This window comes from Pseudoxanthomonas sp. (assembly GCF_051953815.1).
Lineage (GTDB): Bacteria > Pseudomonadota > Gammaproteobacteria > Xanthomonadales > Xanthomonadaceae > Pseudoxanthomonas_A.
In genome coordinates, this window is record NZ_JBQCIJ010000010.1 from 1 (window position 1) to 57,671 (window position 57,671).

A 57,671-nucleotide genomic window follows, 5' to 3' on the forward strand; every position below is an offset into this window, starting at 1 on the left:
CACCCAGATCCGGGGCCTGGACGTGGCCGTGCGCAATGCCAACGACGGCATCTCGCTGGCCCAGGTCGCCGAAGGTTCGCTGACCGAAATCGGCAACAACCTGCAGCGCATCCGCGAACTGGCCGTGCAGTCGGCCAATGCCTCCAACTCCGGTTCCGACCGCGCCGCACTGAACGCCGAAGTCAAGCAGCTGGCCTCGGAAATCGACCGCGTCGCCAAGCAGGCCGACTTCAACGGCACCAAGCTGCTGGACGGCTCGTTCTCCAGCCAGCTGTTCCAGGTCGGCGCCAACGCCGGCCAGGCCATCGCCATCGACAAGGTGGTCAACGCCAAGGCCGATGCGCTGGGCGGCGCCAAGTTCGATGCCAACGCCCTGACCCTGGGCGACCTGACCACCAATGCGGCGGTCAAGGTCACCGGCCTGAAGGTCAACGGCGTGAGCATCGATGAGGTCAACGTCGCCCAGGGCGCCAGCGGTGCGGAAACCGCCGCCGCCGCACGCAGCGCGCTGGTCACCGCGATCAACGCCAAGATGGGCGAGACCGGCGTCTATGCCGAAGTCAACGGCACCACCGGCGTCACCCTGACCTCGGTCAAGGACAGCACCAACACCGACGGTTCGTTCAAGGCGATCACCGCCACGGTCGGCACCTGGACGGGCGTGAACGCGGCCGACTCGGGCCAGACCTACACCGCCAAGACCGCCGCGACGACCACCGCCACCAACACCTTCGTGTCGGCCCTGGACATCTCCGGCTTCAAGGGCGCGCAGCAGGCGCTGGAAATCGTCGACAAGGCGCTGACCTCGGTCAACAGCGCGCGCGCCGACCTGGGTGCCATCCAGAACCGCTTCACCTCGGTGGTCGCCAACCTGCAGACCAGCTCGGAAAACCTGGCCGCTTCGCGCAGCCGTATCCGCGACACCGACTTCGCCAAGGAAACCGCCGAACTGACCCGCACCCAGATCCTGCAGCAGGCCGGTACGGCCATGCTGGCCCAGGCCAACCAGGTGCCGCAGAACGTGCTCAGCCTGCTGCGCTGATCGATTTCACCCGCTCCACTTTTCAGCTTCCTGTCGCATACGGGCGGATTCGTCTCCCTCCGTCTTGGCAGTACCCAAACCCCTTCCGGAAACGGGAGGGGTTTCTTTTTGGGGTCGGGGTCGGGGTCGGGGATTGGGGATTGGTCTTTTTTTCTTTGGGCGCTGACGCGCGCCATTGCCGTCGGTCGCCATCGATGGTGCGCTCGCCGCGAGGCCTCACTTTCTTTGCTTGTGCAAAGAAAGTAAGCAAAGAAACACACCCCTGGCGGCGTGCCCTGCGCGCTGCGCGCGCAGGGTCCGCAATCGGTCCGGGAATTTTCGGAAGGGGCATCCTGCCCCTGCCGAAAACGGCGCACGTCCTGTGCGCCGCCCTGCGGGTTTACCCGGCCCACTTGCCACGCCTTAACGGGGGCCCGAAGAGCCAAAGCAACAGCAAAGGCAAAGGCGGCTATCGAGAGGTCGGCTTTGCTCTTGGGGCCCCATCCGCAGCGGTGGCGCCGGTGGGCAAACCCGAAGGGCGCTGCACATGGATGTGCAGCGTTTTGGGCCGGCACATGGATGTGCCGTCCCAAAATTCCCACCGGCGACACGAACCCCGGCCGCGCAGCGGCTGGGGCGCGAGGACCGGGGTGTGTTTCTTTGCTTACTTTCTTTGCACAAGCAAAGAAAGTAAGGCCCCGCGGCGAGCGCGCCATCGGCGAGAACCGATAGCAACCCACGCGCCAGCGCCCGGAAACAAGGCGATGGCCTTTGCCCTTGCTCCCGGGCCCCCATCCGCGGCGGTGTCGCCGGTGGGTAAACCCGCAGGGCGCCGCGCAGGACACGCGGCGTTTTAGGCCGGCACCCGGATGTGCCGTCCCAAAATTCCCACCGGCGACACGAACCCCAGCCGCTTCGCGGCTGGGGCGCGAGGACCGGGGTGTGTTTCTTTGGCTTTCTTTGCACAAGCAAAGAAGCGCTTCTCAACAGCCGAAGGCTGGTCAAGGGACGCCCCGCGGCGAGCGCGCCATGATTAGGAGCCGATGGCAACAACGCGCATCAGCGCCTTGAACAACTGGGTCACCGACCGTTCGCCCCACCCGTGGCACAAATCCTGCATCACCCCACACGTCCCGCATTTCTCGCCGACCCTGGCCCAAGCCATGGCGGCGGGAGACGGAGAAATGCGGGCTAAAGATCGGCCTCCGGAGGCCGCTACCACTACACGGGCGACACCGCCATCCATCAGCGGATGTCAGGGTCGCCCCGACGCCCGTTCCGGAACGGGCACGACAGGAGATTGGGCAATGGCAGACTACTCGCTCGGTTACGGTGGCATCGGCTCCGGCCTGAACATCACCGGCATGGTGGAGAACCTGGTGGCTGCGGATCGCAAGCCCGCCGACGCCCGCCTCAACCGCATCGAGTCCACCGCCAAGTTCAAGGTCTCCGCGCTGGGCACGGTCAGCTCGGCCTTCAGCACCCTGGAAACCGCGCTGAAGGCGCTCAAGGCGGCCGACGCCTTCGACAGCCGCACCAGCAAGGTCGGCACCGACACCGTGCTGGGCGCGACCGCCGGCAAGGGCACGCCCAGCGGCGAATACACCATCCAGGTGCTGGATCTGGCCACCGCCAACAAATGGACCGCCAACCAGCCGGTGACGGCCGAACAGACCTTCGGTGCCGGCAAACTGACGCTGACGGTCGGCGGCGAAACGCTCGACATCAACATCGCCGAGGGCGCCCGGCTGGTCGACGTGCGCAGCGCGATCAACGACGCCGCCCGCAGCAAGGGCGTGCAGGCCAGCGTGATTACCTCCAACGAGGGCCTGTTCCTGTCAGTGGCCTCGGACAAACCCGGCGCCGCCAACGGCATCAGCCTGGCCTTCAGCGAAGGCGGCGCGGATCTGCAGAATCTGGCCAACAGCATGGTCGAACGCGTCCCGGCGACGGATGCGCGGGTCTCGATCGACGGCCTGACCGTGACCGCCAGCAGCAACAAGATCACCGATGCGGTGCCCGGGCTGACCCTGGATCTGAAGGCCAAGGGCACCAGCACCGTCACCGTATCCAGCGACGTGGCCGCCAGCCGCAAGCTGGTGCAGGATTTCGTGACCGCCTACAACGGCGTGATCACCGCCATCAACGGCTCCACCAAGTACGACGCCGGCACCGACACCCCGTCGGCGCTGACCGGCGACGCGCAGATGCGCGGCATCGCCGGGCAGATGCGCGGGGTACTGGGCGATCTGCTGGGCGAGCTCGCCAAGCAGGGCCTGGACGCCAAGACCCTGGGCCTGCAGACCAAGGGCTATCCGTCCTCGGACGGCAGCCTGACCCTGGACACGGCCAAGTTCGACGCGCTGATGGCGTCCAATCCGGAAAAGGTCCGCGCCGCCTTCACCGGCGACAACGGTTTCGCCGGCAAGCTGCAGGCCACCGTCGCCACCTACATCGGCAAGGAAGGATCGCTCACCCGCCGCACCGATGGACTCAATGCCCAGATCAAGGACATCGGCAATCAGCGCAAGGCGCTGGATGCGCGCATGGAAGCGGTCGGCAACCGTTACAAGGCGCAGTTCGTGGCGCTGGACAACATGATGTCGCGCATGAACAGCACCAGTTCTTACCTTTCGCAGCAGCTTGCTGCCCTGGCCTCGCAGTGAGGCCACCTCCGCGGAAGGATTTTCCGCGGAAGACCAGGAGATAGAAGGAATGTCAGCCCATTCTTACGCCGCGCAGTACCGCAACACGGGCCTCAGCAGTGCCGTGATGGAAGCCGATCCGCATCGCCTGGTGGCGCTGCTGCTGGCCGGCGCCTGCGAGCGCATCCGGCTGGCGGAAGCCTGCATGGAGCACGGCGACCTGGCCCGCAAGGGCAAGGCGATCGGCGAGGTGTGCGCCATCATCGGGCACCTCAATGGTTCGCTCGACCACGAGGCCGGCGGCGAGATCGCCGGCAGCCTCTCGGCGCTGTACGACTACCTGCAGGGCCGCCTGATCGAGGCCAATCTGCACAACGACACGGCCGCGCTGCGCGAGTCGCTGGAACTGCTGGGCGAAATCGAATCGGCCTGGAACGCCATTCCCGCCGAACAGCGCCAGCGCCCGCCCGTGGTCCAGGAGGCCTGAGATGTCCGCGGTGACGGTGGACACCCTGTTCGCCCAGCTGCAGGCGATGCACGACAGCCTGCAGAACGGCGCCCTGGACACCGTGCAGGAACTGCTGGAACAGCATGATCGCGACGTACGCGGCTTCATGCAGGCCCATGGCAGCCGCGACACCGGCGCCGACACGCTGTCCAACCTGCTCTACGCGCAGTTGCAGTTGCAGGACCGCCTGCGCGACGCGCGCGACGCGGCCGCCCGCAAGCTGCGCGAATCGCAGCAGGCCGAGCGCGCCACGCGCGCCTATCTGTCGACCCCGGGAGGTTGAGCCATGCCCACGCGCGTGCCCATGCTGACCCACCCGGCCGAAACCGAACTGTTCGGCGATGCCCTGACCTGCGAGGCGTGGCTGCCGGCCGGTTTCCGCGTCGGCGAACCGCGCCAGCCGCCGGCCGCCGCCGAGAGCCTGCTGCACGCATTGGCGGTGGCCGAGGACGCGCGGGGCGATGACGCCGACGACCGCAAGGGCGAACCGCCGATCTCGTTCCAGCGCCTGGAAGCCAAGGTCGATCTGCTGATGAACCTGGTCGGCAAGCTGGCGCGCCAGCGCGACGACGCGCTGCCCCTGCGCGGCCTGCGCTGGTCGCACCTGGGCCTGCGCCTGGACGCCGCGCAGGCGTTCGATCTCGCCCACGATGACGCCGGCGTGGCGCTGATCGAGCCGGCCAGCTGGCTCAGCGATCACATCGAACTGCCGGCCAAGGTGCTGGCGACATCCGCGACCGCCGATGGACAGCATCATCTGTGGCTGCGCTTCGCCCCGCTCGGCGCCGGCCTGGCCGATGCGCTGGAACGCCATCTGTTCCGCCTGCATCGCCGCCAGATTGCCGAAGCCCGCCTGATGGCGCGCCAGGCCGATTGATCTCCTCGTTGTTCCTGCCGTCCCCGCGCCGCGCGCGCGACGGAATCCGGACGGGCTGGAAGCGACGCCGGACCGTCGGACGCATCGACCGCCGCATCGACGGAAATCCGGCGCCACGGGCCGAGCTTGTGTGACGAGCTTCAAGCTTTGATGGCTTCGACACAAAAGTAACATTGGCGGGATCCCGACGTGCCGCTATCGTGGCGCGACCTCCTCACGAGCCCCTCCCGTCCCGTGCGTGTCCTGATCGTTGATGACCATACCCTGGTGCGCGCCGGCATCGGCCGCCTGCTCCAGTCGATCGCGGACGTGGACGTGGTGGCGGAGGCCTCCGACGGCCAGCAGGCGCTGGACATGGCGGCGATCCACCGGCCGGACGTCATCCTGCTCGATCTGTCCCTGCCCGATCGCAGCGGCCTGGATCTGCTCAAGCCGCTGAAGGAAGCGCTGCCGCAGACCAAGGTCGTGATCATGTCGATGCACAACGATCCCGGCCAGGTGCGCAGCGCGCTGGATCGCGGCTGCGCCGGCTTCGTCGTTAAGGAAGCGGCGCCGATGGAACTGGAACTGGCCCTGCGCGCGGCCGCGGCGGGCCAGGTCTTCCTGAGCCCGCAAGTGTCGTCGAAGATGCTCGCGCCAATGCTCGGCAACGCCCGGCCGACCGGCATCGACGCGCTGTCGCCGCGCCAGCGCCAGATCCTGCGCAAACTCGGCGGCGGCATGAGCAGCAAGGAAATCGCCGCCCACCTGGGCATCAGCGTCAAGACCGTGGAAACCCACCGCGCGCGCATGATGGAATCGCTCGGTTGCCGGCGCGCCAACGATCTGCTGCTGCTGGCCGCGCGCCACCAGAACGATTTGGCCTGAGCCTTGCAGGACAGGGGGACGCCCGCCGTCCCCGCGGCGGCGTAACGTCGCCCGCCCTTCCCCCGCCACCTTCCCGACAACCTTCCAGCGTCCAAAGTCCGGCGATGTCGGGGAAATCCCGACAGCGCGCTCGGGCGTGCCCCCACCACAACCAGAAACGCCCTGATTCTTTTTCCGCCGCGCGCGGCGCACAGTTTCCCCACGACGTGAAATCCACGTGAGCGTCGCATCGGGGCAACGGGGAAAAGGGAATGAAGACGGGACTCGCCACGCAGCTCGGCCAGCAATTGCACCTCACGCCGCAGTTGCTGCAATCGATCAGGCTGCTGCAGCTGGACGGCCTGCAACTGGAAATGGAAGTCCGCCGCGCGCTCGACGCCAATCCATTGCTGGAACTGGAAGAAGAACCCGCCGCCGTGGAGGAACGCGCCGACGTCGCCAGCGCCAGTCTGGAAACCGCCGCGTTCGACGAACTGCCGGAAAGCTCGATGTGGGACGTGCATGGCGGCGGCTGGCAGGACGGCGACGAGGATCGCCTGCAACGCCTGGAAGACGGCGGCACCACCGACCCGCAACTGCGCGCCCTGCAGGCGCTGGCGCTGGAACTGGACCCGGCCGCGCTGGAGGTGGCCGCGTTCTGGCTGGAGCACACCGATGACGCCGGCTACCTGACCACCGACGCCCCGGCGCTGGCGAACCTGGCCGCCGAACGCTTCTCCGTGGACGCCGCCGACGCCGAAGCCGTCCGCCAGCGCATCCTGCAGGGCGAATGCACCGGCCTGGCCGCACGCGATCTGCGCGAATGCCTGCTGGTGCAGTTGGCCGCCCTGCCCGGCCGGACCCCGGCCCGCCTGATCGCCCGCCACATCCTCACCGACGCGCTGGACCTGCTGGCCGCGCACGACGAAGCCGCGCTGGCCGCGCGCCTGCACCTGGATCCGGAACAGATCCGCGAAGGCATCCGCCTGATTCTCTCGCTGCAACCGCGCCCGGCCGAGACGCTGCTGCCGGCGCCGGCCGGCCACATCGTGCCGGACGTGGTGGCCTGGCACGCCGACTGCGCCTGGCGGGTCGCGCTGAACCCGGCCACCACCCCGCGCCTGTCGGTCTCGCCGATGCACGAGCGTGCGCTGGAGCAACTGGATTCGCGCACCGAACAGAGCGAAGGCGCCCGCCGCCTGCGCGAACTGCTGCAGGAAGCCCGCTGGCTGACCCGCGGCCTGTCGATGCGCTACGAAACCCTGCTGCGCACCGCCCGCGCCATCGTCGAACGCCAGGCCGGCTTCCTCGCCCATGGCGACGAGGCGATGGCGCCGCTGACCCTGAAGGAAATCGCCGACGAAATCGGCATGCACGAATCCACCATCTCGCGCATCACCACCGGCAAGTACATGCAGACCCCGCGCGGCACCTTCGAACTGAAGCATTTCTTCGCGGTGCGCCTGGAAGGCGCCAGCGTCGCCGGTCCGGCCGTGCGCGCGATGGTGCGCCGGCTGATCGAGAACGAACCGGCGCACAAGCCGCTGGCCGACGAGGCCATCGCCGGCCTGCTGGCGCGCCAGGGCATCCACATCGCCCGCCGCACCGTGGCCAAGTACCGCGAGCAACTGGACATCGCCTCCGCGCGCGACCGCCGTCGCGGTAACGTGTCGACCTTGGCCAGGGCCGGATAGGACGCACGCGCATGAACAAGATCACCGTACTGCTGGTGGACGACCACGAGGGTTTCATCAACGCGGCCATCCGCCACCTGCGCAAGCTGGACTGGCTGGAGGTCGTCGGCCGCGCCGGCAACGGCCTGGAGGCCATCGAGCGCTCCGAGGCGCTGCGCCCGCACGTGGTGCTGATGGATCTGGCGATGCCGGAGATGGGCGGCCTGCAGGCCACCCGCCTGATCAAGACCCAGGACCAGCCCCCGTTCGTGGTCATCGCCAGCCATTTCGACGACGCCGAACACCGCGAGCACGCCGCCCGCGCCGGCGCCGACGAATTCGTCAGCAAGCTTTCCTACATCCAGGAAGTACTGCCCATCCTGGAAAAGTTCCGAGACAACCGCCATGAGTGAATCCCGAATCCTGGTCCTCGACGCCGATGCCGCCCGCGCCGTGCGGGTGACCGATCTGCTGGAGTTCATGGATCTGACCCCGCGCTGGGCCGCCGAGACCGGCGACGTGGACATCGGCCGGCACCGGCCGCACGACTTCATGGCCGTGATCGTCGGCCGGATCGAGGAGAGCGCGGCGACCCGCGCGTTCTTCGCCTGGCTGGGCAACGCGCCGCTGCCGCCGCCGGTGCTGCTGCTGGAAAACGAACCGGCCGCCTTCGCCAATGCGCATGGCCTGCACGAGGCCGGGGTCTGGCCGCTGGACACCCCGATCCGCCACAGCCAGCTGGAAAGCTGCCTGCGCCGCGCCAGCCTCAAGCGCCTGGACACCGAACACCAGGCCCAGACCGCGCAGGGCAACGGCCCGACCGGCAACAGCCCGGCGGTGGTGCGCCTGCGCCGGCTGATCGATCAGGTCGCCGCGTTCGACACCACCGTGCTGGTGCTGGGCGAGTCCGGCACCGGCAAGGAAGTGGTGGCGCGCGCCATCCACGAGCATTCGCCGCGCCGCGACGGCCCGTTCGTGGCCATCAACTGCGGCGCGATTCCGCCGGACCTGCTGGAGAGCGAACTGTTCGGCCACGAGAAAGGCGCGTTCACCGGTGCGCTCAGCGCGCGCAAGGGCCGCTTCGAGATGGCCGAGGGCGGCACCCTGCTGCTGGACGAAATCGGCGACATGAGCCTGCCGATGCAGGTCAAGCTGCTGCGCGTGCTGCAGGAGCGCAGTTTCGAGCGCGTGGGCGGCAACCAGACCATCCGCTGCAACGTGCGGGTGATCGCCGCGACCCACCGCAACCTGGAGGATCGCATCGCCGAAGGGCACTTCCGCGAGGATCTGTTCTACCGCCTCAACGTGTTCCCGATCGAGATGCCGGCCCTGCGCGAACGCCTGGACGATCTGCCGGCGCTGGTCGCCACCCTGGCGATGCAGCTGGCCCGCACCGGCCGCGGCGAGGTGCGCTTCGCCGACGAAGCGCTGCAGGCGCTGCGCGCCTATGCCTGGCCGGGCAACGTGCGCGAGCTGACCAACCTGGTCGAGCGCATGGCGGTGCTGCATCCCGGCGGCCTGGTCCGCGCCCAGGATCTGCCGCGGCGCTACCAGCCCGAAGACGGCGCGCCGGCGGCCATGCCCGCCATCGAGGCGCCGGCCGTCGCGTCCAATCCCGCTTCCGCCGCCGTCGTCGCCGTCGAGGCGCCCGCGGCGCAGCCCTCCGGCGACCGCCTGCCGGAGGACGGCATCGATCTGCGCGAGCACATCGCCCGCATCGAACTGAACCTGATCCGCGACGCCCTGGATCGCGCCGGCGGCGTGGTCGCCCATGCCGCCCAGCTGCTCGGCCTGCGCCGCACCACCCTGGTGGAAAAGCTGCGCAAGTACGGCGTGGAACGCGAGGACGCGCTGGCGACGGAAAACTGACAGGCCGGGCGCGACGGTTGCGGCACGCATCTTGCACCGATGACCCCAGACACTCCGTCGAACGCCCGCGCCCATGTCCGATTCCGTCGCTTCCATCCTCTCGCAGATCCGCAGCTACCAGCACCAGCTGGGCACGCGCACGCTGGAGCCGGTGCAGAACCCGAACGCGGTGCAGTTCGGCCAGCCCGCGGTCAAGGCGCCCAGCTTCGGTGAAACCCTGCAGAACGCCCTGCAGGGCGTGAACGACGCGCAGAAAACCGCCGGCGCCCTGTCGCAGGCGTTCGAGCTGGGCGACCCCCGCGCCGATCTGGCCCGGGTGATGGTCGCCGCCCAGCAGTCGCAGGTCGCCTTCCGCGCCACCGTCGAAGTCCGCAACCGTCTCGTCCAGGCCTACCAGGACGTGATGAACATGCCGCTGTAACTCCCCTCGCCTGAGCCCGAACGCACCGGAACCGCACGCCCATGGCCCTGACCCTGTCCAAGGAATCGCTGAAGGAATCGCTGAACGCCGAGAAGGCGGGCGCGGCGCTGTCGAAAATCCAGGACTTCCCGGTGTTCCGCCAGTTCGGCACGCTGCTGATGATCGCCGGCGCGGTCGCGGTCGGCCTGATGGTGTTCTTCTGGTCGCAGAAGCCCGACTTCACCCCGCTCTACACCGGCCTGGACGCCAAGGCCACCGCCGAGGCCACCGACCTGCTGCGCGCCGCGCAGATTCCGTTCCAGCTCGACCAGGCCAGCGGCGCGATTTCGGTGCCGGCGGAAAACCTGCACGACGCCCGCCTCAAGCTGGCCAGCTCCGGACTGGCCGACAACGGTCGCCTGGGCTTTGAACTGATGGAGCGCGATCCCGGCTTCGGGGTCAGCCAGTTCGTCGAGAACGCGCGCTACCAGCACGCGCTGGAAACCGAACTGGTGCGCACCATCACCACCCTGCGCCCGGTCCGCGACGCCCGCGTGCACCTGGCCATTCCCAAGCCCAGCGCGTTCACCCGCCAGCGCGAGGTCGCCAGCGCCTCGGTGGTGCTGGAACTGCGTTCCGGCGCGATGCTGGAACGCAACCAGGTCGACGCCATCGTCCATCTGGTGTCCTCCAGCATTCCGGATCTGGCGCCCGAACGCGTCACCGTGGTCGATCAGAGCGGCCGCATGCTGACCATCAGCGATCCCAACAGCGAGGCCGCGCTCAACGCCGCCCAGTTCGAGCGCGTGCGCAAGCTGGAAACCTCGCTCAACCAGCGCATCAAGGAACTGCTGGAGCCGCTGACCGGTCCCGGTCGGGTCAACGCCGAGGTCGCGGTGGACATGGACTTCTCCGTAGTCGAGGAAGCGCGCGAGACCTTCGCCAACGATCCGGCCAAGGTGCGCAGCGAGCAGGTCAGCCAGAACACCGTCGCCCAGCCCGGCCCGGAAGGCGTGCCCGGCGCGACCAGCAACACCCCGCCCGGTCCCAACGCGGCCGCCGCGCCCAACCCGAACGCGCCGGTGGAAACCGCCAGCAGCGCGACCCGCAACTTCGAGATGGATCGCACCCTGCAGCACACCCGCCAGCCCGCCGGCCGGGTGCGCCGGGTCACCGCCGCGGTGCTGGTCGACCACGTGCCGCGCACCGGCGCCAACGGCAAGTCCACGATGGTGCCGCTGGACGCGGCCACCCTCGCCCGGGTCGAGGCGCTGGTGAAGGAAGCGGTCGGCTTCGACGCCGCGCGCGGCGACTCGGTGTCGGTGATGAACGCGCCGTTCGTGCGCGAGCCGGTGCCGGCGGAGGACGTGCCGTTCTGGGAAAGCCCGTGGCTGCAGAACCCGATGGTGCGCGACGTCGCCCGCTACGGCCTGGGCGCGATCGTGGTGCTGGCGCTGCTGTTCGGCGTGCTGCGCCCGGCGATGCGCCAGATCATCCAGCCGCGCGCCAAGAAGCACCCGCCTGCCGAAGTCGACGTGAGCCTGGTCGACGAAGGCGACGAGGATGCCCGCATCGTCGCCGCGCTGCGCCAGGATCACGCCGAAATCAGCGTCCCGCGCGCGCTCGCCTCGGACGCCTACGAGGATCGCCTGCGGCATGCCCGCGAGGCGGTGAAGAACGACTCCAAGCAGGTCGCGCAGGTGGTCAAGGACTGGGTGGCCAGCGATGACTAATCCGAACGTCGCCGAACTGACCGGCGTGCAGCGCGCCGCCGTTCTGCTGCTCTCGCTCGGCGAGCAGGACGCCGCCGAAGTGCTCAAGCACATGAACGCCAAGGAAGTGCAGAAGCTGGGCATCGCCATGGCCACCATCAGCGGCATCAGCCGCGAGCAGGTGCTGCAGGTGATGGACACCTTCAACCACTCGCTGGAAAAGCAGACCTCGCTGGGCATGGGCGCCGACGACTATGTGCGCAAGGTGCTGGTGCAGGCGCTGGGCGAGGACAAGGCCGGCAGCCTGATCGACCGCATCCTGCTGGGTCGCAACACCACCGGCCTGGACACCCTGAAGTGGATGGATCCGCGCGCCATCGCCGATCTGGTCCGCAACGAGCACCCGCAGATCATCGCCATCGTGCTCTCGCACCTGGACGGCGACCAGGCGGCCGAAACCCTGAAGATGCTGCCCGAGCGCGCGCGCTCGGACGTGCTGCTGCGCATCGCCACCCTGGACGGCATCCCGCCCAACGCGCTCAACGAACTCAACGAGATCATGGAGCGGCAGTTCTCCGGCAACCAGAATCTGAAGTCCTCCACCATCGGCGGCATCAAGGTGGCGGCCAACATCCTCAACTTCATGGACAGCGGCCAGGACCAGACCATCCTGGGCGCGATCAACCAGATCGATTCCGAACTGGGCGCGCGCATCCAGGACCTGATGTTCGTGTTCGACAACCTGATCGACCTGGACGACCGCGAACTGCAGGCGATGCTGCGCGAAGTGCCCAACGATCGCCTGGGGCTGGCCCTGCGCGGCGCCGACGCCAAGGTGCGCGAGAAGATCACCCGCAACATGTCCCAGCGCGCGGCCCAGATCCTGATGGAGGACATGGAGGCGCGCGGCCCGGTGCGGCTGTCCGACGTGGAAGGCGCGCAGAAGGAAATCCTCGCCATCGTCCGCCGCCTCGCCGACCAGGGCGTCATTTCGCTCAACGCCAGCAGTGAGGAGATGGTATGAGCGATCCCGTGCGCTGGATGGCCCCGCCGCTGGACTTCGTGGCCCGCCGCGAACCGGCGACCGACGTGCCGGTGCTGCGTCCACCGAGCCTGGAGGAAATCCAGGCCATCGAGGAAGCCGCCTACCGCGAGGGACTGGAACGCGGCCGCGCCGAAGGGCACGCCGAGGGTTTCGCCCAGGGCCAGACCGACGTGCGCCGGTTGACCGCGCAGATCGAAGGCATCCTGGACAACTTCTCGCGTCCGCTGGACCGGCTGGAAAACGAAGTGATGGGCGCCCTGTCGGAGCTGGCGGTGCGCATCGCCGGCAGCCTGGTCGGCCGCGCCTACCAGGCCGATCCGATGCTGCTGTCGGAACTGGCCAGCGCCGCGCTCGACGCGGTCGGCGGCACCAGCCGCGAGGTGGAGCTGCGCCTGCATCCGGACGACATCGCCGCGTTGACGCCGGTGCTGTCGATGATGCCGTCCACCCGCCTGACCGCCGACACCTCGCTGAGCCGCGGCGATCTGCGCGTGCATGCCGAGAGCGTGCGCATCGATGGCACCCTGGAAGCGCGCCTGCGCGGCGCGCTGGAAAACGTGTTGCAACGCGGAGGCGCCGCCGGATGAGCGCGCAACCGCTGGAATGGCTGAACGCGCGCGACCTGCGGCTGGCCGCGCGGCTGTCGCAGATCCGCCCCAACCTGGGCAGCCACGGCCTGATCCGCGAAGGCATCCTGCGCCGCGCGGTCGGCCTGACCCTGGAAGCGATCGGCTGCGAGGCGCCATTGGGCGCCACCTGCAAGGTCGAAGTCGTCGACGGCGGCTGGGTGGACGCGGAAGTGGTCGGCTTCGCCGGCGAGCGCACCTACCTGATGCCCAGCGCCGAACTGCACGGCCTGTTGCCGAACGCGCGGGTGGTGCCGCTGCGCCGGCGCGGCGGCGTGGAGGTCGGCGAAGGCCTGCTGGGCCGGGTCATCGATTCGGACGGCGTGCCGCTGGACGGACGCGGCCCGATCCGCGCCGAATCCACCGTGAGCCTGTCGGGCGTGGCGATCAATCCGCTCTCGCGCGAACCCATCACCCAGCCGCTGGACGTGGGCGTGCGCGCGATCAACGCGCTGCTGCCGATCGGACGCGGCCAGCGCGTGGGCCTGTTTGCCGGCTCGGGCGTCGGCAAATCGACCCTGCTCGGCATGATGACCCGCTACACCGCCGCCGACGTGATCGTCGTCGGCCTGATCGGCGAGCGTGGCCGCGAAGTGCGCGACTTCGTCGAAAGCACGCTGGGCCCGGCGGGCCTGGCGCGCGCGGTGGTGGTCGCCAGTCCGGCTGATCGCCCGCCGCTGGCGCGCCTGCAGGGCGCCTACCGCGCCACCGCGATCGCCGAATGGTTCCGCGATCAGGGCCTGAACGTCCTGTTGCTGATGGATTCGCTGACCCGCTTCGCCCAGGCCCAGCGCGAAATCGGCCTGTCGGTGGGCGAACCGCCGACCACCCGCGGCTACCCGCCGTCGGTGTTCGCGCGCCTGCCCGCCTTGGTCGAACGCGCCGGCAACGGCTCGGCCGGGCGTGGCTCCATCACCGCCTTCTACACCGTGCTGACCGAAGGCGACGATCCGCAGGATCCGATCGCCGACGCGGCGCGCGCGATCCTCGACGGCCACATCCTGCTCTCGCGCCGGGTCGCCGACAGCGGCCTGTACCCGGCCATCGACGTCGAATCCTCGGTCAGCCGCGTGGTCACCGAGATCGCCGATGAAACCTGGCGCGATCGCATCCGCAAGCTCAAGCGGCTGCTGTCGGCCTACACCAGCAACCGCGATCTGATCGCCATCGGCGCCTACCAGCGCGGCAGCGATCCGACCGTCGACGAGGCCCTGGAACGCTGGCCGGAAATCGTCGAATTCCTCGGCCAGGACGTGGCCCGTTCGGCGGATCTGCGGGACAGCCGCGACGCCCTGGAACAACTGGTCGAACGCAATGCGCAAGCCCGCAAGGAACCCTAAGCCATGATGCAATCCCGTCGAATCGATCCGCTGCTGCGCCGCGCCCAGGAGAAGGAAGACGCGGTGGCCCGCGATCTGGCCGAGCGCCAGCGCACCCTGGCGATGCACGAATCACGGCTGGAAGAGCTGCGCCGGTACGCCGAGGAGTACGCCAGCAGCCAGATGGCGGCGACCAGCCCGGCCCAGCTGGCCAACCGGCGCGCGTTCCTGGATCGCCTGGACAGCGCGGTGCAGCAGCAGGCGCAGACCGTGGATCGCAGCCGCGCCAGCGTGGACATCGAACGCGATCGCCTGCTGCTGGCCAGTCGCGACAAGCAGGTGCTGGAACAGCTGGCCGCCAGCTACCGGGTGCAGGAGCACCAGGTGGTCGAGCGCCGCAACCAGCGCGAGATGGACGATCTGGGCGCGCGTCGCGCCCGCCTGGCGGCGACCGCCGCCGAGGAAACCGAGGAGAGCAAGTGAAGGCCGACGCTTCCGGCTGGCTGTCCGGCCTCGCCGGCGGCGCCATGCCCGGGCCGGCGGGTGCGCCGGGTTCGCGTCCCGCCGACACGGCGGAGCCGGCGCCCGCCTTCGACCGCCTGCTGCGCCGCGCTTCGCCGCCGGCGCGCGGCGAACGCGCGGCCGCGGCCGAAGCGCGCGAACGCGATACCGCCGCCGCCCCGCGCGAACGCACGTCGCAATCATCCGCCCCGTCCTCGCGCGCCGACACCCGCGACACCCGCACCGGCGCCTCGCGCCGCGCCGACAAGAGCTCCGCCAGCGAAACACCCGTCGACGATGCAAGCGCCGGGACGGAGCGCGAACCTGCGCGCGCCTCCGGCGAAGACGACCGCGACACCGCGGCGCCCTGGCCGCCGATGGGCCTGATCCTGCCGGCGATCCCGCTGCCCGTGGATGCCGTCGACGCGGGCGCCGTCGCCGCGCCGGCCACGGATGCCCTGCTCACCGGAGCACCGACACTGCCCCCGCTGCCCGCGTCGGGACTGCGCCTGTCCGGCAATGCCGCACCCACATGGATAGGCGACATCACTCCGGGCGACGCCGCGCTGCCCGCCGGCACGACCGTCGCCGCGACCATCGCGCCCGCGTCCGGCGAAGCCGCCGCGACCTCCGCCCGCACGACGGGCGAACCGATCGCGACGCCGTCCACGCCCCCCTCGCCCGCCGCCGCGATCGCGTTGCCCGACATCGCCGCCACCGGCGAGTCCTTGCCGCCTCCGCTCGCTCTCGGTTTCGCCGCGCTCAAGGAATTGACCGGCGACGCCAGCGGCAACGACGCCGACGCGCCCGCGCCGACGTCCGCCGCCCTGTTCGGCGCACCGCCGCCGGTGTCCGATCACGGCCTCGCCCGCACCGCCACCGTCAACCCGCTGACCGCGATGACGCCGGATCTGCGCGGCGATCGTTTCGGCGACACGCTTGGCACCCAGATGACCTGGATGGCCGAGCAGAAGATCGGCCACGCGCACATCCGGGTCAGTCCCGGCGACCTGGGCGCCATCGAGGTCAGCCTGCGCCTGGACGGCGATCGCGTGCACGCGGATTTCAGCAGCGCGCAGCCGGAAGTCCGGCAGGCGTTGCAGGACAGCCTGCCGCGCCTGCGCGAGATGCTGGGGCAGCAGGGTTTCCAGTTGGCCCAGGCCGATGTGGGACATCGGCAGCAGTCCCCGTCGCAGTCTTCCACGCCCGCGCAATCGGCGGCGGGGGGACGGAGTGACGGTGGCGCGGGGGAATCCGGGCAGGGGGTGGTGACGACTACGGTGCGGACATTGCGCGGGTTGCTGGACGCTTACGCCTGAGCGGTTCGGGGAGCCTCGTCTCCCGGACACGGCGTCGGATATCGGGCATGTCTGCGAAGGTCGCTGCGGTGGCTATGCCTTTGCTTTGAGATTCCGCTCGGGTATCGGGTTGGCTGTTGGGCGCTGACGCGCGGGTTGCTATCGGTTCTCGCCGATGGTGCGCTGCCGCGGGGCGTCCCTTTCTTTGCTTGTGCAAAGAAAGGAACCAAAGAAAGCACACCCCGGTCCTCGCGCCCCAGCCGCGAAGCGGCTGGGGTCCGTGTCGCCGCCGGGAATTTTGGGACGGCACATCCATGTGCCGACCCAAAACGCTGCACATCCCTGTGCAGCGCCCTTCGGGTTTACCCACCGGCGCCACCGCTGCGGATGGGGCCCCAAAAAGCAGAAGCCGACTTCCGGATAGCCACCGTTGCCGTTGCTGTTGCTTTGCTTTGGCTCTACGGGCCCCCGTTAAGGCGTGGCAAGCGGGCCGGGTAAAACCCGAAGGGCGGCGCACATGGACGTGCGCCGTTTTCGGCAGGGGCAGGATGCCCCTTCCGAAAATTCCCGGTCCGATTGCGGACCCGGAGCGAAGCGCAGGGCACGCCGCCAGGGGTGTGTTTCTTTGGTTCCTTTCTTTGCACAAGCAAAGAAAGGGACGCCCCGCGGCGAGCGCATCATGGCTGAGAACCGATAGCAACCCCGCGCGCCAGCGCCCCGAAAAGGGCGATGGCCTTTGCCCCTGCTCCCAGGCCCCACCGCAGCGGCCCCCCGCACCCCAGCCCCCCCTCGCGCCGGACAAATGACGATCCCACCCCCACCCTGACCCCACTCCCCACGTCGGTTTTCCGACAGAACAACCCGTCCCCCACGGCACACCCCTTGCATCCCCTCCCCCGTCCACCCAGGAGATGCCCCGCGTGCCCCCCGCCGAGAAACCCGACCCCAAGCTGCTCAAACCCGCGCCCAAGGCGGGCAAGCCCTGGCTGATCATCGCGCTGGTCGCGATCGTCGCCGCCGGCGCGGCCGGTGGCGGCGCCTGGTTCTTCGCTTCCCGCAACGCCGCGCCCGCCAAGTCCGAAGCCAAGGCCGCGCCGGATGCCGGCAAGGTCCCGCTGCCGGCCCAGTACTTCGCCCTGGAGCCGCCCTTCGTGGTCAACCTGATCGGCTCGGCCGGCGGCGCCCGCTACCTGCAGGTCGAGGTGCAGTTGATGACCCGGGATCCGGAATCCCTCAAGGCCATCGAACTGCACGCCCCGGCCCTGCGCGCCAAGCTGCTGATGCTGTTCGCCCAGCAGAACGCCGAGGAACTGATCACCCGCGCCGGCAAGGAGAAGCTGCAGGCGCAGGCCCTGGCCGAAGTGCGCAAGTTGATGAAGGCCGAAACCGGCAAGCCCGGCGCCGAGCAACTGCTGTTCACCAGCTTCGTGATGCAGTGAGGGGACGCCCGCGATGATGAGCGACCTGCTTTCGCAAGACGAAATCGACGCCCTGCTGCACGGGGTCGATTCCGGCGCGATCGGGACCGACGAGCCGCCGCCGGATCCCGGCGTCGCCCGCATCTATGACTTCGCCAGCCAGGACCGCATCGTCCGCGGCCGCCTGCCGACGCTGGAGATGATCAACGAGCGCTTCATCCGCACCTGGCGCATCGGCCTGTTCAACCTGCTGCGCCGGTCGGCCGACCTGTCGGTACGCGGCATCGAGATGATCAAGTTCGGCGAATACCTGCATTCGCTGTACGTGCCCACCAACCTCAACCTGATCCGGCTCAAGCCGCTGCGCGGCGTGGGCCTAGTGGTGTTCGAGCCCAAGCTGGTCTACACGGTGGTGGACAACTTCTTCGGTGGCGACGGCCGCTATCCGGCCAAGATCGAGGGCCGCGAGTTCACCGCCACCGAGATGCGGGTCATCCACCTGCTGCTCAAGCAGACCTTCACCGACCTGATCGACGCCTGGGCGCCGGTGATGCCGGTGGAGTTCGAATACATCAATTCGGAAGTCAATCCGCACTTCGCCAACATCGTCAGCCCGCGCGAGTACGTGGTGGTCAGCCGCTTCCACGTCGAACTGGACGGCGGCGGCGGCGACCTGCACATCACCCTGCCCTATTCCATGCTGGAGCCGATCCGCGAACTGCTCGACGCCGGCATCCAGTCCGATCGCGTGCACGACGACGACAGCTTCCGCGACAGCGTCAACGAGCTGCTGCGCGGCGCCGAGGTCACCCTGTCCAGCGTGCTGGCCGAGAAGCGCATCAGCCTGCGCGATCTCACCCGCCTCAAGGTCGGCGACGTGCTGCCCATCGACCTGCCGCGCACGGTGCCGGTGTGCGTCGAACAGGTGCCGGTGTTCACCGGCGAGTTCGGCACCTCCAACGGCAACAACGCGGTGAAGATCATCGCCCACCGTCCTCCCGGCGCGGTGGTGCCGCCATCGCCGGCCACGCCTTCGCTCGCACCCTCCGCCTCCGAGATCGCCACCCAGGATTCCCAGCCATGAACCATCCCCTCTCCGAAGAAGCCGCCGCCGCGCAATTCGAGGCCCTGCAGGCCGACGCCGGGCGCAGCCTCAGCGACATGAGCCTGGACGTCATCCTGGACGTGCCGGTGGTGCTGTCGCTGGAAGTCGGCCGCACCCGCATCCCGATCCGCAACCTGCTGCAGCTCAACCAGGGCTCGGTGGTGGAACTGGAACGCGGCGCGGGCGAACCGCTGGACGTGTTCGTCAACGGCACCCTGATCGCCCATGGCGAAGTGGTGGTCGTCAACGAACGCTTCGGCGTGCGCCTGACCGACGTGGTCAGCCCCAGCGAACGCATCCGCCGCCTGCGCTGATTCCGATGTCGTTCGCGCTTCCGCTCCTCGCCGCGGCCACCGCGCCCGCGCAGAAAATCGGCCACGCCGCGCCGGCCACGCCCGGCATCGGCGGCGCGCTGGTCGGCCTGATCCTGGTGCTGGGCCTGATCCTCGGCCTGGCCTGGCTGCTCAAGCGCCTGCCCGGCACCGGCCTGGGCCTGCGCCCGAACGATCAGCTGCGCGTGGTGACCAGTCTGTCGGTCGGCACCAAGGAACGCCTGCTGGTGGTGGAGGTCGGCGGCGAACAGCTGCTGATCGGCGTCAGCCCCGGCGGCATCGCCACCCTGCACCGCCTGCCCGAACCGCTGCCGCCGGTGCCGGCGCAGCCCCTGCCCAACTTCGCCGAACTGCTGGCCAAGCGCCTGCGCAAAGAGAAATGACGATGCGTCGCCTGTTGCCCTTCCTGCTGTGCCTGTGGCTGCTGGCCGCGCCCGTGCTGGCCTTCGCGCAGAACGCGCAGGCCGCCGCGACACCCGCCGCGCCCGCCGCCGCGAACACCGCCACCGCGCCCGCCGCGCCGACGCCGCCGGGCAAGCCGACCCTGCCGGCGCTGCCGGACGTGAACGTCGGCCAGATTGGCGATCGCAACGTCAGCCTGCCATTGCAGACCCTATTGCTGATGACGGCGATCACCCTGATCCCGTCGATCCTGCTGGCGATGACCGCGTTCACCCGCATCATCATCGTGCTCGGCCTGCTGCGGCAGGCGCTGGGCACCGGCCAGACCCCGTCCAACCAGGTGCTGGTGGGGCTGGCGCTGTTCCTGACCATGCTGGTGATGATGCCGGTCGGCGAAAAGGCCTGGGCGCAGGGCATGGCGCCCTATCTCGACGGGCAGATCGATTTCGCCAGCGCCTGGACCCTGACCACCGGCCCGCTGCGCGATTTCATGCTGGCGCAGGTGCGCGAAACCGATCTGATGACCTTCGCCGGCATGGCCGGCCACGCCAGTTACGCCAGCCCGGCCGACGTGCCGTTCCCGATCGTGGTCGCCTCGTTCATCACCAGCGAACTCAAGACCGCCTTCGAAATCGGCTTCCTGATCTTCATCCCGTTCGTGATCATCGACCTGGTGGTCGCCAGCGTGTTGATGTCGATGGGCATGATGATGCTTTCGCCGATGCTGGTCTCCGCACCGTTCAAGATCCTGCTGTTCGTGCTGGTCGACGGCTGGGTGCTGATCGTCGGCTCGCTGGCGGCGAGTTTCAATTGATAGCCAGGATTGGGAATTGGTGATTCGGGCTTCGCAAGATCCGAAAAGCCTCTCCTCCAACTCCTGATCCCCAATTCCGAACCCCGAACTTCCAATGACTCCCGAAACCGCATTGACCGAACTGCGTGGCGGCCTGGAAATCGCGCTGTGGGTGGGTGGGCCGCTGTTGCTGGTGGTGCTGATCGTGGGCGTGGTGATCGGCGTGATCCAGGCCGCGACCCAGTTGAACGAACCCACCATCGCCTTCGTCGCCAAGGCCATCGCGCTGACCGCGGCGCTGTTCGCGATGGGCAGCTACCTGATGGGCACGCTGGTGGAATACACCACGGCGCTGTTCCAGCGGCTGCCGCACCTGATTGGCTGAAGAGATGGCGCCGCCCGGCCCGGCATCGCGGGGAAATCCCCCCCTGCCCCCCCTTCTGCAAAGGGGGGAATGTCCGGATGCCGCGTCGTTTTTCCTGGTCCGGAGGTGGGTCGGGTGCACGGGTGATCGCGCGGGGCGATTCGGATGAACGCCGCCACCCAGATGGTCATCGACGGGCAACAGGCGTTCGGCCTGATCAACGCCCTGCTGTGGGTGATGCTGCGCACCGGCGCGATGCTGATGGCGATGCCGCTGATCGGCACCCGCGCGGTGCCGGTGCGGGTCCGCGTGATCCTGGCCGGCGCGCTGTCGCTTGCGTTGGCGCCGATGCTGCCGTCGCCGCCGACGCAGATCGCCTTCGATTCGGTCAACGTGCTGACCGCCGCGCGCGAACTGGCGGTGGGTGCGTGCATCGGCTTCCTGCTGCGGCTGGCCTTCGAGGCCGGCGCGCTGGCCGGCGAACTGATCTCGCAGGGCACCGGCCTGGCGTTCGCGCAGATGTCCGATCCGCTGCGCGGCGTGAACTCCGGCGTGGTCGGCCAATGGTTCTACCTGGCCTTCGGGCTGGTGTTCTTCACCCTCAACGGCCACCTGGCGCTGATCGCGCTGCTGGTGGACAGCTACCACTCGCTGCCGATCGGCACCGCGCTGCCGGATCCGCAGGCGGTGTTGCAGGTCGCGCCGGCGTTCTTCATGCAGATGCTGCGCGCGGCGCTGAGCCTGGCGCTGCCGGTGATGGTGGCGATGCTGGCGGTGAACCTGGCCTTCGGCGTGCTGGGGCGCGCCGCGCCGGCGCTGAATCCGATCCAGCTGGGATTGCCGACGGCGTTGTTGCTGGGGTTGTTCCTGCTGGCGTTGTTGTCGGGGGAGCTGGGGCCGCCGGTGCAGCGCATTTTTGATCAGACGTTTGAGGCTGCGCGGCGGATTACGGCGTAGGTTTGGGTCTTCTTCTGCTCGGGCGCTGACGCGCAGGTTTGCTATCGGCAGCCATACCTGGCTCGCTGCCGCGGGGCGTCCCTTTCTTTGCTTGTGCAAAGAAAGGAACCAAAGAAACACACCCCTGGCGGCGTGCCCTGCGCGCTGCGCGCACAGGGTCCGCAACCGGCCCGGGAATTTTCGGAAGGGGCATCCTGCCCCTGCCGAAAACGGCGCACGTCCATGTGCGCCGCCCTGCGGGTTTACCCGGCCCGCTTGCCACGCCTGAACGGGGGCCCGAAAGGCAAAAGCAAGGCAACAGCAACAGCGGAGTGCCGAGAACGGTTATGCCGTACCGCTTTGGCTTTGGCTTTGGCTCTGCCTTGCTCTTGGGGCCCCATCCGCAGCGGTGGCGCCGGTGGGCAAACCCGTCAGGGCGCCGCGCAGGACGCGCGGCGTTTTGGGTCGGCACACGGATGTGCCGTCCCAAAATTACCACAGGCGACACGGACCCCAACGGCGCAGCCGTTGGGGCGCGAGGACCGGGGTGTGTTTCTTTGGTTACTTTCTTTGCACAAGCAAAGAAAGGAACGCCCCGCGGCAGCGCGCCATGTACGGCCACCGAAAACAAACCCGCGTCAGCGCCCCGAAAAGACAAAGCGATGCCTATTTGCTCTTGGGCCCCTTCCGCAGTGGTGGCGTCAGCGGACAGACGCACACGTCAGCGCCCGATAATCAACATCTACTTCCCTTGGCGCAAATACTCCACCAACCCACCCAACTGCTGCCCCTGCACCCGATCCACCACCGGCGCCAGCGTCCGCAGGTCATCCGGCGTGTAACCACCCGCCCGATACCACAGCGTGATCCGGGTCCCGCCATTTTCCTCGGCCAGGCGCCACTCCATCGCCCCTGACAATCCCATCCCCTGCAACGGCCCAAGACCGCCCGCGAGGCGAAGAAGCTTGCCGGGTTCGGCGAACACCACCGTCATGTGCCGCGCCTGGCGCGCGCCGTCGATTTCGCAGAAGCAGCCGCCGGCGCGGGGCTCCAGGCTAAGGCGCGAGGCATCGCCCCACCAGGTATGGTCCTTCGGCCACCAATGACCCATCGCCAGCAGCCCGTTCCAGGCCGCATCCGGTTTCACCGGCACCCATTGACTGTTCTCGAGGGTGAAACCGTTGGCCGCCTGATCCTTGACCGCCGCCGGCGCCGGCGGCGCCAGGCCGCAGGCCAGCAACGCCGTCGCCAGCAAACGCATGTTCACTGCGCCGCCGTTTCCTTGCAGAAGCGGTTGCGGTACTCCATCGCCTTGGGCATCAACGCGGTCAGGTTCTGGATGCGGGTGCCGGGATTGGGATGGGTGGAGGAGAATTCCGGCGGTGCCTGCCCGCCGCTGGCCTCGCTCATGCGCTCCCACAGCGGTACCGCTTCCTGCGGATTGAAACAGGCCGCGGCGGCCAGCATCAGGCCGACCTCGTCGGCCTGGGTCTCGTGGGTGCGTGCGTAGGGCAGCAGGTAGCCGTAGCCCATCGCCGCCATCACCATCTGCTGCTGTTGCGGATCCATGCCGCTCATCGCGCCGGCCATCTGTCCGATCTGGGTCAGCTTCTGCTGTGACATGCGCTGGGCGCCGTGGCGCAGCAACGCGTGGGCGATTTCATGGCCCATGACCACCGCCACCGCGTCGGCGTTCTTGGCCACCGGAATCAACCCGGTATAGACCGCCATCTTGCCGCCGGGCAGGCAGAACGCATTGGCCTGTTCGGACTGGATGACGTTGACGTCCCAGTCGAAGGTCCGCCAGTTGCCACTGGGCTGGGTGCCGCGCTCCTGCGCGATGGCCGCCTCGACCTCCGGAATCTTGCTGATCAGCCGCTGCGCGATCGTGCGCACCTGCTGGGCGATCTGCGAATTCGGATCCACCGGGCGTTCCTGCGAGAGGATTTCCTGGTACGCCTGCAGGCCCAGCGCCTTTTCCTCCTCGACGCTGATCGAACTGTCGATCAGCACCTTTTCGCCGGTATACGGATCGGTCACCCGGTTGGAGAACCAGTAGAACGCGGCGTAGCCCGCGAACCCCAGCAGGATCAGCCAGCGGACGTTGCCGAACAGGCCGCGCCGGCGTGGCGCGCCGCCCTGATCGTACTGTCCCTGCCCGAACGGATCGTTCCTCATCGCCTTCTCCCAGTCGCCGGCTAGATGCCACGCACCACGCGGAAGCCCACCCGCGCATTAGTCATATCCGAATCCGAGGACGAACGCCATGCCGCCCGCGCCTGCACCGGCGCGCTGGCCCAGGAGCCGCCCCGCACCACCCGCGAGCGGCAGCCCGGGTTGAACCAGGCCGCGCCGTCGCCGGGGGCGCGCCGGTAGCTGGCATGCCAGCAATCGGCCACCCATTCGCTGGTGTTGCCGCCCATGTCGTGCAGGCCCCAGGCGTTCGGAGGGAAGCTGCCGACCGGCGCCGGTCCCCAGTAGCCGTCGCCGTAGCCGACGAAGGCGTTGTTCCAGTGGCGGCCGCTGGGCGAGGTGTCGTTGCCCCCGGTCAGGTTCTCGACCTTCGCCGGCGGTACCCCGTTGCCCCAGGGATAGCGTCCCTGCACGCCGGCCCGCAGGGCGTACTCGAACTCCGCTTCGCTGGGCAGGCGATAGCTGTGCCCGGTCTGTTTCGCCAACCAGTCCGCGTAGGCTTCGGCGTCGTAGACGCTGACATGCAGGACCGGCATGTCGGCGCGCGCGGGCATGCCGCTGTAGTCGGACTGCCAGTCCACCCCGCTGCGGCGCACGAAGTTGCCGCTGCGCTCGTCGTAGACGATGGAATGCCCGCGCCGGGTCGCGCGGGGACGATACTGGGTGGCCTGCACGAACCGGCGGAACTCGCCGACGGTGACGGCGTTGCGCGCCATCGCGAAACCGCGATCGAAGCGCACGTAGTGGGCGGGTTTCTCGGCGTCGGTCGCGCCCAGTTCGTTCTCGTCCGCGCCCATGCGGAACGCGCCGTGCGGCACGATCACCATTTCCGGCCCGCGCCCGCCATTGCCCAGCGCGTCGGTGAAAGCCTGGCCTGGACGGAACAGTCCGTAGTGGGTCGCCAGTTCGATGCGCTGGCGGAAATCGGCGGCCACCGGATCGCCGGGAGAGGCGATGCGCAGCACTTCGGCCAGTTTCTCGCGCGCGGCCTTCAGCCCCAGCGGCGACTGCAGATCCTGCACGCCCGACTCACGCAGACCGGCGATGCGCACGGTGCGGATGGCCTCGATCCGTTGACGGGCATCCGCCACCGTGGGCGCATTGTTGCGGATCTTGCCGGCATGGCCCAGCCAGATTGCCGCGGTATCGAAGTCCCCGGCCAGCGCCACGTCCTCGGCGCGCCGGATCAAGGCGCTTTCCACCGCCGCCAGGCCCTGCAGCGCGCGCGTCTGCCCCGGCTTCCACTTCAGCACCTCGCGGAAACCCGCCAGCGCGCCGCCGCCCTGTTCGCCCAGCCGGCCCTCGTTGAGCGCGCGTTCGCTGGCCACGTTGAGCCGGCTCAGCTGTTCAATCTCATCGACCCGCGACAGATAGGCCAGCACCGCCTCGTCGTCCGGATCGATGGCGCGCGCGACCGCGGCGATTTCCGCCGCCTCGCGCGCATCGTCATCCCGCTCCTCGGCGGTCCTAGCGACCTTCTCGCCACGGTCGAGCAGGCGATCCAGGGCCTGGCCCAGGCCTCGCCGCGTCGCCGCGTCCTCCGGCTCCAGCCGGCGGATTGCCAGATACAGCGGAATCGCGTCGTCGGCGCTGGCGTACAGGCGACCGGCTTCCAGCGCCTGCGCCGCGCGCCGGCGCGCGTCGGGAATGCCCTCCCGGGTGAGCGCGACCGCCGGGGGCTGCCAGTTGAGGGCGGCGTTGACACTGTCGTCACCGGTGACGGTGATGCGCGGCATGCGCACGTCGACGGCGTCGCGGCGCTGATCCCGCGAAGCCGCAGGCTCGCGCGAGCAACCGCACAGCACCAGACCGGTCAGCACCAGCAGGCCAAACGCGCGCAAACCGCCCTCCACCCTCACCGAAATCCGTCCCGCGACGGTAGGCTATTGTCTCCCGACTCGGCAACCAATGCATTCAGCGGAGATTTCGTGCCCCATTGGATTCAAACCCCCGACGCCCTCGCCGCGTTCTTCACCACGCCCCCTGCCCGCATCGGCCTGGATACGGAGTTCGTCCGCGAACGCACCTTCTGGCCCCAGCTCGCGCTGGTCCAGATGGCGGTCGGCGATGACATCCTGTTGATCGATCCGTTGCAGCCGGGCATGCCGCAGGCACTGGCGGTCATTCTCGGGGACACCCGGATCCTCAAGGTCATGCACAGCGCCAGCGAGGATCTGGTGGCGCTGGGCTACACCTGCGGCGTCGCGCCGCAACCGCTGTTCGATACCCAGATCGCCGCCGCCCTGGCGGGCGTCGCCGCCGGCATCGGCTACCAGAAGCTGGTGGAACAGATCACCGGCGTCGTGCTGGCCAAGGGCGAGACGCGGTCGGACTGGCTGCGTCGGCCACTCAGCGAATCGCAGCTCAAGTACGCCGCCGACGACGTGCATTACCTGTTCGCGCTGCACGACACGCTGGCCTCGCGATTGCACGAACAGGGACGCGCCGAGTGGCTGGCCGAGGATTGCCGGCGCCTGCTGGAAAGCGCCAGCCAGGAGGACGGCGAGCGCTGGCCGCACCTGTCCATGCGCAGCGCGCAGTTCCTTGATGCCCCCGCGCAGCAGCGCCTGCTGCGCCTGCTGCGCTGGCGCGACGCCACCGCGCGCCGGACCGACAAGCCGCGCAGCTGGATCCTCGACAACGAAATGGCGACCGCGCTGGCGCGCACCCCTCCGGCGGATCGCGCCGCGCTGGGCCGCTGGCTGGACACCCAGCCCAAGTCGCCACGCAAGCTCGCCGACAGCCTCTGGGAGAGCCTGTCCACGCCGCTGGCGGACGAAGCGGATGCCCCGCTGGCGCGCGCGGCCACGGATCGCGACAAGGCCGCCCTGCGCAGAATGCAGGATGCGGTCGCCCGCCGGAGCGCCGAACTGGGACTGCCGGATGGCGTGCTCGCCTCGCGCCGCTATCTGGAGGTGCTGCTGGAATCGGGCGAATGGCCCGCCGCCCTGTCCGGCTGGCGCAAGGCCGAACTGGAGCCGCTGCTGGACGCCGAGGCCACCCCGGCCGCTTGAATCGTCCGCGTCCCGGTGCGCGGGCACCGGGACGTTGGCCGGATGGCCCTGCTCAGAAACGATACGTCGCCATCACGAACGCGCTGGGCGCGGTCTTGCGCCGCACGATCGGACTCTCGGCGGCGTCGCCGGACAGTCGTTCGGCGCCCACCGACGTATAGAGTCCCCAGTGATCGTTGATCCGGTAAGTCCAGTCGACGCCGGTGCTGATCGCGTACAGGCCGGCCTTCGGCGCGTACGCGCGGAAACCCGACGCCCGTGACTGCGCGGCGGTCACGCCGTAGTAGGTCTGGAGGTAGTCGCGATCACCGCCATGCCCGGTGAGGCCGAGAGTGATGTCGTTGCGTTCGCCGGCATACACGGTCGAGGTGAATCCGACGTGGTAGGCGCGGCCGTTCTCGCGCCGCGACAGGGGTTCCTCCAGGGTCACCGACACCCCGAACCAGCGATTGGGCGTCCAGCCGGCGCTCACCAGCGCGAGCGCGGATCCCTCGACCCGCCCCATCCCGCGAAGCTCGTCGCCGCCGTTGCTGGTGCTGCCGCCGAGGAATTTTTCGTCATCGTCCCTGTCCACCCGCTCGGCGCGATACGACAGCGCGGCGCTGTAGTTGAATCCGCCGACGCTGCTGCCCCAGCCGACCCCGCGCAGGGTGCTGGCGAAAAATCCGTTGGCCATGCTGTAGTCGATGCCCAATGCCGGCGTCACCCGGTTCTCGTCCGAACCGGAGTATTTGGACGACACCGCGACACCGGCGCCCATCAGCAGGACGTTCTCGTCTTCCTCGCCATCGGAGGGATCGGCCGCCCAGGCCGGCGCCGACAACGCCAGCAGCGCCGGCAGCAGCCAGACGTGCGGACGGCGGCGAGGGGCGGCGTACGTGGGGGACGTGCGCGCAACGCAATGAAATCCAGTCATCAAAATTTCCTTGAAAAGGGGGTTGCCCAGCCTTGGTATGCAGAACGGCGCCCTGGCGCTGGGACTTGATCCGGGCGTCCTTGTTGTGGGTGGGCGGACAGCGCTCAGGAGCGGCTGCCGCTCTCCATCACCGCGCGCGGCGGCAGCGGCAGGCAGGCGTCCACGACCAGCCGGACGCCACGTCCCGGTCCGTTCGGAGTCCAGCGGAACGCCAGCGGCCAACCCGCGCGCGGCGCGGTGCATTCCATGGCCAACCGCCACTCCAGCGCCAAACTCCAGCTGGAGACGGCATCGCGCGGCGCGCCGTGCCGGTCCGAGGGCGGAGTGGATGCACCCGCGACATCGGCCATGCCGGCGAGGAGCAGCAGGACCACACCGGATACGCGCAGGGCGCTGGCGAAGACGAGGTGTTTCAAGGGGGAATCCTTGCCTGGATGAACGTGTCGGGAGGGAGTCGCCCCCCCGACGGCCGCCATCAATCCATGCGTCGGGCCGGGGAGTGCCGCGCCAGTCTCGGCCCCGTTCCTTAAGCCCGCCTTGGTTTTTTCTTAAGACTTACTGAAGAAAAGGGGGCAGCAATCCGACCGCCTTTGGTTTAGCTTTGCGCAGCCCCGAAAACCGCATCCGCACCGTGATGAACCTGCTGCTCGTTGAAGACGACATGGAACTCGGCAACGGCGTCCGCATCGCCCTGACCGAGCAAGGCATGAAAGTGGTCTGGGTGCGACGGATGGCCGACGCGATACGCCAGCTGGAACAACACCTGCACGACATGGTGCTGCTGGACATCGGCCTGCCCGACGGCTCGGGTCTGGATCTGCTGCTGCGCCTGCGCGGCGAACGCCGGCACCTGCCCATCCTGATCCTCAGCGCGCGCGACAGCATCAACGACCGCCTGTTCGGGCTGGACAACGGCGCCGACGATTACCTGGTCAAACCCTTCGATCTGGCCGAACTGATTTCGCGGGTGCGCGCGTTGGCGCGCCGCAGCTATGGGCTGGAGGATCGGGTCATCACCCGCGGCGGCCTGTCGCTCAACGAGCAGACCCGGCGGGTGCTGGCCGATGGCCGGCAGATCGACCTCTCGCCGAGCGAATTCGAACTGCTGTCGCTGCTGCTCAAACGCGCCGGCCGGGTGATCACCCGCCGGGTGCTCGAAGCCCAGGTGTTGCCCGGCGGGCATTCCAACGGCAGCAACACGCTGGAAGTGCATATCTCCAACCTGCGCCGCAAGATCGGCCCCAGCCACATCCGCACCATCCGTGGAATCGGCTACGTCTTCGAACACGCCGGCGCCGGCGAAGCGGGCCGCCCGTGAACTGGCTGCGCGGATTCATCCGCTGGTTGCTGCGGGCTTCGTTGCTGCGCCGCCTGCTGCTGGCGCAGATGGTGGTGCTGACCCTGCTGTGGACCGCGCTGCTCGGCTTCGTCCTGTGGCGGGCGCGCGAGGCGCCGGAACTGTTCCAGAATCCGCAGCTGTACCGGGCGGCGTTCGCGGCGGTGGAAGATCTCGCCGACGCGCCCCGGGCGCGCCAGCTCGCGCTGGCATCGATGGGCCACTCGATGGCGGCCGCCTTCAGCGACGGCGACCGCAAATCACGGATGTCGCCGGTCCTCTACATCTGGGAGCACGGAAAGCTGGTCTACCAGTCGAATGCAAATGCGCCGGTGGTGCGCAACCACCGCGTGGGCGTGCTCGAAGTCGTGCAGGCCGGCGGCACCCGCTGGCGCGCGCGGACGGAAGTCTCGCCGCGCGGCACCGTGGTGACGCTGGTCCTGCCCGACACCTGGGAGCTCGCGGTCACCATCAGTTCCAGTGGTTTCTACCTGCTGCCGCTGCTGGTCAGCCTGCCGTTCCTGCTGTTGCCGGCCTGGCTTTCGATCCGCCTGGCCCTGCGCCCCTGGAAGCGCCTCACCAGCGAAATCGCCGGGCGCGCCCCGACCGATCTCCGCCCCTTGACCTTTTCTCCACGGCACAAGGAACTGCGGCCGCTGGTCGAGAGCATCAACCATCTGCTGCAACGGGTCTCTGAAGTCACCGCGCGCGAGCGCATCTTCATCACCGACGCCGCGCACGAGCTGCGCACGCCGCTGGCCGCGCAACGCGTCAACGCCGAGGCGCTCCGCCATCCCCGCTCGGAGCAGGCGCGCCTGGAACTGCTCGACAACCTGCTGCGCAGCAACGAGCGCGCGGCGCGCATGGTCGGGCAGCTGCTCAAGCTGATGCGCAGCGACGCGGCGATTTCATTGCCCCATACCCTCGCGCTGGATCAACTGGCCCAGGACCGGCTCGCCGTACTCGACGATCTGGCCGCGCAGCGGAATGTCGAACTGGAATTGCTGGACTGCGACGACGAGGACGTGCGGGTTCGCGGCGAGCGCGAAAGCCTGATCTCGCTGTTCGACAACCTGGTCGAGAACGCGATCAAGTACAGCCCGCCCGGCGGGCTCGTCACCGTCCAGATCGAGCGTTGCGGCGATCAGGCGCGGTTGCAGGTTTCCGATCGCGGGCCGGGCATCGCGCCGGAACATCATGCGCAGGTGTTCCATCGTTTCTATCGCGTTCCGGATCAGAGCCAACCCGGCAGCGGCCTGGGCCTGTCCATCGTCAAGTCGGTGGTGGACAAGCATGCCGGCAGCATCCAGCTGCATTCCGAGGGCGGCGGGAGCGGCCTGCGCGTGGTGGTGCTGCTGCCGCTGCATTGACCTCCCGCCCGCGTCCGGCCGTGGTTGTTCGCTGAACCACGCCCGTGCCGTCCGGCAATCTTCAGCCACTTCTAAGCCTGCGGTTCGAGCATGTGCGGGTCGAATGGATGCCCGCAGGACCTGACATGAGCTGATCCTGGTTCACCGCACGCCGCCGCGTGCTCCTGGCCGATGAGCCCATGTCGCGGCCGCCGCCACCGAGCCCCTCCCCGCCCTTCCGCACCTCCGCCGGAAGCCGGCGCCTGTCGCCCCGAGGAATGCCCTTGTTTCCGTTTGCCTCCGCTTCCACGTCGCTGTCCGCACGCCTGCGCGCCAATGCCGGCTGGGCCAGCCGCTTCTGGCTGTCCAACGCGCTGCTGTTCGCGCTGCTCGGCCTGGCCTATTGGCCGTGGATCTCGGTCCCGGTCAACATGCCGATCGCCGGTGTCTACCTGATCACCGCCCATCTCGGCTGGTTCGGACTGTTCGCGCTGATCGCGCTGCTGGCGCAGGGACTGCTGATCTGGCTGCCGTCTTCGCTGTTCCGGCTGTCGGGCCTGCTCCTGGGCACCTTCGTGGCGATGTTCCTGCTTGTCGATGCCGTGGTCTTCAGCCAATACCGTTTCCACCTCAACGGATTCGTGATCGATCTGTTCCTCCGTGGCGGCGACGCCATTTCCCTGTCCTGGGTCAGCTGGCTGACCGGCGGCCTGCTCGTGGCCGGGCTGCTCATCGTGGAAGGCGTGATGGGCTGGGCGGCGGCGCGCGCGCGGGCGCCGTTGCGCGGATTTCCGCCGCGCCGGGGCGGTTATCCGCTGATTGTCCTGTGCCTGCTGGTTTCCCAGACCCTGCACGCGGTGGAGGATGCGCACCATCGTCCGCTCATTCCCGGCTACAGCCATGTCTTCCCGCTCTATCAGCCGATCACCGCCAAGCGCAGGTTGCAGGCGCTGGGCATCGGTGTTCCCTACTCGGTCGCGAGCTCTCACGTCTTGCCGCGGACGCGCTCCGACCTGCGCTATCCGCTGAGTCCGGTCCGCGTCGCATCCACGCCGTCCCGCCACAACGTCCTGTTGATCGTCATCGACAGTTGGCGGCATGACGAGGTGAATGCCGGCGTCACCCCGCGCATCGCCGCCTTCGCCCGCGACGCGCAGCGCCACCATGACCACATCAGCGGCGGCAACGCCACCGAAACCGGCATCTTCAGCCTGTTCTACGGATTGCCTGCCACCTACTGGCCGATGTTCCGCGGCGGCGGCACGCCGCCGGTGCTGATGCGCGCGTTCACCGGGGAGGGCTATGCGTTCTCGATCCAGTCCTCCGCGTCGCTCAGCCATCCGCCGTTCGATCGCACCGTGTTCTCGTCGATGCCACGGCTGCCGCCGCGTCCGGAAGGACGTACGCCGGCCGAACGTGATCGCCGCATCACCGACCGATTCCTGGCCTTCCTGCAATCGCGCCATGGCGGACAGCCGTTCTTCGGCTTTCTTTTCTACGACGCGGTGCATGGCTACAGCCTGCCGGCCGGCGGCGCCACGCCGTTCCGCCCGTTCTGGGAACGCGTGGACCACATCCGCCTGAACAACCGCACCGACCCCACCGGTTACCGCAACCGCTATCGCAACGCGCTCCATCACGTCGACCGCCTGGTCGGCGAGATCCTGGACGGGTTGCGCGCGCAGGGCCTGGATCGCGACACCATCGTGGTGATCACCGCCGACCACGGCGAGGAATTCAACGACAACGGGCGCAATTACTGGGGACACGGCAGCAATTTCAGCGACGCCCAGATCAAGGTCCCGTTGTTCATCCGCTGGCCGGGCCGACCGGGCATCGACATCCATCACCGCACCAGTCATTTCGATGTCGCTCCCACCCTGCTGGCCGGCGTGCTGGGCAGTCCCTCCCCGTCGCGCGACTACAGCGTCGGCGGCGAGCTGCGGGACGCCACGGTGGACCGCGACGCCCTGATCGTCGGCAGCTACTACAACCACGCGGTGGTGTCGCCGGGGGAAATCAACGTCGTCCAGCCCGGTGGTTATGTCCGCAGCCTGGGCCCGGATCTCGCGCCGCGCGAGGTCCGGAGCCTGCATGGCGCGCGCCTGGCGGGCGTGCTCGAGCAGATGTCCCGCTTCCACGGAACGCCGGCCGGACGCGCCCTGGAGCGCGTCGTGGATGGGCAGGCGACCGCCGCCCCCTCCCCCGCGGCAACCACGCCTGAACCGTCCCGGTTGGCAACCGGAGCGCGAGGCGCTAGACTTGCCTCACCCTCGTGGGGGGGTAGCTCAGCTGGGAGAGCGCGTCGTTCGCAATGACGAGGTCGTGGGTTCGATCCCCATCCTCTCCACCAAAAATACCGGAAGGGCCAGACGCGAGTCTGGCCCTTCTTTTTTGCGCCACGTTCTTTCCCGGCGTCGCCCCTCCGCGCCACGCTTGTCCACAGCCCGTGTGGATGAAATCTGCACAAAGATGTGGATAACCGTCGTCCGCCCAGGCGCCGCAAGGCTGTCAAGATGGTTGGTGAAAATTTCACCAGCCCGTTCACCGGCCCGTCGCAGGCCTCGTGGCTCCCCCGATCCCCGCCGCGCGGGCGTCGGAAACGAAACTGCCGGCTCACGCCGGCAGTCCGTGTTGCCTGATCGTGCGGGTCGGTCTCAGAACCGGTAGTTCACCCCGAACAGGTAGGTGCGGCCCCACTCGATGTACTCCAGCGGGCGGTCCTTGCTGCCGGCGTAGGTCTGGTACGGCGAGTTGGTCAGGTTGCTGACCTGGAACAGGATGCTCAGGCCGGACAGCGCGCTGCCGTCGCCGAAGTTGTAGGCGACCTGGGCGTCGGTGATGTCCTCGCCGACCACGTAGCGCAGCGAGCGATCGCCGTCGAAGTTGCCGATCTCGCCGATGAAGTCGGAACGGCGGCGCTGGCTGACGCGGGCCTCGAAGCCGTTGCGCTCGTAGTACATGGTCAGGTTGTACACGCGCTTGGACAGGCCCGGCAGCATGATGTTCTGGCTGCCCACGCTGCTCTGCGCGTTCGGCGGCGGCGGGATGGTGATGTCGCTGTCGTTGAAGCCTGCGCTGGCGATGATGCCGAAGCCCTGCAGCGCGTCGCTGAACAGATCCAGCGGCAGCGAGGCGGTCAGCTCCAGGCCCTTCAGGGTGCCGCCCTTGCCGTTGTACGGCGCGGTGAACGGGCCGGTGGTCTGGGTCGGCGGCTCGTTCGGACCCGGCACGTAGTCCACCAGGAAGTCGGTGAAGTCGTAGCCGTAGCGCTTCTCGGTGAAGATGTAGGTGCGCAGGTCCTTGTAGAAGAACGCGGCCGAGACATACGCCTTGGTGCCGAAGTATTTTTCGTAGGACAGATCGAACGCGTAGGCGCGCCACGGATCCAGATTCGGGTTGCCGCCGCTGGCGCCGGGCTCGCCGGTCGCGGTGTTGACGCCGAATTCCAGCGAGGAACGCAGTTCGTCCACGCGCGGACGCGCGACCTGCTTGGCCAGGCCCACGCGCAGGGTCTGCTCGTTCGGGAAGGAGAAGGCCAGGTTCAGGCTGGGCAGCACGTCGGTGTAGGTCTTGCCGCCATCCAGCGGCTGGATGTTGCTGCCGGCCGGCTGGGTGCTGTCCCAGTAGCGCGCCTTCGACTGCTGATCGACGTGCTGGACCTGCACACCGATGTTGCCGCGCACCGGCACGCCGCCCCATTCGGTATCGATGTTGGCGCGGATGAAGCCGGTGGAGATTTCCTCGTCCACGTCCCAGGCCTTCGGGATCAGGTAGGACAGGTTGTCGACTGGATTGAACACCATGTAGCGCGCGACCGCCGCCGGCACGTTCCAGGACGGGATATAGCCGACGCCGGCGAAGTTCAGATCCACCAGACCGTACTGGAGATCGGAACCGATCGCGGTGATGCCCTGCGCGCCGAGGTTGATGTTGCCTTCCGGCTGGCGCTTGAACTTGTGGCGATCCGCGTAGTTCAGGCCCACGTCCAGATCGGAGAACCAGCCCCAGGACTCGGGCAGCGGCAGCGACGCGGCCAGCTTGATGGCCTTCAGCTCGTCCTCCACCTTCGGGGTCTTGCCGTAACCGGAACCGTAGATGGTGTTGCTCAGGAACAGCGACCGGGGATCGGAATAATCGCGCCCCGGATTGAGCTGGGAGAAATTGTCCTTGCGATACGACAGCGCGACCGAATCCAGCTGCGGCGCGGGCAGCAGCTGGGTGTTGTTCTCCAGGTTGATCTCGTCGCGCTTGGTCTTGGAGTAGCTGATATCGGCGACCAGGCGGACCTGGCCGGCATTGAACTCGTTGTTCCAGCCGAACGCGTTGATCTCGTCCTCGCGGTAGTTGTACATGCCGCGGACCAGCGGATACACGTTGTTGGCGGTGCCACCGGTGAAGGTGTTGTGGCCGTTGATGACGGGATTGGTGACGTTCAACCGGCCATAGCCACCGTTGTAGTCGCCGACATGCACTTCGAACTGGTTGGCCGTGTTGACCTGCTCGGCCTCGGAGTGGAACAGATCCAGCGTGCTGGTCCAGGCGTTGGAGGGACGGAACTGCAGGGTCGCCATCACGCCGTCGCGCTTGGTTTCACCGGTGCGGCGCAGCGCCTTGATGCCGTCGGAGTAGAAGGTGCCGGCCGGCACGCCCGGACGCCAGTTGTCGCCCACGGCCTGCCATGGCTCGTACAGGCCCACCTGGTTTTCCTGGATGGGCGTCTTGGAATGCGAATAGCCGATGGCGAAACCGAAGCGGCGATCCTTGGACTGGGTGATGTAGCTGGCGTTGACGCGCTCGCCGTAGGCGGAAGCGTCGGCGGCCTTGCCCAGCGAGTTGCGCTGGCCGCGGAAACCGATCGCGCCGACCGGCGCGTCGAAACTGAGCGGGCGCACGGTCTGCATGTCCAGCGTGCCGGACAGGCCCTGCCCGACCAGGCCCGCGTCCGGCGTCTTGTAGACGGTGACGCCGCTCATCAGCTCGGAGGGATACTGATCGAACTCGACGCTGCGGTTGTCGCCGGTGCTGACCATCTCGCGGCCGTTGAGCAGCGTGGTGGAGAAGTCCGGGGACAGGCCGCGCACGCTGATCACCTGCGCGCGGCCGGCCACGCGCTGCGCCGCCAGGCCCGGCAGGCGCGCCAGTGATTCGGCGATGCTGATGTCCGGCAGCTTGCCGATGTCCTCGGCGGAAATCGCTTCGACGATCGAGGTGGAATCGCGCTTGACCGAAATCGCCTCCTCGATGCCGCGACGGATGCCGGTGACGGTGACCGTGTCGAGTTCGGTGGCGTCGGCCTGCGGCTTCTGTTCGGTGGTGGCGCCGGCGGTCTGGGCCTGCACGCCGGTCGCGGTCAATGCGATGGCCGATGCCAGCGCCGCGCTCAGCAGATTGCGCTTGTGTTGCAACATGTTCCCCTCTCCAAGGACGTTGTGTGCATTGATCCGGATGCGTCGTTGGCGATCGTCCGGGTCTGTCGTTCCAGAACGCTGTCCGCGCTGGAACGTGCGGCAATGGTAGTGGCCGGAACCGCCGCACAAATCGCCCTGCATACGTATTCATGGGCTTTTTCCGACGCATGTAACCCGCGTTCCATGCGCGCCGGACGCGCACGCGTCGTCCGCCGCGCGCCTGAATACGCGGCGGCGAATCCACCACTCGCGAAGGGGAATCCCTCAGTCGATGCGTGCGTAGTACACGCCGCGCGCGGGCAACCGCAATCGGCGTTCTTCCAGCGATCCCGATGCCAGTCCCGGTCCATCCAGTGGCTGCACCGAAAGCCCGTCGGGCAAGGCCCAGAGCGCCGGCTGCGCGGACAGGTTGAACACCACCAGCAGTGATTCGCCCTCGCCGTCGCGTCGGAATGCCAGCACCGGCTCCGGCGCATCGAAGAAGGCGATGGCGCCGGTCTGCAACGCCGGTCGTGCGCTGCGCCAGGCGAGGAAGCGACGCACCTGGTGAAGGACCGAACCGGAATCCTGTTCCTGGGTGGCAACGCTCATCATGCGATGGTCCGCAGGAATCGGCAGCCACGGGCGGCCCTCGCTGAATCCCGCGCGGTCCTGCGTGGTCCACGGCATCGGCGTGCGGCAGCCGTCACGTCCCTTGAAGTTCGGCCAGAAGGTCTTGCCATAGGGATCCTGCAGGTCCGCGTAGGGCACGTCGGCCTCGGGCAGTCCGAGTTCCTCGCCCTGGTACAGGCAGACCGAGCCGCGCAGCGAGCACACCAGCGCCACCAGCTGGGCGGCCAGCGCCGCCGAGGGTTCGTTGCGTCCCCACCGGGTGACCGCACGCTGCACGTCGTGGTTGGATACCGCCCAGCACGGCCAGCCTTCGGTCATCGCCGCTTCCAGCCGCTCGACGGTCCCGCGGATGTAGGCCGCGCTGTGATCGTCGGTCAGCAGCTCGAAGCTGTAGCCCATGTGCAGGCGCCGGTCGGTGACGTACTCGGCGGTGGTCGCCAGCGAATCCTCGGAAGAGATCTCGCCCAGCGCGGCCACGTCCGGATAGCGATCCATCAACGCCCGCAGTTCCTCCAGGAACGCCACGTTCTCCGGCTGGGTGTTGTTGTGATAGTGGTACTGATAGGCATAGGGATTGTCCGCGCTGAAACCGCGCCCCACCCGCTTCTCCTTCGACTTGGGCGGGTTGTCGCGCAATTGCCGGTCATGGAAGCAGAAATTGATCGCATCCAGGCGCAAGCCGTCCACGCCCCGGTCCAGCCAGAACTTCACGTTGTCCAGGGTCGCCGCGCGCACCTCGGGATTGTGGAAATTGAGATCGGGCTGCGCGGCCAGGAAATTGTGAAGGTAGTACTGCTCGCGCCGCGGCTCCCAGCGCCAGGCCACGCCGCCGAACAGCGACATCCAGTTGTTGGGCGCGGTGCCGTCCTCCTTCGGATCGGCCCACACGTACCAATCGGCTTTGGGATTGTCGCGGCTCTCCCGGCTTTCCTTGAACCAGGGATGTTCGACCGAGCAGTGGCTCAGCACCTGGTCGATCATCACCTTGATGCCCAGCGCATGCGCCTTGTCCAGCAGGCGATCGAAATCCGACAGGGTGCCGAACAACGGATCCACGTCGCGATAGTCGGCGATGTCATAGCCGAAGTCGGCCATCGGCGACTTGAAGAACGGCGATATCCAGATCGCGTCCACGCCCAGGCTGGCGATGTAGTCCAGCCTGTCGACGATGCCCGGCAGATCGCCGACGCCATCGCCATCGGTGTCCAGGAAGCTGCGCGGATAGATCTGGTAGATCACCGCGCCACGCCACCAGTGCTTGTTGTCCATCGCTTCCCCGGATCTGGATTGGGTTCGGCGTGCCGGCCGGTCACGCAACGGGCGCCACTATTCCATGTCCGCGCATCGGCGAAGCGATGGCGGCGTGGTCGGCGGGCATGAATACGTATGCATGCGACCGATGCGCCGGCGTTGCCGCCGGCCCGTCCGCGTCGCGGAAAAAACCCGAGCGAGTTCAACAAAACAGCCAAAAACAGGTTGTTTTTCTCCATCACCCGCAGTCCGCAAAACCTTTTTCTCCACTCGACTTCGCGGCAAATCCTGTTTGCGGTGCAGCATGGATTCGCTCCGCGATGCGTCAAGATTCGCCGACCCGCCTTCCGGCGAGCCCGCATCGAATCCACCAGGACCCTTGCATGACCCCGAAGCCGCGCCTGTCCTTCTGGCAGATCTGGAACATGTCGTTCGGCTTTCTCGGCATCCAGTTCGGCTTCGCCCTGCAGGGCGGCTTCATGTCGCGCATCTTCCAGACCCTCGGCGCCGAGAAGGATTCCTTGCCGCTGCTGTGGATCGCCGCGCCGCTGACCGGCCTGCTGGTGCAGCCGGTGATCGGCTACTTCAGCGACCGCACCTGGCATCCCTGGCTGGGCCGGCGCCGCCCCTACTTCCTGGCCGGCGCCATCCTCAGTTCGATCGCGCTGGTGTTCATGCCGCACTCGCCGACCCTGTGGGTGGCCGCCGGACTGCTGTGGGTGCTGGATGCCTCCATCAACATCAGCATGGAGCCGTTCCGCGCCCTGGTCGCGGACAAGCTGCCGGAAAGCCAGCGTTCCTACGGCTTCGTGCTGCAGACCCTCATCATCGGCATCGGCACCTGGCTGGCCAGCAACCTGCCGTGGCTGGTCGCGCGCCTGGGCGTGCCCAACGAGGCCGGTCCGGGCGTGGTGCCGCCCTCGGTGAAGATCGCCTTCGCGATCGGCGCGTTCGTATTCCTCGCCAGCATCCTGATCACGGTGCTGACCACGCGCGAATATCCGCCCGAAGACAGCGAAGGATTTCGCGCCACCCGCGATGCGCAGGGCGGGCTGGTCGGCGAAATCGTGCATCACGTGGTCCACATGCCGACACAGATGCGCCGGCTCGGCGTGGTGCAGTTCTTCAGCTGGCTGGCGTTCTTCGCGATGTGGAGCATGGCCACGCCCGGCTTGACCGAACACGTGTTCAAGGCGCCCGCGCCGGATCCGGCCGCCTTCGACATGGCCGTCCCCGCGCAGGCGGCCGCGTTCCAGAGCGCCAACGCCGCGTTCCAGGACGCCGCCGATCTGGTGGGCTCCTACATGGGCTACTACGGACTGTCGTCGATGCTGGTGGCGCTGCTGCTGTCGCTCTACGCCGCACGCCTGCCGCTGAACCGCAGGGCGGTGCACGCCGGTTCGCTGGTGCTGGGCGGGCTCGGCTTCCTGTCGATGTGGTTCGTGCCGCAGCCGGCCTGGCTGATCCTGTCGTTCGCGCTGGTCGGGGTCGCCTGGGCCAGCATCCTGTCGATGCCCTACGCGCTGTTGTCCAGCCACGTGCCGGCCGATCGCATGGGCATCTACATGGGCATCTTCAACATGTTCATCGTGATCCCGCAGATCGTCGCGGCGACCCTGCTGGGTCCGGCGCTGCGCGGCTTCTTCGGCAACCAGCCGATCTTCGCGCTGGTGATCAGCGGCGCCAGCCTGCTGCTGGCGGCGCTGTCGCTGCTGCGCGTGCAGGAGCACGGCGCCTCCGCCGAACCCGCCCCCTTCTCTTCCCAGGTGCATTGATGCGAGTTCCCGAACGCGTGTTGCTGGCGGCTCTGCTGGCGGGGGTCCTGTTCCCGGCCGCCGTCCGCGCGGAGGATTTCTACGGCACCACCGAACCCTTCGCCCGCGAGGCGGTGTACTTCGTGCTCACCGACCGCTTCGTCAATGGCGATCCGTCCAACGACCATCGCGATCAGGGCGGTGCGCATCGCAGCTTCGATCTGCCGACCCCCGGCGCGCCGGCCGGCGAGTCCGACAACGTCGGCTACCTCGGCGGCGACTTCAAGGGCATCCTCGACAATGCCGGATACATCCGCGACATGGGCTTCACCTCGGTATGGGTGACGCCCATCGTCGACAATCCGGACGAAGCCTTCACGGGCGGCGAACCGGTGACCTGGAACGGCGCGTTCACCGACCGCGGCAAGACCGGCTACCACGGTTACTGGGGCATCAATTTCTATCGCCTCGACGAACACCTGCCGAGCCGCGGCCTGGATTTCGCCGGTTTCACCCGCGCGATGAAGGGCCGGCAGCTGGACGTGGTGCTGGACATCGTCGCCAACCACGGCTCGCCGTCCTACACCATGCCCGCTCCGCAGGCGCAGTACGGCAAGCTGTGGGATCGCGAGGGCCGGCTGGTCGCCGATCACCAGAACCTGCGGCCGGAGAAGCTCGACCCCGCCGGCAACCCGCTGCATGCCTTCTACAACACCGGCGGCGGACTGGCCCAGCTGTCCGATTTCAACCAGGACAACCCGGCCGTGCTCGACTATCTCGTCGGCGCCTATGAGCAGTGGATCGATCAGGGGGCGGCCGCGTTCCGGGTGGACACCATCGCCTGGATGCCGCACGACTTCTGGAAGCGCTTCGCCGATCGCATCCGCGCCAAGCGGCCTGGATTCTTCATGTTCGGCGAGAACTTCAACTACGACGCCGCCAGCATCGCCGGCCATACCTGGCGGCGCAACGGCGGCTACAGCGTGCTGGATTTCCCGCTCAAGGCGAGACTGGCCGAGGTATTCGAGAAGCCCGGCAGCGATTTCGCCGAGCTGGGCAAGGCGCTGTACCTGGAAGATGGCCCGTACGCCAACCCGTACGACCTGATGACCTTCTACGACAACCACGACATGGCCCGCATGAACGCGGCCGACACCGGCTTCATCGACGCGCACAACTGGCTGTTCACCGCGCGCGGCATCCCGGTGATCTACTACGGCTCGGAGACCGGCTTCATGCGCGGCCGCGCCGAGCATGCCGGCAACCGCAACTATTTCGGCCAGGCGCGTATCGATGCCGCCGCCGCCCATCCCATCCACGCCGCGCTCACCCGCATCGCCCGGCTGCGCCGCGACGCCATCGCGCTGCAACGCGGCCTGCAATTGAACGTGAAGCTCAAGGGCGACGAAGCGTTGTTCTACCGGGTCTACGACCACGCCGGCCAGCGCCAGACCGCGCTGGTGCTGTTGAACAAGGCGGACCGGCCGGCGTCGATGCGGGTGACCGACCATCTGCAGGCCGGCGAATGGCGCGATGCCTTCGACGGCGCGCCTATCCGGGTGCAAGGCGAACTGCGCGCCGAGGTGCCCGCGCACGGCGTCCGGGTGTTCCTCTTCGACGGCGCGATCACCCGTCCGGACACCCTCGCCCGGCTGCGCGATCTGATGCTGCGCAAGACGCCGAAGGCCGATTGACCCCGCGTCGGGACCGGCGCGGGATCAGGCGCCGGTGGATCCGCGCGGGATCACCCGCGCCGGAATCGACTGGCTCTCCACCGCCTCGCCGTTGATCAGCCGGAGCAGGCTGTCCACCAGGATCTGCCCCGCGCGCTTGGTGTCCTGCTGGACGGTCGACAGCCCGGGCGTGACGAACGCGGCCAGCGGGATATCGTCGAAGCCGGCCACCGCCACATCGTCCGGAATCCGCCGGCCATGTTCGTGCAGCGCCTTCATCGCGCCGATCGCGATCAGATCGCTGGCAGCGAAGATCGCGTCGAAGCGGACCCTGCGCCGGATCAGTTCCTGCACCGCCTCGTAGCCGGACTGCTCGCTGGTCACCGCGTCCACCTGCAACGAGGGTTGCGCCGGGCTGCCGGCGTCCTGCAACGCCTGCGCGTAACCGCGGTAGCGCTCGAAGAACTCGGGATAGTGGTTGGAGGCGTGGCCGAGGAACGCGATGTCGCGGCGTCCCTGCCCGATCAGGTGCACGCTGATGTCGTGGCCGCCCTGGAAATTGTCGCAGCCGATGGAAACGCCCGGCTGCCCCGGCAGCACCGCGCCCCAGCGCACGAAGTGGGTGCCCTGCTGGACCAGTTGCTCCAGCCGCGACTGCGCTTCCAGGTAGTCGCCGTAGCCCAGCAGGATCAGGCCGTCGGCCTTGTTGCTGTCCTCGTAGTCGGCCTGCCAGTTGGTCGACAGCTGCTGGAACGAGATCAACAGGTCGTAGGACTGCAACGCGCATGCGCGCGTGATCGAGCCCAGCATCGACAGGAAGAACGGATTGATCTGTGAATCGTCCGGGGTCGGATCCTCGAAGAACAGCAGCGCGATCGTGCCCGAGTGCTGGCGACGCAGGTTGGAGGCGTTCTTGTCGACCTTGTAGTTCAGCTCCGCGGCGATCGCCTGGATGCGCCGGCGGGTTTCCTCGTTCACCATCGGGCTGCCGCGCAGCGCGCGCGACACCGTGGGCTGGGACACGCCGGCCAGGTGGGCAATGTCCAGCGACGTGGCCTTGCCTTTGATGGGAGCGATCACGAGGGACGGGGCAGGGTCGGCATACCCCGGCATCATGCCACGCGGCCGGGCCGGCGGCAGCGGCGGCCGGTGGTGGCCGCCGAAACCGCGCGGCAGGGCTCAGGCGCCGGCCGGGACCTCGATGCTGCCGTGCAGCTGCACGCCAGCGGCATCGCGGACGCTCACCGAGACGTCGACGCCGTGGCGGACGCTCTCGGTCACCGTGCAGAAGTTCTCGAACTGGGCCAGCAACCGTTCCAGCGACTGGTGCGCTTCGGCCGCCTCCGCCAGTTGGATGTCCACCTGCACATGGCCAATCCGCAGCCGGCCCTGTTCGTTGCGCACCAGTTCGGTGGTGGCGGTGGTCACCAGCGGGCCGGGCTGGTTGCGGAACTTGCGCATCGCGAACAGCAGGCTCGCCGACAGGCAGTTGGCGATCGCGGTGGTCAGCATCAGCGCCGGACTCGGTCCGGCGCCCTGCCCGAGCGGCTCGGACTCGTCGGTCAGCAGTTCGGGAATGGCGGTGCCGTCGAAGCGGACCCGGAACTGGAAATCCTGCTCCTGGTGCAGGGTGACGGTCAGGCGCGGGTTCTCGCTCATCGAAAGGCTCCGAAGGACATCAGGGTTGGGCGCGCGCGGCGGTGGTGCCGGCGGTGCCGCCATCGCAGGCCGCGCCAAGCAGCTGAGAATGGCGCAGCCAGTCCGGGTCCGGATAGTAGGCAAATACGAACGAACCGTTGCGGATGGTGTCGATCAGCGGCCGCGCCACCGCGGTACGCACCGCCGGGCAGCCCAGGCTGCGCCCGAGCCGGCCCTGCTGGCGGATCAGCGTTTCGCTGACGTAGGGCGCGCCATGGATGACGATGGCGCGATCGCGCGCGCGATCGTTGATGCCCGGTTCCAGCCCTTCCAGGCGCAACGAATAACCGTTGCCGCCGACGTAGGCCTCCTGGGTGCGGAACGCGCCCAGGCTGGACATGTAGCTGCCGTTTTCATTGGAGAAGCGGCTGGCCAGGTTCTCGCCGGTGTTGCGGCCATGCGCCACCCATTCCTCGAACAGCAGGCGTTGCCGCGCCAGATCGAACACCCACAGGCGGGGTTGCGTGGACGGCCGCGAGTAGTCGATCACGCTCAGGGTCGGCGGCAGCGTCGATCCGCGCAGCGCGCACGACATCGCCCGGGTCGCGAGCGAGAGCACCTTGCGATCCAGGTTCGGCGCGGTGCGCGCGAGCTGGTCGACCAGGCCGGTCGCCGGCGCGTTCTGCGCGTGCCCCGGCAGGGCGGCGCTGGCGAGCAGGCTGGCGAGTGAGAGCAGGCGGAAACGGAACGACATGACGGGACAACCACGGGCAACGGGGGAAGCGAGCGCCGTTCCGCTGGCCTTCGCGTCAGGGCTGGATGGGGCCGTCGGGTTCCGATTCCAAGACGGGCTCGGCCGGCTGTTCGGCCGGCGTTGCGCGCACCCCCGGCAGATCCGAGACCAGCACGGTGGTGCCCGGCTGCAGGATGCCATACAGGCGGCGCGAGAACGCTTCAGGCACCCAGAACGACTGGCCCAGCGCCTGCAGCGTGGGCATGGCGGCGCCGCTCTCGCCCAGCACCCGGTGGGCGACCCAGCGATGCTGGCGCTGCTGCGGGTCCAGCAGACTGGGGATGTCCTCCATCTCCGTTGTCATCACGAACAGCACGGTGCCGTTCAGTTCCACATCGCCGATCCGCTGCAACGGCGCCGAACCGATCAGCACGCCGTCGCGCAGGACCGACACGCGGCGGTCGTACAGACTGACCAGGATGCTGACCGGGCCCTGCGGCGCGGCCGCTTCGTCCCAGTACACCTCGAATTCGCCCATCGGCGCCGCCGTCGCCACCTGCCCGCTGCGGGTCACCGGCGCCAGCACGGCCGGATGCACCACGCTGGCCGGCGACGCCTTGGCATTGGCCACCACCACGGTATCGCCGCGCCGGGTGATCCCGAACAACTGCTCGGCGAAGGCCTGCGGCAACCGCACGCAGCCGTGCGAGGCCGGATAGCCGGGCAGATTGCCGCCATGCAGGGCGATGCCGTCCCAGGTCAGCCGCTGCATGTAGGGCATCGGCGCGTTGTTGTACAGGTTGGAGCGGTGGTCCTTGTTTTTCTGCAGGATGGTGAACACGCCGGTCGGGGTGTCCTTGCCCGGCTTGCCGGAACTGATGGTGGACACGCCGATCGCGATGCCGTTGCGATACACGTAGGCCCGCTGCTCGTCCAGGCTGACCACCAGCACCACCGGGCCTTCCGGCGCGACCTGCGGCGCCCAGATGTACTCGCCCGGCTTGAGCCGGCTGGCGTCCTGCGCGGTCTGGGCGGTGGCGACGGTGAGGGACAGGCCGAGGGCGCAGCCCAGGGCCAGGGCGATGGCAAGGGGTTTTTTCATGCCGATCAGGATAGGGCCGCCAGCCGATCGCGCAAGGCGTCGTAGTCCGGCGCCATCGGGTCGGCATGGGCGGGCCGCGCCAACAGATCCGCCAGCGCCGGCGGCACCTCGACCGTTCGGCCGATCAGCGGTTCGACCACGCTCTCGAACTTGGCCGGATGCGCGGTCGCGGCGACCGCCCAGTGGCCGGCCTCGCCTTCGGCGCGCAGATGTTCCAGCACCTTCACCGCGGTGGCGGTATGCGGGCAGAACACCTCGCCGGATTCGGCGTGGCGGCGCGCGATGGTTTCGCGGATGCCGGCGTCGTCCACGCTGGCGGCGCTGAAACCGGCGCGCAGCGCGGCGTCATCCTCCCGGTACAGCCAGCGCAGGCGTTCGAAGTTGCTCGGCGCGCCGACGTCCATCGCGTTGGCCAGGGTCGCCACGCTTGCCTGCGGCGCGTAGTCGCCGCCGGCGAAGTAATCCGGCAGCACCCGGTTGGCGTTGGTCGCCAGCGCGATCCGGCCCAGCGGCACGCCCAGCGCGCGCGCCAGGATCGCGGCCAGGGCATTGCCCAGGTTGCCGGTCGGCACCACCAGGTTGAGCGCCTGCCCGGTGGCGGCGTGATGGCGCAGGGCGGCGTCGGCGTAATAGCTCATCTGCGGCAGCAGCCGGCCCAGGCTGATGCTGTTGGCCGAACTGAGCGGCACCCGCGATTGCAGCTCGCCGTCGTTGAGCGCGCGCTTCACCAGCGCCTGGCAATCGTCGAAGGAACCGGCGACGCGCAGGGCGGTGATGTTGTCACCGAAGCAACCCAACTGGTGCGCCTGCCGCGGCGACACCCGTCCATCCGGATACAGCACCACCACGCGCAGGCCCGGCTGGCGATGGAAGGCGGCGGCGACCGCCGCGCCGGTGTCGCCGGAGGTCGCCACCAGGATGGTCAGCGGCCGCGCATCACCCGCACGCAACCGGGTCAGACAGGCGGCGAGGAAACGCGCGCCGAAATCCTTGAACGCCGCGGTTGGTCCATGGAACAGCTCCAGCACGTGATCGTGCGGCGTCGCCAGCGGACGCAGCGGGGCCGGAAAATCGAAGGCTTCGTGGCAGATCGCCGGCAGTTCCGATGCCAGGCCGTCGCCGGCGAAAAATGGCGCCAGCAATCCGGCGGCGGTGTCGGCCAGGGTCGCGCCGGGGTGCAGCGCGCGCGGATGCGGAAGCTGCGCGGGCACATACAGCCCGCCATCGGGCGCGAGTCCGGCGGCGATCGCCGCGCTGAGGCCGACGGAAGGAGCGGCGTTGCGGGTGGAAATGAAGTTCATCGGTGATCCGGAGTGAGGTGGCCGGCCGAGGCGGTCGGCCGACGTTGGATGCGGAAGTGGAGTGCGTGGCGCGTTGGCCGCGGCATTGGTTACAGCAGCCGCGCGCCCGGCGCCGCGATCGGCGACACCCAGGCCTGGCTGTCGAAACCCGCCGCCGCGAACGCCGCCTGGATGCCCGGCGCCGCGGCCTGCGCCTGCACGCGCGTCTCGAACCAGGCGAACACGCTGGGACCGGCGCCGGAAATGCTCGCCCCCATCGCGCCGGCGGCCAGCGCCGCCGCCTTGGCCGCGTCGAAACCGCCAATCAGCGGCGCCCGGCGCGGTTCGATCAGCACGTCGTCCAGGCCTTCGCGCACCAGCGCCGCGTCGCCGCGCTGGCAGCCCGCCAGCAGCAGCGCCAGGTGCGCGCTCTGGGCGACGAATTCCTTCAGTTCGTAGGCGCCGGCCAGCGCCGCGCGGGCGCGGCGGGTTTCCAGCACCGCGTCCGGATGCACCAGCACGCAGTGCCAGGCGTCGGGTACCGGAATCGGCACCAGCCGATCGGCCGTCGACAGCACCAGGCCGCCCAGCAGCATCGGGCCGAGGTTGTCGCCGTGACGTCCTCCACTCGCCACCGCCTCGCCCACCAGCGCATGCGGATACAGCGCCTCGCGCGACAGCGGCCGCGGCAGCAGCGCGTTGGCCGCCACCAGCGCGGCCACGCACGAGGCCGCCGAACCGCCCATGCCGGAACCCAGCGGAATGCCCTTCTCGATTTCGATCTCGAAACCGAAGCCCGGACGCTCCGCCTCCAGCAGCGAGATCAACGCCGCGCCCGCGGTGTTGCCGGGCGCGTCGCGCGGCAGATCCACGGCGGCGCCGCGGATATCGGCGATGCGCACTTCCGGCGCGGCGATGCGCCGCGCGTGCACGGTGTCGCCCGCGCCTTCGATCACATGGCCCAGGATGTCGAATCCCACGCCCACGTTGCCCACCGAGGCCGGCGAGAACGCGCTCGCCGTGTCGGCCATTGCCGTTGCTTCCACCTTTTCCTCCTTCACAACCGGGCTCCCTGTCCCGCCGCGACCCGCAGCAGATCGGCGAACACGCCGGCCGCGGTGACTTCGGGACCGGCGCCCGGGCCCTGCACGATCAGCGGATTGTCGCAGTAACGGCGGGTGCTGAACTGCACGATGTTGTCGGTCAGGCGCAGATTGGCGAACGCGTGCGTCGCCGGCAGCGCGACCAGCCCGACCTTGGCGCGTCCCTCGCCATCCAGCCGCGCCACGTAACGCAGCACCTGGCCGGCGGCCCTGGCCTGCGCCAGCCGGGCGGCGAAGTCCGCGTCCACTTCCGGCAACCGCGCCATGAAGTCCTCGACGCTGGCGTTGCGCAGCGACGCCGGCACCAGGCTCTCCACCTCCACGTCCTCCAGCGCCAGCGCCCGGCCGGCCTCGCGCGCCAGGATCACCAGCTTGCGGCCGACATCGGTGCCGGACAGATCGTCCCGCGGGTCCGGCTCGGTGTAGCCCATCGCGCGCGCCTCGGTGACCAGTTGCGAGAACGGCACGCTGCCGTCGTACTTGTTGAACAGCCATGCCAGCGTGCCGGAGAAGATGCCTTCGACCGACACCACGGCATCGCCGGTGTCGAGCAGATCGCGCAGGGTCGAAATCACCGGCAGGCCCGCGCCGACCGTGGCTTCGTAGCGGAACCGCGCGCCGCTGGCGGCGGCCGCGTCGCGGATGGCCTGGTAGCGCGCCAGCGGTCCGGCGCCGGCCTGTTTGTTCGGCGTGACCACGTGGATGCCGGCGGCCAGCCAGTCGGCATAGCGCTCGGCGACTTCCGGGCTGGCGCTGCAATCGACGATGACCGCGTGCGGCAGGTGCGCCGACAGCAGATGGGCGGTGAAGCGATCCAGATCCGCCTGCTGCGCGCCGGCCTCGAAGCGCTCGCGCCAGTCCGCGCCGATCCCGCGTTCGTCCAGCAGCATCCGGCGGCTGGAGGCGATGGCGCGCAGCCGCAGGTCCACGTTGGCCTTGCCCAGCAGTTGCGGCTGGGCCGCGCGCAGTTGTTCGATCAGGGTGGCGCCGACATTGCCGGGACCGATCACGCCGACCGAGAAGGTCTGCGGCGACAGCCAGAACCCCGCATGCGCGGCGCGCAGCGCCTTGGTCGCGTCGGCGCTGTCGATGGCCACCGAGATGTTGCGCTCCGACGAACCCTGCGCGATCGCCAGGATGTTGACCCGCGCGCGCCCCAGCGCTTCGAACAGCCGCGCCGCCACGCCCGGCGTGCCGGCCATGCCGTCGCCGACCGCCGCCAGCACGCTGACCCCGTCGGTGCGCTGCACGCGCTGGACCTGGCCGATGGTCAGCTCATGGGCGAATGCGTTGAGCAATGCGTTCTGCGCGCGTTGCGCCTCGGCGCTCCTGACCACGCAGCAGATCGAATGCTCGGAGGATCCCTGCGAGATCATCACCACCGACACCCGTGCGTCGCGCAGCGCGGCGAACACGCGCTCGGCGGTGCCCGGCACGCCGATCAGGCCGGTGCCCTCCAGGTTCAGCACCGCCAGATCCGGGCTCAGGGTCAGTCCCTTGACCGGCCCGAGCGTGTCGCTGGCCGCGGTGATGCGGGTGCCGGGATGCTCGGGATGGAAGGTATTGCGGATGACGATCGGCAGGCCGCGCTCGATGGCCGGCGACATGGTCTGCGGATGCACGACCTTGGCGCCGAAATAGGCCAGTTCGCAGGCCTCGTCGTAGCTGAGCGCGCTCAGCTGCACCGCTTCCGGCACCACCCGCGGGTCCGCCGACAGCACGCCGTCCACGTCGGTCCAGATATGCAGTTCGTCGGCGTTGAACAGCGCGGCGAAAATCGCGCCGCTGTAGTCGCTGCCGTTGCGGCCCAGGGTGGTGATGCGGCCGGAGCGATCGCGGGCGACGAAACCGGTGACCACCAGCCGGCGCTGCGGGTGACCGGCGCGCCAGTCCGACAGCCGCTGCGCGCTCTGCAGCCAGTCCACGTCCACGCCCAGGTCGCCGCGATCCACCACCAGCACGTCGCGCGCATCCAGCACCGCGCAATCCTCGCCACGCGACACCAGGTACTCGCCCAGCAGGTGCGCGGAAAACACTTCTCCCAGGCCCTGCACGCGATCCAGCACCTCACGCGGCAGTTCGCCGATCACCGACAGCGCGCCCAGGATTTCGGCCAGTTCGTCGAAGCGCGCGTCCATCCATTCCAGGGTCGGGCCGGCGTTCTCGGCCAGCAGCGCGACCGCCGCGCCACGATGCCGCGCGCGCAATTCATGCCAGCGGTCCCGCCATTCGGCCAGGTTGCCGGACGCCTGTTCGGCCAACGCGATGAGCGCGTCGGTGACGCCCTTCATCGCCGAGACGACGGTGATCTGCCGGGCTTCCTCGCGCGCCAGCAACAACTGGGCGACATGGCGGTAACGCTCCGCGTCGGCCACGGACGTGCCGCCGAATTTGTGGACGACCGTGGAGGACTGCGGCGTTCCGGATGGAAGCTGGGGTGGAGCGGCGACGCTGGACGACATGGACGGAACCTCGGTAGGAGGCCCGGTACACGGATCAGGCTTTGGGCTCCCCCGCATCCTGATTCGGGTGCGGGGCCGTGGTTTGCGAATTACGCGAACACAACCAGCCGCACCCTGCTAATCGGGGTGGTAATGGTGGTGGTAGTGGTGGCGCTCGACGCGGTGCCGTCCCAGCCGAAAGCCGGCGCCGGCAACGGGGCCGGTCGAGCGGAATCGAGGATGGACGGGGCGTTCGGGCGCATGTCCGTAGGGGACACGAAGAGCGGGCGGGCTGTCAAGTGCTGCGTTGCATCAATGGCATCGTCCGGCCCTGCCCGTCCCCTCCCGGCGGGAACCGGGAGGGGTGGTCTGCTCAGTAGTTGTAGCGGAACTCGACGCCGAAGGTGCGTGGCCGCAGGCGGGTCGCCGCGCCCCTCGCGCTGCGGGCATCCGTGGCGCCATCCTCGTCGGTGAGGTTTTCGCCGAACAGGTAGGCCGCCCAACCGCTGGGCGATTCCAGGCCTACCCGCGCGGCCAGCCGGGTGATCGCGTCACCGCCTTCGGTACCCGCGGTGGCCGAGGTTTCGCGCCGCGAGTGGTACATCACGTCGCTGCGGGCGATGCCCTTGAGCGAATCGCCGACCGGCCAGTTGTAGGCCACGCCGCCGCTGAGTGTGGTCCGGGGCACGTTGAACACCGGCGTGCCCTTGTGGAACTGGGTGCCTTCCAGATCCTCCTTGTAGACCGCGTCGATCACGCTGCCGCCGAAGTTGAACGCCCAGGACTTGTTCGGCATCCAGGTGATCCCCAGTTCCACGCCCTTCTGGGTGGAGCCGGCCGAGTTGAGGATGCCGCTGTACAGGCCGTCGGCCAGCGACATGTAGACCGGCACGTCCTTCCAGTCGCTGTAGAACAGCGCGGTCTCCAGCAACAGGCGGCCTTCGTCGAACACCGCCTTGTAGCCCAGTTCGTAGCTCCAGATCGCGTCCGGCTTGGTGCCGATGGGCAGATCGATGCCGTCCCGCTCCGCCAGCTCGATCGAGGTGATCGGCTGCAACTGGCCGGAACGATAACCGCTGGCCGCGCTCGCGTAGAGCGTCGAGTTCTCGTCGAGCGCATAGGACAGGCTGAAACGCGGGCTGGTGTTGGTGAAAGTCTTCTGCAGGGTGTTGCGGGTGGTCTCGCTGACATCCATCGAGTCGACCTTGTCCTCGAAGTAGCGGACGCCGGCGGTCGCCGCCCACTTTTCGTTGATGTGCCAGGTCGCTTCGCCGAACAGCGAGAACGAATCGTTGGTCTGCGAGGAACGGGTCGGCGACAGCCCGGTCATCGCGGACGAATCCCGCCGGATCGCCTTGCGCAGGTAGTAGCCCATCGTCCAGTCCACCGCGCGGTCGCCGGTGGAGGACCAGCGCAGTTCGTGGGTGCGCACGCCGATATCGACCGTGCCGGCGTAGGCCATCGTCGCGTTGATCATGCCGCTCAGGCCGCGCCACAGGCTGCCGTCGGAGAACACGTACAGCAACTGCGAGCCATCGAAGGCGTAGCTGGCGGTCAGGCTGCCAGAATCCCATTCGTTGCGCACGTCGTAGTAGGAATCCACGGTCATGTCGTCGTAGGCCGCCTCGAAGCCGCCCGGCGAATGCGCCTTGAATTTCCAGTAGGACAGATCGAGGTTGAAGCGCTCGTTCGGCGCGAAGCGCAGCTTGGCGCGGCCGGTCCTGATGCGCTGCTCGTTGATGTTCTCCTCGCCGGTCTGGCGGTTCTTCAGCCAGCCCGACAGCGATTCGTCGGTGACGCCGAAACGCATGGCCAGCGTGTCCTCCACCAGCGGCACGTTGACCATCGCCTTGATGCCCCAGCCGTCGGTGCCGCCTTCGGTATCGCTGAAGGAGGTTTCCACGCCGGCGCGGAACGCATTGAACTCGGGCTTGCGGGTGATCACCCGCACGGTGCCGCCCATGGAGCCTTCGCCGAACAGGGTGCCCTGCGGTCCCTTGAGGATTTCGATGCGCTCGATGTCGAAGGAGCGCGTTTCCGGATACCAGGGCACCGTCACGCCATTGAAAGGCACTTCGTCCAGGTAGTAGCCGTTCTCGTTGCTGCCCTGGCGCGCGGACGCGCCGCGGATCTGGATGTAGGTGAACGCGCCGCCGGCATCGTAGGCGGCGGCGCCGGGCGAGAAGGAGATCGCGTCGCCGACGTTGTCGATGCCCATGGCGTCCAGTTGTTCGCCAGTGATCGCGGTCACCGCGATCGGCACGTCCAGGCTGCGCTCGTCGCGCTTGCGCGCGGTGACGGTGACCGAGCCCAGGTCGACCGCCTCCTCGTCCGTGGCCTGGGCGGAGGGATCGGCCGCGGCGTCCGCCGCCTGCGCCCAGACCGGCAGCGGCGCGACGGCAATCGCCAGCGCGATGGCGAGACGGGTCAGCGCCGGTCCCTGGCGACATGTTCCTGATGACAGATGGCTGGCAGATACCACGGCGACTCTCTCCTGGAAAAGCGAATGGAATGAAGCGGTGCCGACGCATGCCCACCGGCGAGGAGGGGGACGGAAGGAAGCGCGTCGTGGTGCGTTGTGTTGGGCGCCTGTGCGCGCCGCACCGGGATCCATCTTCTTTTCCGCGCGCGCTCGCCATCTAGTCGGCGATGCGGGAAATGGATACGGAATTCGGCACAATTCCGGACTGCCTCCGGATGCCGTCACGGATGCCGGACATGACGAATCAATCCGCGCTTTTCAGCGGGATTTAGCGAGAAACTTTTTCCGCCATCCGATGAATCAGGATCATCCGACCTGCGGCCTGACGCGCGCCGAATTCCGCATGCTCCCGTTTCGCCTTCCGGACCGTCGTGGACGCTCCGCATCCGATCCGGCGCATGGGTTTCCAGACGCGTCAGCTACCGAGACGAACCAGAGGCGCGTTCTGGAAATGCCCGCGCGCGCCGAGGGCTGGCCTCCCGCGCGCGAGCCGGGAGCCGCCGCTGCGGTCGCCCCTTCACCCTGTTCATGCGAGAATGCCGGCGATGGCCCCGTAGCTCAGCTGGATAGAGCGTCCCCCTCCTAAGGGGAAGGTCGTGCGTTCGAATCGCGCCGGGGCCGCCATTTCCTGGGCGCCCGCCCCTCGCCCGGCCTCCGCTCCATTTCGGGGCAAAGGCTCGTCGCCATGCCTGGGCCCTGCCGATAGCCATCGGCCCTTTCACTTCCCCGCGCCGCCCACCCATCCGCCATCACGTCGATCGGCGAATCGACGAAATGCCGACCGCGCCACCGTCGCGTTCTCGGCGAATCGAACAGGCGGCTCAGCACATCCACGGAAGCCCCGGATCCAGGCGGGCCGACGGAATCGCTCTGCTAAAATCGGCGTTCCGCCGGCGCAGGTCGCGCCGCGCCTTTCCTGCATATTTCCTGGAGCACCGCATGTCCGCAGACATCCTCAAGGCACTCGGCCTTGGCCAGACCAATTCCGGCACCTACCTGGGCCGTGGCGAATGGTCGAAGACCACCGACGCCGGCCTGTTGCAGTCGATCAATCCGACCACCAACGAGGTGATTGCCGAGGTCCATGCCAGCAGCCAGGCCGACTACGAACTCGTGGTCGCGCGCGCGCAGGAAGCCTTCAAGGTCTGGCGCACCACCCCGGCCCCGCGCCGTGGCGAAGCCGTGCGCCTGTGCGGCGAGGCGCTGCGCAGGCACAAGGATGCGCTGGGTTCGCTGGTCGCGCTGGAAATGGGCAAGAGCAAGCCCGAGGGCGACGGCGAGGTGCAGGAGATGATCGACATCGCCGATTTCGCGGTCGGCCAGAGCCGCATGCTGTACGGCTACACCATGCATTCCGAGCGTCCGGGCCACCGGATGTACGAGCAGTACCACCCGCTGGGCCTGGTCGGCATCATCAGCGCGTTCAACTTCCCGGTCGCGGTGTGGTCGTGGAACTCCTTCCTGGCCGCCATCTGCGGCGACGTCTGCATCTGGAAGCCGTCCAACAAGACCCCGCTGACCGCGATCGCGTCGATGAAGATCTGCAACGACGCGCTGAAGGCCGCCGGCTTCCCGGACATCTTCTTCCTGATCAACGACGCCGGCATCGATCTGGCCCAGCAGTTCGTCGACGACAAGCGCATTCCGCTGATCAGCTTCACCGGCTCCACCCAGGTCGGCCGCACCGTCGGCGAGCGCGTCGCCCGCCGCATGGGCCGCAGCCTGCTGGAGCTGGGCGGCAACAACGCGATCATCCTGGATGAAACCGCCGACCTGAAGCTGGCGATCCCGGGCATCGTGTTCGGCGCGGTCGGCACCGCCGGCCAGCGCTGCACCACCACCCGCCGCCTGATCGTGCACGAATCCATCTACGACACCGTGCTGTCCACCCTGGTCAAGGCGTACAAGCAGGTCGAGGGCAAGATCGGCGATCCCACCGATCCGGCCAACCTGATGGGCCCGCTCAACAGCCAGGGCGCGGTGCAGCAGTTCCTCGCTTCCATCGAGAAGGCCAAGGCCAGCGGCGGCAAGGTCGAGACCGGCGGCACGGCGATCGATCGCCCCGGCAACTTCGTCCTGCCGACCATCGTCACCGGCCTGAAGAACAGCGACGAGGTGGTCCAGCACGAGACCTTCGCGCCGATCCTGTACGTGATGAAGTACAAGACCCTGGACGAGGCCATCGACATGCAGAACGGCGTGCCGCAGGGCCTGTCCTCGTCGATCTTCACCCAGAACCTCAAGACGGCCGAGCAGTTCCTGTCGGCGGCCGGTTCGGATTGCGGCATCGCCAACGTCAACATCGGCACCAGCGGCGCGGAGATCGGCGGCGCGTTCGGCGGCGAGAAGGAAACCGGCGGTGGCCGCGAATCCGGTTCGGACGCCTGGAAGGTCTACATGCGCCGGCAGACCAACACCATCAACTACTCCGACTCGCTGCCGCTGGCGCAGGGTATAAAGTTCGACCTCTAAGCCCCGTAAACGAAAAGGACGCCAATGAACGTACCCGCCCGCCAGACCAGCACCCTGGCCATCGTCAGCCTGATTGCCGGCATCCTCGGCTGGACCCTGCTGCCCTTCCTGGGCAGCCTTGGCGCGATCATCACCGGCCACATGGCCCGCGCCGAAATCCGCCGCGAACCGCAGCGCCTGGAGGGCGACGGCTTCGCCGTGGCCGGCCTGATCCTGGGCTGGGTGTCGGCGGCCCTGTGGATCATCGGCATCGTGGTGTTCCTGCTGTTCTTCGGCGGGCTGGTCTGGCTGGGCGCGATGAGCCAGTGAGCCCGGCACGGTGACGGACGCCGGCGACAGCGCGCGGCGTTTCAGCAACCGGGTGGCGGACTACGTCCGCTACCGGCCCGGCTATCCCGACGCCCTGTTCGACTGGTTGCACCACGAACAGGGCGTGCCGCCCGGCGCGATCGTCGCCGACATCGGCGCCGGCACCGGCATATCCACCCGGGCTTGGCTGCGACACGGCCATCCCGTGTTGGCGGTGGAACCCAACGCCGCCATGCGCGAAGCGCTGGTGGCCGGACTGGCCGGTGAATCCGGCCCGCGATTGCAGGTGTTCGACGGCAGCGCCGAAACCACCGGGCTGGCGGATGCCAGCGTCGATCTGGTGGCCAGCGCCCAGGCCTTCCATTGGTTCGAGCCCGTCGCGACCCGGCGGGAATGGGCCCGCCTCCTGCGCCCCGGCGGGCTGGCCTGCGTGTTCTGGAACAGCCGCGTGGCCGCCGCTTCTCCCTTCCTGCAAGACTACGAAGCCTTGCTGCACGCCCATGCCGAGGACTACGCGCGGGTCGCCGAGCGCCATCCGGACGACGACGCCATGCGGGCCTGGTTCGGCTCCGGGTTCCGCGCCATGGCGCGGTTCGCGCACGCCCAGCCGCTGGACTTCGACGCGCTCTACGGCCGCCTGCGTTCCTCTTCCTCCACCCCGCCAGCCGACGATCCCCGGCACCCGCCGATGCTGGCCGAACTGCGCCGGGTATTCGATAAACACGCCGAACAGGGCATGATCCGCTTCGACTACCTGACCCGCGCGTTCGTCGGCACCCTGCACTGATGTACAAACTCGCTCGCCCCTTCCTGTTCGGTTTCGATGCCGAGCGCGCCCATGGCCTGGGACTCAAGGCCATCGAGACCGCCTACCGGACCGGCACGATCCCCTTGCTGGCGCGCCCGCCGCAGCCGCTGCCGACCAAGCTGCTGGGCCTGACCTTCCCCAACCCGGTCGGCCTGGCCGCGGGCCTGGACAAGAACGGCGCCCATGTCGAGGCGCTGTTCGGCCTGGGCTTCGGCTTCGTCGAGGTGGGCACGGTCACCCCGCGCCCGCAACCGGGCAATCCCCGGCCGCGCATGTTCCGGCTGCCGGACCACCAGGCGGTGATCAACCGGCTGGGCTTCAACAACGAAGGCGTCGACGTGCTGGTGCGGAACATCGAGCGGCTGCGCCGCCGCAAAGGCGTGCTCGGCATCAACATCGGCAAGAACAAGGACACCTCCAACGAACGGGCCGCCTCGGACTACCTGTTCTGCCTGGAGCGCGTCTATCCGCTGGCCGACTACATCACCGTCAACATCTCCTCGCCCAACACCGCCGGCCTGCGCGAACTGCAGGAGGAACAGGCGCTGCGCCAGCTCATCGGCACCCTGCGCGAGGCGCAGGAGGATCTGGCCGCGCAGCACGGCAGGCGGGTGCCGATGCTGGTCAAGCTGGCGCCGGATCTGTCCGACGACGACATCGACGCGGTCGCCCGCGTGCTGGGGGACCTGGGCGTGGACGGGGTCATCGCCACCAACACCACGGTCTCGCGCATCAGCGTGCAGGACGATCCGCTCGCGCACGAAACCGGCGGCCTGTCCGGCGCACCGCTGATGGGCCAGTCGACCCTGGTGCTGCGCCGCCTGCGCACGCGCCTGCCCGACCGGATTCCGCTGATCGGCGTGGGCGGCATCCTGTCCGGCGCCGACGCGGTGGCCAAGATGGCCGCGGGCGCGTCGCTGGTGCAGATCTATTCGGGGCTGGTGTATCGCGGGCCCGAACTGATCGGCGAATGCGTCGACGCCATCCGCCGCCGCCGCGAGGCGCCCAGCCGTGGCGCGGTGGCGCCGGAATGAGCCCTCCCTACCGGTTGACCCGCGACGCCTCGCTGCGCAACCGCAACACCTTCGGGGTGGAGGCGCGCGCGCCCTGGCTGCTGGAACTCGATGTGGCCGCCGCGCTGCCGGAACTGCTGGCGCGGCCGGAACTGGCCGGCACCTCGCCGCTGGTCCTGGGCGGCGGCAGCAACCTGCTGTTCGCCGGTGACGCCGAAGGTCCGGTGCTGGCGCTGACCGATGCCACCACGCGGGTGCTGGCGCAGGACGCCACCCATGCGCGCGTGCGCGCCGAGGCCGGCATGCCCTGGCATGCGCTGGTGATGTGGTCGCTGCAGCAGGGTCTGTGCGGACTGGAAAACCTGGCGCTGATTCCCGGCACCGCCGGCGCGGCGCCGATCCAGAACATCGGCGCCTACGGCGTGGAGGTCGGCGAGTTCGTGCACGCGGTGGAGGCCTGGGATCGCGATGAAGGCGTGCTCCGCCGGCTGGATCGCGCGGCCTGCAAGTTCGGCTACCGCGACAGCGTGTTCAAGCACGCGCCGGATCGCTACATCGTCACCGCGGTGGAACTGGATCTGCTGCGCACGCCCGCGCCGCGCCTGGACTACGCCGGCATCGGCGAGGAACTGGCGGCGATGGGCATCGACCGACCGGACGCGCGCGACGTCGCCGAGGCGGTGATCGCCATCCGCCGCCGCAAGCTGCCTGACCCGGCGGTGATCGGCAACGCCGGCAGTTTCTTCAAGAATCCAATCGTGCCGGCCGCGCTGGCCGAATCCCTGCAGGCCACGCATCCGGGCCTGCCGGTGTTCCGCGGCGACGCGGCGGACACTCGCAAGATCTCCGCCGCCTGGATGATCGAGGCCTGCGGCTGGAAGGGCCATCGCGACGGCGATGCCGGCGTGGCCGCCTCGCACGCGCTGGTCCTGGTCAATCACGGTAACGCCAGCGGCATGCAGTTGCTGGCGCTGGCCCGCCGGATCGCCGAATCGGTGCAGGACCGCTTCGGCGTCGCCATCGAACCCGAACCCCGCATCATCGGCGCGCGCTGGTAGCCATGTCCCCGCGTGCCTCCCTCCCGCTTCCTC

General features: G+C 68.5%; 49 protein-coding genes and 2 tRNA genes. 36 read left to right on the forward strand and 15 right to left on the reverse strand.

The window, feature by feature from the left end; translation table 11 throughout:
* From ACTHN1_RS02465 to fliR, 23 genes are all read left to right on the forward strand, one after another.
* Positions 1 to 1,042: flagellin (locus tag ACTHN1_RS02465; RefSeq protein ID WP_440469389.1), on the forward strand; the 1,042-nt coding region annotated here is incomplete at its 5' end.
* Positions 1,043 to 2,328: 1,286 nt separating this feature from the next.
* Positions 2,329 to 3,687, forward strand: coding sequence for a flagellar filament capping protein FliD (gene fliD, locus ACTHN1_RS02470; RefSeq protein ID WP_440469390.1), 1,359 nt, complete (start codon positions 2,329 to 2,331; stop codon positions 3,685 to 3,687).
* 49 nt (positions 3,688 to 3,736) lie between these two features.
* Complete coding sequence (gene fliS, locus ACTHN1_RS02475) at positions 3,737 to 4,153, forward strand: flagellar export chaperone FliS (RefSeq protein ID WP_440469391.1); 417 nt, start codon at positions 3,737 to 3,739, stop codon at positions 4,151 to 4,153.
* Between the two features lies 1 nt (position 4,154).
* Positions 4,155 to 4,457 (forward strand): hypothetical protein, encoded by a 303-nt coding sequence (locus tag ACTHN1_RS02480; RefSeq protein WP_440469392.1) that lies wholly within the window; start codon positions 4,155 to 4,157, stop codon positions 4,455 to 4,457.
* Between the two features lie 3 nt (positions 4,458 to 4,460).
* On the forward strand, positions 4,461 to 5,051 hold the full coding sequence (locus tag ACTHN1_RS02485) for a PilZ domain-containing protein (RefSeq protein WP_440469393.1): 591 nt from the start codon (positions 4,461 to 4,463) through the stop codon (positions 5,049 to 5,051).
* A gap of 234 nt (positions 5,052 to 5,285) precedes the next feature.
* A complete protein-coding gene (locus ACTHN1_RS02490) occupies positions 5,286 to 5,918 on the forward strand; it encodes a response regulator (RefSeq protein WP_440469394.1) in 633 nt (210 codons plus the stop codon).
* A gap of 251 nt (positions 5,919 to 6,169) precedes the next feature.
* Complete coding sequence (gene rpoN / locus ACTHN1_RS02495) at positions 6,170 to 7,591, forward strand: RNA polymerase factor sigma-54 (RefSeq protein ID WP_440469395.1); 1,422 nt, start codon at positions 6,170 to 6,172, stop codon at positions 7,589 to 7,591.
* An 11-nt stretch (positions 7,592 to 7,602) separates the two neighbouring features.
* The gene (locus ACTHN1_RS02500; protein WP_440469396.1) at positions 7,603 to 7,983 is read left to right on the forward strand and encodes a response regulator; all 381 of its coding nucleotides are present in this window, start codon (positions 7,603 to 7,605) and stop codon (positions 7,981 to 7,983) included.
* A complete protein-coding gene (locus ACTHN1_RS02505) occupies positions 7,976 to 9,439 on the forward strand; it encodes a sigma-54 dependent transcriptional regulator (protein ID WP_440469397.1) in 1,464 nt (487 codons plus the stop codon). Before ACTHN1_RS02500 ends, ACTHN1_RS02505 begins: the two co-directional genes overlap by 8 nt.
* Positions 9,440 to 9,512: 73 nt before the next feature.
* Complete coding sequence (gene fliE, locus ACTHN1_RS02510) at positions 9,513 to 9,860, forward strand: flagellar hook-basal body complex protein FliE (RefSeq protein WP_295382278.1); 348 nt, start codon at positions 9,513 to 9,515, stop codon at positions 9,858 to 9,860.
* Positions 9,861 to 9,901: 41 nt separating this feature from the next.
* A complete protein-coding gene (gene fliF / locus ACTHN1_RS02515) occupies positions 9,902 to 11,572 on the forward strand; it encodes a flagellar basal-body MS-ring/collar protein FliF (protein ID WP_440469398.1) in 1,671 nt (556 codons plus the stop codon).
* Between the two features lie 16 nt (positions 11,573 to 11,588).
* Positions 11,589 to 12,575 (forward strand): flagellar motor switch protein FliG, encoded by a 987-nt coding sequence (gene fliG, locus ACTHN1_RS02520; RefSeq protein WP_440469439.1) that lies wholly within the window; start codon positions 11,589 to 11,591, stop codon positions 12,573 to 12,575.
* Positions 12,572 to 13,183 (forward strand): FliH/SctL family protein, encoded by a 612-nt coding sequence (locus tag ACTHN1_RS02525; protein WP_440469399.1) that lies wholly within the window; start codon positions 12,572 to 12,574, stop codon positions 13,181 to 13,183. Before fliG ends, ACTHN1_RS02525 begins: the two co-directional genes overlap by 4 nt.
* A complete protein-coding gene (gene fliI / locus ACTHN1_RS02530; RefSeq protein WP_295382283.1) occupies positions 13,180 to 14,562 on the forward strand; it encodes a flagellar protein export ATPase FliI in 1,383 nt (460 codons plus the stop codon). The genes ACTHN1_RS02525 and fliI overlap by 4 nt, the downstream gene beginning before the upstream one ends.
* A gap of 3 nt (positions 14,563 to 14,565) precedes the next feature.
* Positions 14,566 to 15,024 (forward strand): flagellar export protein FliJ, encoded by a 459-nt coding sequence (fliJ, locus tag ACTHN1_RS02535; protein ID WP_440469400.1) that lies wholly within the window; start codon positions 14,566 to 14,568, stop codon positions 15,022 to 15,024.
* Positions 15,021 to 16,361 (forward strand): flagellar hook-length control protein FliK, encoded by a 1,341-nt coding sequence (locus tag ACTHN1_RS02540; protein ID WP_440469401.1) that lies wholly within the window; start codon positions 15,021 to 15,023, stop codon positions 16,359 to 16,361. The genes fliJ and ACTHN1_RS02540 overlap by 4 nt, the downstream gene beginning before the upstream one ends.
* A gap of 890 nt (positions 16,362 to 17,251) precedes the next feature.
* Positions 17,252 to 17,779 carry a flagellar basal body-associated FliL family protein gene (locus ACTHN1_RS02545; RefSeq protein WP_440469402.1) on the forward strand — a complete coding sequence of 176 codons (528 nt, stop codon included), beginning with the start codon at positions 17,252 to 17,254 and terminating at the stop codon, positions 17,777 to 17,779.
* Positions 17,780 to 17,795: 16 nt separating this feature from the next.
* A complete protein-coding gene (gene fliM, locus ACTHN1_RS02550; protein ID WP_440469403.1) occupies positions 17,796 to 18,842 on the forward strand; it encodes a flagellar motor switch protein FliM in 1,047 nt (348 codons plus the stop codon).
* Positions 18,839 to 19,177 (forward strand): flagellar motor switch protein FliN, encoded by a 339-nt coding sequence (fliN, locus tag ACTHN1_RS02555; RefSeq protein ID WP_440469404.1) that lies wholly within the window; start codon positions 18,839 to 18,841, stop codon positions 19,175 to 19,177. The genes fliM and fliN overlap by 4 nt, the downstream gene beginning before the upstream one ends.
* A gap of 5 nt (positions 19,178 to 19,182) precedes the next feature.
* Positions 19,183 to 19,578 (forward strand): flagellar biosynthetic protein FliO, encoded by a 396-nt coding sequence (fliO, locus tag ACTHN1_RS02560; RefSeq protein WP_440469405.1) that lies wholly within the window; start codon positions 19,183 to 19,185, stop codon positions 19,576 to 19,578.
* 2 nt (positions 19,579 to 19,580) lie between these two features.
* Positions 19,581 to 20,411: a flagellar type III secretion system pore protein FliP gene (gene fliP / locus ACTHN1_RS02565; RefSeq protein ID WP_440469406.1), complete on the forward strand. Its 831-nt coding sequence runs from the start codon at positions 19,581 to 19,583 to the stop codon at positions 20,409 to 20,411.
* A gap of 94 nt (positions 20,412 to 20,505) precedes the next feature.
* The gene (locus ACTHN1_RS02570; protein WP_440469407.1) at positions 20,506 to 20,775 is read left to right on the forward strand and encodes a flagellar biosynthetic protein FliQ; all 270 of its coding nucleotides are present in this window, start codon (positions 20,506 to 20,508) and stop codon (positions 20,773 to 20,775) included.
* A 144-nt stretch (positions 20,776 to 20,919) separates the two neighbouring features.
* Entirely contained in the window at positions 20,920 to 21,711 is a 792-nt protein-coding gene (gene fliR / locus ACTHN1_RS02575; protein WP_440469408.1) for a flagellar biosynthetic protein FliR, read from the forward strand.
* 721 nt (positions 21,712 to 22,432) lie between these two features.
* Here the strand turns inward: fliR and ACTHN1_RS02580 are convergent.
* The 3 genes from ACTHN1_RS02580 to ACTHN1_RS02590 are packed head-to-tail and all read right to left on the reverse strand — an operon-like array spanning position 22,433 to position 25,724.
* Positions 22,433 to 22,951: an SRPBCC family protein gene (locus ACTHN1_RS02580; RefSeq protein WP_440469440.1), complete on the reverse strand. Its 519-nt coding sequence runs from the start codon at positions 22,949 to 22,951 to the stop codon at positions 22,433 to 22,435.
* Positions 22,952 to 22,953: 2 nt separating this feature from the next.
* A complete protein-coding gene (locus ACTHN1_RS02585) occupies positions 22,954 to 23,868 on the reverse strand; it encodes a M48 family metallopeptidase (RefSeq protein ID WP_440469409.1) in 915 nt (304 codons plus the stop codon).
* Between the two features lie 20 nt (positions 23,869 to 23,888).
* Positions 23,889 to 25,724: a formylglycine-generating enzyme family protein gene (locus ACTHN1_RS02590; protein WP_440469410.1), complete on the reverse strand. Its 1,836-nt coding sequence runs from the start codon at positions 25,722 to 25,724 to the stop codon at positions 23,889 to 23,891.
* An 87-nt stretch (positions 25,725 to 25,811) separates the two neighbouring features.
* Here ACTHN1_RS02590 and rnd point away from each other — a divergent pair, with 87 nt between their 5' ends.
* Positions 25,812 to 26,897, forward strand: coding sequence for a ribonuclease D (gene rnd, locus ACTHN1_RS02595; protein WP_440469411.1), 1,086 nt, complete (start codon positions 25,812 to 25,814; stop codon positions 26,895 to 26,897).
* A 52-nt stretch (positions 26,898 to 26,949) separates the two neighbouring features.
* On the opposite strand, the gene ACTHN1_RS02600 is transcribed toward rnd, so the two are convergent.
* Both ACTHN1_RS02600 and ACTHN1_RS02605 read right to left on the reverse strand, forming a co-directional pair.
* Positions 26,950 to 27,813 carry a MipA/OmpV family protein gene (locus tag ACTHN1_RS02600; RefSeq protein WP_440469412.1) on the reverse strand — a complete coding sequence of 288 codons (864 nt, stop codon included), beginning with the start codon at positions 27,811 to 27,813 and terminating at the stop codon, positions 26,950 to 26,952.
* A gap of 104 nt (positions 27,814 to 27,917) precedes the next feature.
* The gene (locus ACTHN1_RS02605; protein WP_440469413.1) at positions 27,918 to 28,229 is read right to left on the reverse strand and encodes a hypothetical protein; all 312 of its coding nucleotides are present in this window, start codon (positions 28,227 to 28,229) and stop codon (positions 27,918 to 27,920) included.
* Positions 28,230 to 28,414: 185 nt separating this feature from the next.
* On the opposite strand from ACTHN1_RS02605, the gene ACTHN1_RS02610 reads away from it, so the two are divergent.
* From ACTHN1_RS02610 to ACTHN1_RS02625, 4 genes are all read left to right on the forward strand, one after another.
* On the forward strand, positions 28,415 to 29,131 hold the full coding sequence (locus ACTHN1_RS02610; protein WP_440469414.1) for a response regulator: 717 nt from the start codon (positions 28,415 to 28,417) through the stop codon (positions 29,129 to 29,131).
* Entirely contained in the window at positions 29,128 to 30,519 is a 1,392-nt protein-coding gene (locus ACTHN1_RS02615) for a sensor histidine kinase (protein ID WP_440469415.1), read from the forward strand. Before ACTHN1_RS02610 ends, ACTHN1_RS02615 begins: the two co-directional genes overlap by 4 nt.
* A 257-nt stretch (positions 30,520 to 30,776) precedes the next feature.
* On the forward strand, positions 30,777 to 32,816 hold the full coding sequence (locus ACTHN1_RS02620) for a DUF3413 domain-containing protein (protein ID WP_440469441.1): 2,040 nt from the start codon (positions 30,777 to 30,779) through the stop codon (positions 32,814 to 32,816).
* Positions 32,776 to 32,851: transfer RNA gene (locus ACTHN1_RS02625), tRNA-Ala, on the forward strand. The genes ACTHN1_RS02620 and ACTHN1_RS02625 overlap by 41 nt, the downstream gene beginning before the upstream one ends.
* A 304-nt stretch (positions 32,852 to 33,155) precedes the next feature.
* On the opposite strand, the gene ACTHN1_RS02630 is transcribed toward ACTHN1_RS02625, so the two are convergent.
* Both ACTHN1_RS02630 and ACTHN1_RS02635 read right to left on the reverse strand, forming a co-directional pair.
* Entirely contained in the window at positions 33,156 to 35,909 is a 2,754-nt protein-coding gene (locus ACTHN1_RS02630) for a TonB-dependent receptor (RefSeq protein WP_440469416.1), read from the reverse strand.
* Positions 35,910 to 36,173: 264 nt separating this feature from the next.
* Positions 36,174 to 37,790: an alpha-glucosidase gene (locus tag ACTHN1_RS02635; RefSeq protein WP_440469417.1), complete on the reverse strand. Its 1,617-nt coding sequence runs from the start codon at positions 37,788 to 37,790 to the stop codon at positions 36,174 to 36,176.
* 365 nt (positions 37,791 to 38,155) lie between these two features.
* Here ACTHN1_RS02635 and ACTHN1_RS02640 point away from each other — a divergent pair, with 365 nt between their 5' ends.
* Together ACTHN1_RS02640 and ACTHN1_RS02645 are read left to right on the forward strand one after the other, a co-directional pair.
* Positions 38,156 to 39,547: an MFS transporter gene (locus ACTHN1_RS02640; protein ID WP_440469418.1), complete on the forward strand. Its 1,392-nt coding sequence runs from the start codon at positions 38,156 to 38,158 to the stop codon at positions 39,545 to 39,547.
* Entirely contained in the window at positions 39,547 to 41,220 is a 1,674-nt protein-coding gene (locus tag ACTHN1_RS02645) for an alpha-amylase family glycosyl hydrolase (RefSeq protein ID WP_440469419.1), read from the forward strand. The genes ACTHN1_RS02640 and ACTHN1_RS02645 overlap by 1 nt, the downstream gene beginning before the upstream one ends.
* A gap of 24 nt (positions 41,221 to 41,244) precedes the next feature.
* Here ACTHN1_RS02645 and ACTHN1_RS02650 read toward each other — a convergent pair whose 3' ends face one another.
* The 8 genes from ACTHN1_RS02650 to ACTHN1_RS02685 all read right to left on the reverse strand — a co-directional run bounded on the left by ACTHN1_RS02650 (position 41,245) and on the right by ACTHN1_RS02685 (position 51,978).
* On the reverse strand, positions 41,245 to 42,312 hold the full coding sequence (locus ACTHN1_RS02650) for a LacI family DNA-binding transcriptional regulator (RefSeq protein WP_440469442.1): 1,068 nt from the start codon (positions 42,310 to 42,312) through the stop codon (positions 41,245 to 41,247).
* A gap of 66 nt (positions 42,313 to 42,378) precedes the next feature.
* Positions 42,379 to 42,858, reverse strand: coding sequence for an OsmC family protein (locus ACTHN1_RS02655; RefSeq protein WP_440469420.1), 480 nt, complete (start codon positions 42,856 to 42,858; stop codon positions 42,379 to 42,381).
* A 19-nt stretch (positions 42,859 to 42,877) separates the two neighbouring features.
* Entirely contained in the window at positions 42,878 to 43,591 is a 714-nt protein-coding gene (locus ACTHN1_RS02660; protein WP_440469421.1) for a murein L,D-transpeptidase catalytic domain family protein, read from the reverse strand.
* A 55-nt stretch (positions 43,592 to 43,646) separates the two neighbouring features.
* On the reverse strand, positions 43,647 to 44,672 hold the full coding sequence (locus tag ACTHN1_RS02665) for a L,D-transpeptidase (RefSeq protein ID WP_440469422.1): 1,026 nt from the start codon (positions 44,670 to 44,672) through the stop codon (positions 43,647 to 43,649).
* A gap of 5 nt (positions 44,673 to 44,677) precedes the next feature.
* On the reverse strand, positions 44,678 to 45,973 hold the full coding sequence (gene thrC / locus ACTHN1_RS02670; protein ID WP_440469423.1) for a threonine synthase: 1,296 nt from the start codon (positions 45,971 to 45,973) through the stop codon (positions 44,678 to 44,680).
* A gap of 89 nt (positions 45,974 to 46,062) precedes the next feature.
* Positions 46,063 to 46,983, reverse strand: a complete 921-nt coding sequence (locus ACTHN1_RS02675) for a homoserine kinase (protein WP_440469443.1) — start codon at positions 46,981 to 46,983, stop codon at positions 46,063 to 46,065.
* A gap of 26 nt (positions 46,984 to 47,009) precedes the next feature.
* Entirely contained in the window at positions 47,010 to 49,517 is a 2,508-nt protein-coding gene (thrA, locus tag ACTHN1_RS02680; RefSeq protein WP_440469424.1) for a bifunctional aspartate kinase/homoserine dehydrogenase I, read from the reverse strand.
* A 352-nt stretch (positions 49,518 to 49,869) separates the two neighbouring features.
* Positions 49,870 to 51,978, reverse strand: coding sequence for a TonB-dependent receptor (locus ACTHN1_RS02685; RefSeq protein ID WP_440469425.1), 2,109 nt, complete (start codon positions 51,976 to 51,978; stop codon positions 49,870 to 49,872).
* A gap of 547 nt (positions 51,979 to 52,525) precedes the next feature.
* On the opposite strand from ACTHN1_RS02685, the gene ACTHN1_RS02690 reads away from it, so the two are divergent.
* The 6 genes from ACTHN1_RS02690 to murB all read left to right on the forward strand — a co-directional run bounded on the left by ACTHN1_RS02690 (position 52,526) and on the right by murB (position 57,638).
* Positions 52,526 to 52,602, forward strand: a tRNA-Arg gene (locus ACTHN1_RS02690).
* A gap of 315 nt (positions 52,603 to 52,917) precedes the next feature.
* Positions 52,918 to 54,450, forward strand: a complete 1,533-nt coding sequence (amaB, locus tag ACTHN1_RS02695; protein ID WP_440469426.1) for an L-piperidine-6-carboxylate dehydrogenase — start codon at positions 52,918 to 52,920, stop codon at positions 54,448 to 54,450.
* 24 nt (positions 54,451 to 54,474) lie between these two features.
* Positions 54,475 to 54,759 (forward strand): DUF4190 domain-containing protein, encoded by a 285-nt coding sequence (locus ACTHN1_RS02700; RefSeq protein ID WP_440469427.1) that lies wholly within the window; start codon positions 54,475 to 54,477, stop codon positions 54,757 to 54,759.
* A 10-nt stretch (positions 54,760 to 54,769) separates the two neighbouring features.
* Positions 54,770 to 55,546 carry a class I SAM-dependent methyltransferase gene (locus ACTHN1_RS02705; protein ID WP_440469428.1) on the forward strand — a complete coding sequence of 259 codons (777 nt, stop codon included), beginning with the start codon at positions 54,770 to 54,772 and terminating at the stop codon, positions 55,544 to 55,546.
* Entirely contained in the window at positions 55,546 to 56,601 is a 1,056-nt protein-coding gene (locus tag ACTHN1_RS02710) for a quinone-dependent dihydroorotate dehydrogenase (RefSeq protein ID WP_440469429.1), read from the forward strand. The genes ACTHN1_RS02705 and ACTHN1_RS02710 overlap by 1 nt, the downstream gene beginning before the upstream one ends.
* Complete coding sequence (gene murB / locus ACTHN1_RS02715; protein WP_440469430.1) at positions 56,598 to 57,638, forward strand: UDP-N-acetylmuramate dehydrogenase; 1,041 nt, start codon at positions 56,598 to 56,600, stop codon at positions 57,636 to 57,638. The genes ACTHN1_RS02710 and murB overlap by 4 nt, the downstream gene beginning before the upstream one ends.
* Positions 57,639 to 57,671 lie beyond the last annotated feature (33 nt).

Coding starts and splice junctions, on each gene's coding strand:
- fliD (WP_440469390.1), top strand. CDS start 2,329: ATGGCAGACTACTCGCTCGGTTACGGTGGCATCGGCTCCGGCCTGAAC.
- fliS (WP_440469391.1), top strand. CDS start 3,737: ATGTCAGCCCATTCTTACGCCGCGCAGTACCGCAACACGGGCCTCAGC.
- ACTHN1_RS02480 (WP_440469392.1), top strand. CDS start 4,155: ATGTCCGCGGTGACGGTGGACACCCTGTTCGCCCAGCTGCAGGCGATG.
- ACTHN1_RS02485 (WP_440469393.1), top strand. CDS start 4,461: ATGCCCACGCGCGTGCCCATGCTGACCCACCCGGCCGAAACCGAACTG.
- rpoN (WP_440469395.1), top strand. CDS start 6,170: ATGAAGACGGGACTCGCCACGCAGCTCGGCCAGCAATTGCACCTCACG.
- ACTHN1_RS02500 (WP_440469396.1), top strand. CDS start 7,603: ATGAACAAGATCACCGTACTGCTGGTGGACGACCACGAGGGTTTCATC.
- ACTHN1_RS02505 (WP_440469397.1), top strand. CDS start 7,976: ATGAGTGAATCCCGAATCCTGGTCCTCGACGCCGATGCCGCCCGCGCC.
- fliE (WP_295382278.1), top strand. CDS start 9,513: ATGTCCGATTCCGTCGCTTCCATCCTCTCGCAGATCCGCAGCTACCAG.
- fliF (WP_440469398.1), top strand. CDS start 9,902: ATGGCCCTGACCCTGTCCAAGGAATCGCTGAAGGAATCGCTGAACGCC.
- ACTHN1_RS02525 (WP_440469399.1), top strand. CDS start 12,572: ATGAGCGATCCCGTGCGCTGGATGGCCCCGCCGCTGGACTTCGTGGCC.
- fliI (WP_295382283.1), top strand. CDS start 13,180: ATGAGCGCGCAACCGCTGGAATGGCTGAACGCGCGCGACCTGCGGCTG.
- fliJ (WP_440469400.1), top strand. CDS start 14,566: ATGATGCAATCCCGTCGAATCGATCCGCTGCTGCGCCGCGCCCAGGAG.
- ACTHN1_RS02545 (WP_440469402.1), top strand. CDS start 17,252: ATGCCCCGCGTGCCCCCCGCCGAGAAACCCGACCCCAAGCTGCTCAAA.
- fliM (WP_440469403.1), top strand. CDS start 17,796: ATGAGCGACCTGCTTTCGCAAGACGAAATCGACGCCCTGCTGCACGGG.
- fliN (WP_440469404.1), top strand. CDS start 18,839: ATGAACCATCCCCTCTCCGAAGAAGCCGCCGCCGCGCAATTCGAGGCC.
- fliO (WP_440469405.1), top strand. CDS start 19,183: ATGTCGTTCGCGCTTCCGCTCCTCGCCGCGGCCACCGCGCCCGCGCAG.
- fliP (WP_440469406.1), top strand. CDS start 19,581: ATGCGTCGCCTGTTGCCCTTCCTGCTGTGCCTGTGGCTGCTGGCCGCG.
- ACTHN1_RS02570 (WP_440469407.1), top strand. CDS start 20,506: ATGACTCCCGAAACCGCATTGACCGAACTGCGTGGCGGCCTGGAAATC.
- fliR (WP_440469408.1), top strand. CDS start 20,920: ATGAACGCCGCCACCCAGATGGTCATCGACGGGCAACAGGCGTTCGGC.
- ACTHN1_RS02580 (WP_440469440.1), bottom strand. CDS start 22,951: ATGCGTTTGCTGGCGACGGCGTTGCTGGCCTGCGGCCTGGCGCCGCCG.
- ACTHN1_RS02585 (WP_440469409.1), bottom strand. CDS start 23,868: ATGAGGAACGATCCGTTCGGGCAGGGACAGTACGATCAGGGCGGCGCG.
- ACTHN1_RS02600 (WP_440469412.1), bottom strand. CDS start 27,813: ATGACTGGATTTCATTGCGTTGCGCGCACGTCCCCCACGTACGCCGCC.
- ACTHN1_RS02620 (WP_440469441.1), top strand. CDS start 30,777: ATGCCCTTGTTTCCGTTTGCCTCCGCTTCCACGTCGCTGTCCGCACGC.
- ACTHN1_RS02630 (WP_440469416.1), bottom strand. CDS start 35,909: ATGTTGCAACACAAGCGCAATCTGCTGAGCGCGGCGCTGGCATCGGCC.
- ACTHN1_RS02635 (WP_440469417.1), bottom strand. CDS start 37,790: ATGGACAACAAGCACTGGTGGCGTGGCGCGGTGATCTACCAGATCTAT.
- ACTHN1_RS02640 (WP_440469418.1), top strand. CDS start 38,156: ATGACCCCGAAGCCGCGCCTGTCCTTCTGGCAGATCTGGAACATGTCG.
- ACTHN1_RS02645 (WP_440469419.1), top strand. CDS start 39,547: ATGCGAGTTCCCGAACGCGTGTTGCTGGCGGCTCTGCTGGCGGGGGTC.
- ACTHN1_RS02650 (WP_440469442.1), bottom strand. CDS start 42,312: ATGCCGGGGTATGCCGACCCTGCCCCGTCCCTCGTGATCGCTCCCATC.
- ACTHN1_RS02655 (WP_440469420.1), bottom strand. CDS start 42,858: ATGAGCGAGAACCCGCGCCTGACCGTCACCCTGCACCAGGAGCAGGAT.
- ACTHN1_RS02660 (WP_440469421.1), bottom strand. CDS start 43,591: ATGTCGTTCCGTTTCCGCCTGCTCTCACTCGCCAGCCTGCTCGCCAGC.
- ACTHN1_RS02665 (WP_440469422.1), bottom strand. CDS start 44,672: ATGAAAAAACCCCTTGCCATCGCCCTGGCCCTGGGCTGCGCCCTCGGC.
- thrC (WP_440469423.1), bottom strand. CDS start 45,973: ATGAACTTCATTTCCACCCGCAACGCCGCTCCTTCCGTCGGCCTCAGC.
- ACTHN1_RS02675 (WP_440469443.1), bottom strand. CDS start 46,983: ATGGCCGACACGGCGAGCGCGTTCTCGCCGGCCTCGGTGGGCAACGTG.
- thrA (WP_440469424.1), bottom strand. CDS start 49,517: ATGTCGTCCAGCGTCGCCGCTCCACCCCAGCTTCCATCCGGAACGCCG.
- amaB (WP_440469426.1), top strand. CDS start 52,918: ATGTCCGCAGACATCCTCAAGGCACTCGGCCTTGGCCAGACCAATTCC.
- ACTHN1_RS02700 (WP_440469427.1), top strand. CDS start 54,475: ATGAACGTACCCGCCCGCCAGACCAGCACCCTGGCCATCGTCAGCCTG.
- ACTHN1_RS02710 (WP_440469429.1), top strand. CDS start 55,546: ATGTACAAACTCGCTCGCCCCTTCCTGTTCGGTTTCGATGCCGAGCGC.
- murB (WP_440469430.1), top strand. CDS start 56,598: ATGAGCCCTCCCTACCGGTTGACCCGCGACGCCTCGCTGCGCAACCGC.